The organism is Paracnuella aquatica (assembly GCF_003332885.2).
Lineage (GTDB): Bacteria > Bacteroidota > Bacteroidia > Chitinophagales > Chitinophagaceae > Flavisolibacter > Flavisolibacter aquaticus.
This window is the reverse complement of record NZ_QOWJ01000020.1, coordinates 1-55,239: the sequence shown is the minus strand read 5'-3', so window position 1 is coordinate 55,239 and position 55,239 is coordinate 1. Positions and strand designations below refer to the sequence as shown.

51 protein-coding genes, 1 tRNA gene and 1 riboswitch are annotated in these 55,239 nt (G+C 49.6%); of the genes, 24 read left to right on the top strand and 28 right to left on the bottom strand.

The window, feature by feature from the left end; translation table 11 throughout:
- Positions 1-195: 195 nt before the first annotated feature.
- Positions 196-1,422 (bottom strand): tyrosine-type recombinase/integrase, encoded by a 1,227-nt coding sequence (locus tag DRJ53_RS20065; protein ID WP_114237457.1) that lies wholly within the window; start codon positions 1,420-1,422, stop codon positions 196-198.
- A gap of 308 nt (positions 1,423-1,730) precedes the next feature.
- On the opposite strand from DRJ53_RS20065, the gene DRJ53_RS21175 reads away from it, so the two are divergent.
- Both DRJ53_RS21175 and DRJ53_RS20060 read left to right on the top strand, forming a co-directional pair.
- Positions 1,731-2,006 carry a hypothetical protein gene (locus DRJ53_RS21175; protein WP_123893722.1) on the top strand — a complete coding sequence of 92 codons (276 nt, stop codon included), beginning with the start codon at positions 1,731-1,733 and terminating at the stop codon, positions 2,004-2,006.
- 57 nt (positions 2,007-2,063) lie between these two features.
- Complete coding sequence (locus DRJ53_RS20060) at positions 2,064-2,285, top strand: hypothetical protein (protein WP_114237456.1); 222 nt, start codon at positions 2,064-2,066, stop codon at positions 2,283-2,285.
- Positions 2,286-2,922: 637 nt separating this feature from the next.
- Here DRJ53_RS20060 and DRJ53_RS20055 read toward each other — a convergent pair.
- Together DRJ53_RS20055 and DRJ53_RS20050 are read right to left on the bottom strand one after the other, a co-directional pair.
- A complete protein-coding gene (locus tag DRJ53_RS20055) occupies positions 2,923-3,216 on the bottom strand; it encodes a hypothetical protein (RefSeq protein WP_123893720.1) in 294 nt (97 codons plus the stop codon).
- Between the two features lie 25 nt (positions 3,217-3,241).
- Positions 3,242-3,679, bottom strand: coding sequence for a hypothetical protein (locus DRJ53_RS20050; RefSeq protein ID WP_114237454.1), 438 nt, complete (start codon positions 3,677-3,679; stop codon positions 3,242-3,244).
- 116 nt (positions 3,680-3,795) lie between these two features.
- On the opposite strand from DRJ53_RS20050, the gene DRJ53_RS20045 reads away from it, so the two are divergent.
- Positions 3,796-4,851 (top strand): hypothetical protein, encoded by a 1,056-nt coding sequence (locus DRJ53_RS20045; RefSeq protein WP_123893718.1) that lies wholly within the window; start codon positions 3,796-3,798, stop codon positions 4,849-4,851.
- 334 nt (positions 4,852-5,185) lie between these two features.
- Positions 5,186-6,838 carry a recombinase family protein gene (locus tag DRJ53_RS21920; protein WP_421911921.1) on the top strand — a complete coding sequence of 551 codons (1,653 nt, stop codon included), beginning with the start codon at positions 5,186-5,188 and terminating at the stop codon, positions 6,836-6,838.
- On the opposite strand, the gene DRJ53_RS20030 is transcribed toward DRJ53_RS21920, so the two are convergent.
- The 5 genes from DRJ53_RS20030 to DRJ53_RS20010 form a co-directional block, all read right to left on the bottom strand.
- Positions 6,798-6,871: transfer RNA gene (locus tag DRJ53_RS20030), tRNA-Met, on the bottom strand. The two genes, DRJ53_RS21920 and DRJ53_RS20030, sit on opposite strands and share 41 nt — an antisense overlap.
- Positions 6,872-7,219: 348 nt before the next feature.
- On the bottom strand, positions 7,220-8,245 hold the full coding sequence (locus DRJ53_RS20025) for an SRPBCC family protein (RefSeq protein ID WP_114237452.1): 1,026 nt from the start codon (positions 8,243-8,245) through the stop codon (positions 7,220-7,222).
- A 242-nt stretch (positions 8,246-8,487) separates the two neighbouring features.
- Complete coding sequence (locus DRJ53_RS20020; protein ID WP_114237451.1) at positions 8,488-9,741, bottom strand: pyridoxal phosphate-dependent aminotransferase; 1,254 nt, start codon at positions 9,739-9,741, stop codon at positions 8,488-8,490.
- Between the two features lie 191 nt (positions 9,742-9,932).
- Positions 9,933-10,361 carry a DUF1573 domain-containing protein gene (locus DRJ53_RS20015; protein ID WP_114237450.1) on the bottom strand — a complete coding sequence of 143 codons (429 nt, stop codon included), beginning with the start codon at positions 10,359-10,361 and terminating at the stop codon, positions 9,933-9,935.
- 58 nt (positions 10,362-10,419) lie between these two features.
- A complete protein-coding gene (locus tag DRJ53_RS20010; RefSeq protein WP_162303943.1) occupies positions 10,420-10,881 on the bottom strand; it encodes a DUF1573 domain-containing protein in 462 nt (153 codons plus the stop codon).
- Positions 10,882-10,986: 105 nt separating this feature from the next.
- On the opposite strand from DRJ53_RS20010, the gene DRJ53_RS20005 reads away from it, so the two are divergent.
- The 3 genes from DRJ53_RS20005 (at position 10,987) to DRJ53_RS19995 (ending at position 14,902) form a co-directional block, all read left to right on the top strand.
- Positions 10,987-13,371: an alpha-ketoacid dehydrogenase subunit alpha/beta gene (locus DRJ53_RS20005; protein WP_114237448.1), complete on the top strand. Its 2,385-nt coding sequence runs from the start codon at positions 10,987-10,989 to the stop codon at positions 13,369-13,371.
- Between the two features lie 107 nt (positions 13,372-13,478).
- Positions 13,479-14,102, top strand: a complete 624-nt coding sequence (locus tag DRJ53_RS20000; RefSeq protein ID WP_114237447.1) for a trimeric intracellular cation channel family protein — start codon at positions 13,479-13,481, stop codon at positions 14,100-14,102.
- Complete coding sequence (locus tag DRJ53_RS19995) at positions 14,099-14,902, top strand: PhzF family phenazine biosynthesis protein (protein WP_114237446.1); 804 nt, start codon at positions 14,099-14,101, stop codon at positions 14,900-14,902. The genes DRJ53_RS20000 and DRJ53_RS19995 overlap by 4 nt, the downstream gene beginning before the upstream one ends.
- Before the next feature lie 47 nt (positions 14,903-14,949).
- Here the strand turns inward: DRJ53_RS19995 and DRJ53_RS19990 are convergent, their stop codons facing one another.
- From DRJ53_RS19990 to DRJ53_RS19975, 4 genes are all read right to left on the bottom strand, one after another.
- Positions 14,950-17,157 carry a hypothetical protein gene (locus DRJ53_RS19990; RefSeq protein WP_114237445.1) on the bottom strand — a complete coding sequence of 736 codons (2,208 nt, stop codon included), beginning with the start codon at positions 17,155-17,157 and terminating at the stop codon, positions 14,950-14,952.
- 356 nt (positions 17,158-17,513) lie between these two features.
- A complete protein-coding gene (locus DRJ53_RS19985) occupies positions 17,514-17,921 on the bottom strand; it encodes a thiol-disulfide oxidoreductase DCC family protein (RefSeq protein WP_114237444.1) in 408 nt (135 codons plus the stop codon).
- A 76-nt stretch (positions 17,922-17,997) separates the two neighbouring features.
- Positions 17,998-18,720, bottom strand: coding sequence for a YebC/PmpR family DNA-binding transcriptional regulator (locus tag DRJ53_RS19980; protein WP_114237443.1), 723 nt, complete (start codon positions 18,718-18,720; stop codon positions 17,998-18,000).
- 186 nt (positions 18,721-18,906) lie between these two features.
- On the bottom strand, positions 18,907-20,415 hold the full coding sequence (locus tag DRJ53_RS19975) for an amino acid permease (RefSeq protein WP_241558647.1): 1,509 nt from the start codon (positions 20,413-20,415) through the stop codon (positions 18,907-18,909).
- 185 nt (positions 20,416-20,600) lie between these two features.
- Between DRJ53_RS19975 and DRJ53_RS19970 the strand changes: the two genes are divergently transcribed.
- The 6 genes from DRJ53_RS19970 (at position 20,601) to DRJ53_RS19945 (ending at position 26,895) form a co-directional block, all read left to right on the top strand.
- Positions 20,601-21,836 carry a dicarboxylate/amino acid:cation symporter gene (locus tag DRJ53_RS19970; RefSeq protein ID WP_114237462.1) on the top strand — a complete coding sequence of 412 codons (1,236 nt, stop codon included), beginning with the start codon at positions 20,601-20,603 and terminating at the stop codon, positions 21,834-21,836.
- 130 nt (positions 21,837-21,966) lie between these two features.
- Positions 21,967-22,644: a DedA family protein gene (locus DRJ53_RS19965; RefSeq protein ID WP_114237441.1), complete on the top strand. Its 678-nt coding sequence runs from the start codon at positions 21,967-21,969 to the stop codon at positions 22,642-22,644.
- On the top strand, positions 22,628-23,851 hold the full coding sequence (locus tag DRJ53_RS19960; RefSeq protein WP_114237440.1) for an MFS transporter: 1,224 nt from the start codon (positions 22,628-22,630) through the stop codon (positions 23,849-23,851). The genes DRJ53_RS19965 and DRJ53_RS19960 overlap by 17 nt, the downstream gene beginning before the upstream one ends.
- Before the next feature lie 183 nt (positions 23,852-24,034).
- Positions 24,035-24,649 carry a DUF4254 domain-containing protein gene (locus DRJ53_RS19955; protein ID WP_114237461.1) on the top strand — a complete coding sequence of 205 codons (615 nt, stop codon included), beginning with the start codon at positions 24,035-24,037 and terminating at the stop codon, positions 24,647-24,649.
- Between the two features lie 53 nt (positions 24,650-24,702).
- Positions 24,703-25,680: a glycosyltransferase family 9 protein gene (locus DRJ53_RS19950; protein ID WP_114237439.1), complete on the top strand. Its 978-nt coding sequence runs from the start codon at positions 24,703-24,705 to the stop codon at positions 25,678-25,680.
- Between the two features lie 282 nt (positions 25,681-25,962).
- On the top strand, positions 25,963-26,895 hold the full coding sequence (locus tag DRJ53_RS19945) for a glycosyltransferase family 9 protein (protein WP_114237438.1): 933 nt from the start codon (positions 25,963-25,965) through the stop codon (positions 26,893-26,895).
- A 413-nt stretch (positions 26,896-27,308) separates the two neighbouring features.
- Here the strand turns inward: DRJ53_RS19945 and DRJ53_RS19940 are convergent, their stop codons facing one another.
- The 3 genes from DRJ53_RS19940 to DRJ53_RS19930 form a co-directional block, all read right to left on the bottom strand.
- On the bottom strand, positions 27,309-29,195 hold the full coding sequence (locus tag DRJ53_RS19940; protein ID WP_114237437.1) for an ABC-F family ATP-binding cassette domain-containing protein: 1,887 nt from the start codon (positions 29,193-29,195) through the stop codon (positions 27,309-27,311).
- Between the two features lie 281 nt (positions 29,196-29,476).
- Positions 29,477-29,674, bottom strand: a complete 198-nt coding sequence (locus DRJ53_RS19935) for a CsbD family protein (RefSeq protein ID WP_114237436.1) — start codon at positions 29,672-29,674, stop codon at positions 29,477-29,479.
- A 181-nt stretch (positions 29,675-29,855) separates the two neighbouring features.
- Positions 29,856-30,752: a diacylglycerol/lipid kinase family protein gene (locus DRJ53_RS19930; RefSeq protein WP_114237435.1), complete on the bottom strand. Its 897-nt coding sequence runs from the start codon at positions 30,750-30,752 to the stop codon at positions 29,856-29,858.
- A gap of 60 nt (positions 30,753-30,812) precedes the next feature.
- On the opposite strand from DRJ53_RS19930, the gene DRJ53_RS19925 reads away from it, so the two are divergent.
- The 3 genes from DRJ53_RS19925 to DRJ53_RS19915 all read left to right on the top strand — a co-directional run bounded on the left by DRJ53_RS19925 (position 30,813) and on the right by DRJ53_RS19915 (position 33,184).
- Positions 30,813-31,862 carry an App1 family protein gene (locus DRJ53_RS19925; RefSeq protein WP_241558645.1) on the top strand — a complete coding sequence of 350 codons (1,050 nt, stop codon included), beginning with the start codon at positions 30,813-30,815 and terminating at the stop codon, positions 31,860-31,862.
- Between the two features lie 123 nt (positions 31,863-31,985).
- Positions 31,986-32,492 (top strand): pyridoxamine 5'-phosphate oxidase family protein, encoded by a 507-nt coding sequence (locus tag DRJ53_RS19920; RefSeq protein WP_114237434.1) that lies wholly within the window; start codon positions 31,986-31,988, stop codon positions 32,490-32,492.
- A gap of 98 nt (positions 32,493-32,590) precedes the next feature.
- A complete protein-coding gene (locus DRJ53_RS19915) occupies positions 32,591-33,184 on the top strand; it encodes a hypothetical protein (protein ID WP_114237433.1) in 594 nt (197 codons plus the stop codon).
- Between the two features lie 323 nt (positions 33,185-33,507).
- On the opposite strand, the gene DRJ53_RS19910 is transcribed toward DRJ53_RS19915, so the two are convergent.
- The 7 genes from DRJ53_RS19910 to DRJ53_RS19880 all read right to left on the bottom strand — a co-directional run bounded on the left by DRJ53_RS19910 (position 33,508) and on the right by DRJ53_RS19880 (position 39,490).
- Complete coding sequence (locus DRJ53_RS19910) at positions 33,508-33,879, bottom strand: Dabb family protein (RefSeq protein ID WP_114237432.1); 372 nt, start codon at positions 33,877-33,879, stop codon at positions 33,508-33,510.
- A 102-nt stretch (positions 33,880-33,981) separates the two neighbouring features.
- Complete coding sequence (locus tag DRJ53_RS19905) at positions 33,982-35,052, bottom strand: S41 family peptidase (protein ID WP_162303942.1); 1,071 nt, start codon at positions 35,050-35,052, stop codon at positions 33,982-33,984.
- 83 nt (positions 35,053-35,135) lie between these two features.
- Positions 35,136-35,945: a sterol desaturase family protein gene (locus DRJ53_RS19900; protein ID WP_114237430.1), complete on the bottom strand. Its 810-nt coding sequence runs from the start codon at positions 35,943-35,945 to the stop codon at positions 35,136-35,138.
- A 164-nt stretch (positions 35,946-36,109) separates the two neighbouring features.
- The gene (locus tag DRJ53_RS19895) at positions 36,110-37,027 is read right to left on the bottom strand and encodes a lytic transglycosylase domain-containing protein (RefSeq protein ID WP_114237429.1); all 918 of its coding nucleotides are present in this window, start codon (positions 37,025-37,027) and stop codon (positions 36,110-36,112) included.
- 159 nt (positions 37,028-37,186) lie between these two features.
- A complete protein-coding gene (locus DRJ53_RS19890; RefSeq protein WP_114237459.1) occupies positions 37,187-37,636 on the bottom strand; it encodes an Hsp20/alpha crystallin family protein in 450 nt (149 codons plus the stop codon).
- Between the two features lie 175 nt (positions 37,637-37,811).
- The gene (locus DRJ53_RS19885) at positions 37,812-38,153 is read right to left on the bottom strand and encodes a hypothetical protein (protein ID WP_114237428.1); all 342 of its coding nucleotides are present in this window, start codon (positions 38,151-38,153) and stop codon (positions 37,812-37,814) included.
- 53 nt (positions 38,154-38,206) lie between these two features.
- On the bottom strand, positions 38,207-39,490 hold the full coding sequence (locus DRJ53_RS19880) for a homoserine dehydrogenase (RefSeq protein WP_114237427.1): 1,284 nt from the start codon (positions 39,488-39,490) through the stop codon (positions 38,207-38,209).
- Positions 39,491-39,635: 145 nt separating this feature from the next.
- Positions 39,636-39,756: riboswitch (SAM riboswitch) on the bottom strand.
- A 558-nt stretch (positions 39,757-40,314) separates the two neighbouring features.
- On the opposite strand from DRJ53_RS19880, the gene DRJ53_RS19875 reads away from it, so the two are divergent.
- From DRJ53_RS19875 to DRJ53_RS19855, 5 genes are all read left to right on the top strand, one after another.
- The gene (locus DRJ53_RS19875; protein ID WP_114237426.1) at positions 40,315-41,031 is read left to right on the top strand and encodes an EcsC family protein; all 717 of its coding nucleotides are present in this window, start codon (positions 40,315-40,317) and stop codon (positions 41,029-41,031) included.
- A 129-nt stretch (positions 41,032-41,160) separates the two neighbouring features.
- Complete coding sequence (locus DRJ53_RS19870) at positions 41,161-41,556, top strand: hypothetical protein (RefSeq protein WP_114237425.1); 396 nt, start codon at positions 41,161-41,163, stop codon at positions 41,554-41,556.
- A 6-nt stretch (positions 41,557-41,562) separates the two neighbouring features.
- Positions 41,563-42,207 (top strand): hypothetical protein, encoded by a 645-nt coding sequence (locus DRJ53_RS21435; protein ID WP_162303941.1) that lies wholly within the window; start codon positions 41,563-41,565, stop codon positions 42,205-42,207.
- Between the two features lie 2 nt (positions 42,208-42,209).
- The gene (locus tag DRJ53_RS19860; protein ID WP_162303940.1) at positions 42,210-42,914 is read left to right on the top strand and encodes a sensor histidine kinase; all 705 of its coding nucleotides are present in this window, start codon (positions 42,210-42,212) and stop codon (positions 42,912-42,914) included.
- A 3-nt stretch (positions 42,915-42,917) separates the two neighbouring features.
- Positions 42,918-43,580, top strand: coding sequence for a response regulator transcription factor (locus DRJ53_RS19855; RefSeq protein ID WP_114237422.1), 663 nt, complete (start codon positions 42,918-42,920; stop codon positions 43,578-43,580).
- Between the two features lie 426 nt (positions 43,581-44,006).
- Here DRJ53_RS19855 and DRJ53_RS19850 read toward each other — a convergent pair whose 3' ends face one another.
- The 3 genes from DRJ53_RS19850 to DRJ53_RS19840 all read right to left on the bottom strand — a co-directional run bounded on the left by DRJ53_RS19850 (position 44,007) and on the right by DRJ53_RS19840 (position 50,652).
- The gene (locus DRJ53_RS19850) at positions 44,007-44,345 is read right to left on the bottom strand and encodes a hypothetical protein (RefSeq protein WP_114237421.1); all 339 of its coding nucleotides are present in this window, start codon (positions 44,343-44,345) and stop codon (positions 44,007-44,009) included.
- 266 nt (positions 44,346-44,611) lie between these two features.
- On the bottom strand, positions 44,612-47,503 hold the full coding sequence (gene gcvP, locus DRJ53_RS19845) for an aminomethyl-transferring glycine dehydrogenase (RefSeq protein WP_114237420.1): 2,892 nt from the start codon (positions 47,501-47,503) through the stop codon (positions 44,612-44,614).
- A gap of 398 nt (positions 47,504-47,901) precedes the next feature.
- Positions 47,902-50,652 carry a TolB family protein gene (locus DRJ53_RS19840; protein ID WP_114237419.1) on the bottom strand — a complete coding sequence of 917 codons (2,751 nt, stop codon included), beginning with the start codon at positions 50,650-50,652 and terminating at the stop codon, positions 47,902-47,904.
- A gap of 126 nt (positions 50,653-50,778) precedes the next feature.
- Between DRJ53_RS19840 and DRJ53_RS19835 the strand changes: the two genes are divergently transcribed.
- Positions 50,779-51,990 carry a GNAT family N-acetyltransferase gene (locus DRJ53_RS19835; RefSeq protein ID WP_114237418.1) on the top strand — a complete coding sequence of 404 codons (1,212 nt, stop codon included), beginning with the start codon at positions 50,779-50,781 and terminating at the stop codon, positions 51,988-51,990.
- An 8-nt stretch (positions 51,991-51,998) separates the two neighbouring features.
- On the opposite strand, the gene DRJ53_RS19830 is transcribed toward DRJ53_RS19835, so the two are convergent.
- Both DRJ53_RS19830 and DRJ53_RS21385 read right to left on the bottom strand, forming a co-directional pair.
- A complete protein-coding gene (locus DRJ53_RS19830) occupies positions 51,999-52,523 on the bottom strand; it encodes a GNAT family N-acetyltransferase (RefSeq protein WP_114237458.1) in 525 nt (174 codons plus the stop codon).
- A 99-nt stretch (positions 52,524-52,622) separates the two neighbouring features.
- Complete coding sequence (locus tag DRJ53_RS21385) at positions 52,623-52,772, bottom strand: hypothetical protein (RefSeq protein WP_155523234.1); 150 nt, start codon at positions 52,770-52,772, stop codon at positions 52,623-52,625.
- A 586-nt stretch (positions 52,773-53,358) separates the two neighbouring features.
- Here DRJ53_RS21385 and DRJ53_RS19820 point away from each other — a divergent pair.
- Positions 53,359-53,820 (top strand): DUF4268 domain-containing protein, encoded by a 462-nt coding sequence (locus DRJ53_RS19820; RefSeq protein ID WP_114237416.1) that lies wholly within the window; start codon positions 53,359-53,361, stop codon positions 53,818-53,820.
- A gap of 3 nt (positions 53,821-53,823) precedes the next feature.
- Here DRJ53_RS19820 and DRJ53_RS21380 read toward each other — a convergent pair whose 3' ends face one another.
- On the bottom strand, positions 53,824-54,000 hold the full coding sequence (locus DRJ53_RS21380; RefSeq protein ID WP_155523233.1) for a hypothetical protein: 177 nt from the start codon (positions 53,998-54,000) through the stop codon (positions 53,824-53,826).
- A 208-nt stretch (positions 54,001-54,208) separates the two neighbouring features.
- Between DRJ53_RS21380 and DRJ53_RS19815 the strand changes: the two genes are divergently transcribed.
- Positions 54,209-54,940 (top strand): membrane or secreted protein, encoded by a 732-nt coding sequence (locus tag DRJ53_RS19815; RefSeq protein WP_162303939.1) that lies wholly within the window; start codon positions 54,209-54,211, stop codon positions 54,938-54,940.
- Positions 54,941-55,239 lie beyond the last annotated feature (299 nt).

Genomic DNA, 55,239 nt, shown 5'->3' with positions numbered 1-55,239 from the left:
AAACTCTTCTTCGTCAGTTTGCGTCCATGATTTACGTCTGAACCAGTCTGCCATGAGGTTTGTGTCTATTTACTCTGGATTGGAAACGGTGTCACAAAAATTACTGCTAACAGTAGTATTTACGTATTAGCCGAAACTAAACCATTTTTCTAATTTGCTCTGTTTCATTCCTTCTAGGTTTCGTTTTGTGGATTGTTAGGTTTCGTCAATGAAACCCGAGCAATCCCAGCTTTTGCCGGCAAAAAGCGCATCCAGGGGATTAACAATAGTAATCAATTCCTCTTTTTTTACATGTAAATAGCGTTCTGTGGTTTTGATACTAAAATGCCCCAGCAGGTCCTTAATATAGCGGATGTCAATTCCTTTTTCCAGTAAGTGGGTTGCAAATGAGTGGCGCAAAACATGAAAGCTGACCTTTTTTTGAATGCCGGCACCGTGCCTTGCCTGATGAAAGATAAGCTGAGCACTGCGGCTGGTGTATGGTGCTCCAGGGACCGCTCCCTCAAACAAATAAAACTCGGGTCTTGGGTTGGTCTTCAGCAGGTAGGCTCTCAGCACATCCAAAAGCAGAATGCTCAGGCCCACATACCGGTCCTTTTTGCCTTTAGCGTTCTCGATGCGTAACTGCATCCGACCACTATCCACGTCAGCAAGCCTTAGGTGGACTACCTCACTTACCCGAAGCCCTGCACTGTAGGCAGTAAAAAGAAGGGCTTTGTGTTTTAAATTACGAATGGCTGCAAACAAACGCTCCAGTTCCCGTTCACTTAACACCTTTGGAAGTTGCTGTGGTTTGCGGGGCCTGGGAATCTGCCAAAAGAACTTTTCCTGTCCCAGCACCTGCTCGAAATAAAACTTAAGGGCATTGAGCCGGCTATGGGCGGTATTTTCACTAATTCCTTGCTTTTCCATAGCATACACCATATACCTGCGTAAATCGTCAGGTGTGAGTTCGTTCACCGGTTTTTGCTTCAGCAGCTGCAAAAGTTGCAGCAACTCCCCCCGGTAGGTGCGGATGGTGCTTGAGCTGTATCCCTTCAGTTTCAACTCTTCAACAAAACGGTTCAGGGCCTGAAGATTTTGGGTTGAAAGTGGTGCGGCGGCAAGGCGGCTTGCTTGAGTATTGGTAGTAAACTTTTGAGTGGTTTTATCGGAAGGAGGGGAGGGCAACCGCACTTTCCTTTGTTCCAAGTATTGCCGAAGGGCATTTGTGTCAATTTTTGCAAGATGTGCAGTGTTTCTGACTAGTTCCTGGTAGTGTGACTTCGTTAAGGGTAGATACCAGCAGACGTTTGTTCGGCTCCATTTTGCTCCTTTGATGATTTTTATTTGATGGGTGATTGCACTGTTGTGGGAAAAGTAGATGCCGATACTTTCCTGACCCCGGTGGTAAAGGGCCTTTAGGGTTAGCAGTGGTTGCATGAGGTGTAGGTTTTGGAAAGAAAATTTACTAAAATATTTAGTCTATTAGAAGAATGTAGCCACAATATCCCATTAAGAGTAGCGTAAATTGTGGGAAAATGTCTCCGTGGCTGGCGCTTAATTTTCTTTACCGAACTTTTTGCAGGGATTGCATGCTAATCAGGAACCATTTTCCTACAGTGGGTTTTAGTGAGTGATCAGTTGACCATCTTGATTAAGCATGGGAGTATAGGACAACGGGCATGCAAGACGGTTGTTTGGACTTGAGAGCTATTATTAGTTGGAACGCAAAACACACAACCTGGACATTGGCACCAAATAATTTCCGGCTTGAAGTCCCGCTTATTGCTTCTGAATTAAGCCTGTTCAATCTGGCACTCTCACACAAAAAATGCTGCCGCAGTAATATTACTGCGGCAGCATTTTTTGTGTTTATTGAGGTCGAACCAAGTTTTCCTTTTTTTGAAAGTATTAAAGGTATCATTGATCGCATAAGGCATCACCCAGGCCAAAACATTAAGCTCATCCGGGAACTACGCGGCATTAGGCAAGACCGCCAGGCAAAAGCATTTGTCATATCGTAGCAGGCCGTCTCCCACAAGGAAAGCGGCGAAGCTGTAGATGAAGATCGTCTCCTAAAGATGGCCGAGGTGTTAGGTATTGCTCCAGGTGCGATCGAGACCTTAAACGAAGATGCAGCGGTGAACCTACTCAATACCGTTCAGCACAATACTTTCGACAATCACTCCAATGCAATGGTATACCAGCAGGTTTTTAATGCCGTGGAAAAGATCGTCGAGCTTTATGAGCAACTGCTGCAAACCGAGCAGGAAAAAGTTGAGCTGCTCAAAACACTATTATAAAAGAAATAATTCCCTTTTTGTACCATTATTTAGAACCGTGATTTTCTGCCAGATGCAACGGTTTTTAATTGCATTATTTGCTCTGAAGTTATTTTTTGTAAACGTGGTTACGCTATAGGGCACATTTTCGATGTTTTCTTCGATAATTGACTTTCCGCTCACGGTTTTTCAATTCCTGGGCAATAGGGTTGGAATCGTGTTTTCCTGCGCTTTTTGGTAACCTTATAGCGTTGATTTTTATGATTCAAATTCCCAAAAGCCGAATCGTGGAAAACAACGATTCGGCTTACTACACAAAGCGCCAGGTTTTTCATTTCCTCGAGTGTTCAAAAAATGGCTCAATTCGACCCTTGTTTTTTCCGTGTAAAGCGTGTACACACGGTGTACACGCTTTACACGGGTTTACACGCTTGTACACGCCAGCAACTCAGGCGATCTTTTCGGGCCCGTTCTTGCCGCTGATTTTATCTTTTTCCTGACGCTAGCCTATGATTTTTACTGTGATGGGCGCCTCTATAGGGGCAAAAAATTATGGGTGTATAATAAAGCGGATCTGCTTTATCATACACCCATAATATAAATGCGGGCTGATATTGTCCGAAGAAAAGGCCCTCGTGCTTAAGTACTTATGGCGGCCTTACAGCCTATTGTTGCGCTGCTTTTTTCTATTTGCTGCATGCAGCTCCAGCAGGTAGACACCCGTTGCACCCAGAGCAAAAACGATAATTACAATAATAATAAACTCGCCATAACTTCCTTTTCTAACGATCGTTTGCCTTGCAGGTACACCTGTAGCAGCGGATTGGCAGTTAGGCACAGCAGGCTGCGGTGTTTCGCTAGCAAAAAAAGATTCTTGGCTATGGCTCGAGGCAGCGGCCGGCGGGGCAAGGTTGAATCCCTTGATCTGGGCAATTGCTTTAGTCTTTTCCATGATCAGTACGGCCCTGGTAGGTGGATTATACATAATTACCTCCTCCAAGTTTAAAGTTTGGCACTTTGGATTCGTCCCTTTGGTGGAGCATATAGTTGCCACCCACTTTTGTAGGCAGTTCCACCCCATAGCACCCATACCAATAGATCACCCCACCGGTTTTCAGGTGCACTTCCTCGTTTACACAAACACTTAGGTTCACACCCTGGCCGAGGAGTGGACCTTCTGAGATTCCATTCTGCTGGTAGTAAGCATTGGCGGATAGGACCTTTAGGTGCTTTTCATTTTGGCGCATCACCGTTTCATACGAGTAAGTGTTCGAGTTTTTTCTTGCTTTCTCTGCATTGTGGAAGCTGTCCTTGCAACCAGTGTTGCAAAACTTCTTGGTGCTTTTGCCCGTAATTGGCTTTCCACAGAATTGGCAGCGCCGCTCGGGCGGCCATGGCTTAAATAACTGAGACATAGGGTGTCGTTTTTTATTAAATAATGGACCAAAAATATTACCGGAAGTAGCTGGATACGTAAAGTGGCAAATAAAAGTTGGAAGTGTTACTACTCGTTGGTACCTTCACTTCCGTTATGGCTAAAAAGACAAAAGCTCCGGAAAACACACCTGGTAAACCCTTGAGGCAGGGGCAGACACCACTAGTGGAAGGGGAGGTAAAGAAGCTTTCTTCAGATAATAATATGTCTGTTGGTAGCTCAGGCGCCACACAAAGTAAGGAGGCCGGTGATGATGGTGGGCTTGCCACGAGCTATGAGTTCCGCACATGGATGCACCAAAAGCTGGTGCCGCTGGAGGATTTTGATAAGGAGGAAAAGGACCTGCTGAAGTTCTGGCGTAAGCAGGGGTTGCTGCCTTTTTTTCAGCGGGGCACCTGGGCCAGGTTTTCCTTTGCCCAGATGATCTGGATTCGCATGCTGCAGGACCTCCGGGGCTTCGACTATGCTATTTCCAAGATGCTGAGGCTTGCAGATTACCTATTTAAAAGAGCTTACCTGGATAACCTACCCGAGCAGAACCTGAAAGCACAAGTAGCAGCACTGGAAAAAAAAGGGCTGGCAGGGGTGCTGGGTGAAAAAGAGGCACAAAATCTTCAGTACATCAAAGATGTGCTCCAGGATAAAGCGTTGCTGGATGCCTTTAAGTATGACGTAAACTACTTAACCCAGCTTATCGAATATTGTCTTGTGAGTGGGGAAGAAGGGGGCTTGCTGCTTTTTGTTGATGGCAGCATTTCTGAATATAAAGGGGGTGGGTACCACTTTGGCGAAAATCCTGATGGGGAAGTAGACCCTTCCCGGCCCCATATATACCTTTCCATCAGGCACTACCTCAAGGAGTACCTAAAAAGTAGCGAGCTAGGCCAAGTGGTCTCCTCCCTGCAACTGTTTTCGGAAGGAGAAAGTAAAGTACTGCGTGCCATTAAGGATCCAAGGAATAAGGAAGTACGGGTAGAACTGAAAAAGGGCAAGGTGCATAGGGTAGAAGTTGTGGCTGAGGATGTGATCATCACAGGGGGTGAAGCAGAAGTGCTCAGAAAAGCATTGGGGCTCAAAAACTATGAGCGCATGGTGGTGGATACGGTGGATGAGAAAACCCTGGTGGTCAGGAAAACAATAAAGAAGCTGTAGCAGTTTGCAATAGCGTCAGATAATTGAGTAAAAGGTGAAATGAAATCGATGTAAATGGTTCCGGCATACATCCGGGCCGATGGTGAAATCCCGACAAGTGGAAAAAGGTGCTTATTCTGATTACCTCAGGTAAGCACCCATGCAAAGTACACGGGAGCACAAATGAACACTAATAATGTACCCTATGTAGAGACACATACAAAGTATAACTTAAGGCTCACAAGAGAAGAGATTGGGTTGGTCCCCGAATTTCTAAGCCTGTCAGAGTTTGACATTGAAAATTTAAGCGACTTTATTTACCATATTTCTATTACCCTTTATAACGCTGCCACAAATGAGCAAGCTTGATTACTTCCAAAAATTCGTACCCAAAGAAGACCAGAAAGCTACAATCAGCTTTTCTGTTTGGTCTTATTCCCGTGTAAGCTCCAAGGAGCAATTTGAAAATAACTCTTCTGTTCACCGTCAGATTGACGCTAACAGGGCCTATGCTTCAAAAAGCGGATACACTATTGTGGAGGAGTTTGGCGGCACTTACGAAAGTGCCAAATCAGACTTTACCCGCAAAGAGTTTAGCCGCCTCATTGACCGGGTGCAAACCAGCCGAAAGAAGCCGTATGCTATTTTGGTTTATAAAATGAGCCGCTTTTCCAGAAGTGGTGGTAATGCAATTGGACTCGTTAACTATTTGGTAGAAGAACTTGGCGTTAACCTTATAGAGGTAAGTACGGGCATCAACACTACTACTGAAAGAGGAAAGGCTGCAGTGTATGAAAGCCTTTTTCACGCATATAAAGAAAACCTAGAACGCAAGGAAATCATTATCCCCAATATGAAGGCTTTTGTAAAAAGCGGTAATCGCTTTGGGCAGGCTCCGGTTGGGTATGATCATTACGGCCCCAGGGTGCGGGATGGCAGATTCTTGAGCCAAAAGCAACGCATTGAAATCAATGAGGATGGAAAACTGCTTCGGGAAGCATGGGAGTGGAAACTGTCGGGATTGTATAGCGATTCGCAGATTCTATCCAAACTACAAAGCCGGGGACTTATTTTATCAAAACAAAAGATCAGCAAGATTTGGCGCAATCCATTTTATTGTGGCATTTTAATTAACCGATTAGCTGAAGAGCCAGTGAAGGGAAATTGGAAACCAATTGTTACGATTGAAGAATTCGTGAAGGTCCAAAAACTATTGGAAAACAATCCTTCTGGGTACCAGCAAAATAAAGCCGAAGAAATGCGGCCGCTCACCCGCCTGCTTAAGTGCGATCAGTGTGGCAGCCATATGGTAGGTTATGAAAACAAACAAAAAGGGCTCCATTACTATCGTTGCCTAAAGTGCAATGGTGTTAGCATCAATGCTCATGCTACACCAAAGGCAAGAAGAAAAAGTGCTGAAGAATTATTTATTCAGCTGCTGGAGCAGTTTAGCATACCTGAAAAATTAAGACCGCTCGTGGAACTCCAGCTTAAGAAGATATTTAACCACTACAATGAGGCCGGTGGAGACGATGAGGAGCAAAAGCTCCAAACCCAGTTGGCAGTATTGCAAAAGCAAGTAAAGCAGCTAAAGATCCGCTACGGATTGGGCCAAATTGACCAGGAGACCTATGCCTTGACCCTGGAACATCTAGGCAGCCAGGAGCAGCAAATCAGCCGGGAACTGGAATTAGTCGTTCCGAAAATATCTAACTTGGAAAAATTGCTTGAAGCCTCACTCGATAAGCTTGCGAAAGTCAGTACCATATGGAGTTCTGCAGATTTGGAGGGAAAAAGGAGGGTACAAAAAGTACTGTTTCCGGAAGGAGTATTGTACAATGTGAAAAATCATACTTATCTAACTTCGAAAGTCAACCCATTTGTTGAGCTAACAGTTTCATTTACAAGGGAGGATACATCTAAAAAAGAAGCGACTTCTCCTGATTTTGAGGAGAAGTCGCTTTCTGTACCGAGGAGCAGACTTGAACTGCCGACCTTCGGGTTATGAATCCGATGCTCTAACCAGCTGAGCTACCTCGGCAACCGTTTAACGGGCTGCAAATATATGTGAATCATGCACAACAAAACAAATTTCTCTACCAATCTAACTCCAAAAAAAAGCCCACTGTAGAAACAGCGGGCGACTAACGATTGCTTGCCATATGAAAAAGTTCAGTCCGGAGCGGAGTTCAGCGTCGGACCATAATCTTTTGATTCATTTTATGTGCGATACGCTATAAGTGTATCTAATACACTTGCAAATATAGAACAGCTTCGCCATTTCTATATTACCACATTGTTAATTCCAGCTTCTCATTTGCGCCAATGGGCAAAAAAATGCAGGACCTGGTTAAGTCGTGCATTTTTTCAAAATATACTTCTGTGCTAATTATGGCGTGATGCTTCCATCCGATGAAGGACCACCACTGCCGGGACGTGTATTTCCGGCGTTGCCCGGATTCTGGCCTTGGTTGCCGGGTTTATTAGCGCCGGTTGCCGACTGGTTTTCCGAAATGCGGCTGCTGTGCTGCGTACCGGTTCCGGTGGCGCCTGTGGCAGGGTTGCCGCCCGGCGTGTGTGCCATCGAGCTGCTGCCGGCTGTGCTTGTGGCACCGGTAGCCATGCCGCCGCTATTGCCGCTGCTCATCGTGCTGTTCATGGCATTGCTGGCGGTGTTCGAAGTGCCGGTTTTAGCGTTGTGTTTTGTTTCGATGTATTCTTTAAAGTTCAGCACATCCTGGCGGATGATTTTTTCAAACATCGGGTTGAGCATTTTGGCAACGCCCGAACCAATTTCGCCGGCAGGCGGCGTGTACGAAATCACCACTTCCAGCTCGGTGCCTTGTCCACCTAAAGCGTCTTTAAATACTACTTTGCCGGCATTATGGATCGTGGCGTTTGGAATGCTTTGCCAGCCAATCATTGAGCCTTCCTCTTCTTTCACAATCTCGGCGTTCCATTTGATCTTGCCAATATTGCCCGGCAGCGTCGCTTCCCAATGAGAATGCTTTTGGTCAATCTCGGTAACCGAAGTCAGGTGTTTCATAAACAGAGGTAAGTTTTCCAGCTTGCGCCAGAAAGCGTATACTTCGTCTTTGGGTTTGTTTACAATAAGGCTGGTGCGGATGTTTACCGCTTCGGTATGTGCTACGCCTTTTGTTTTGCCCATAGCGCTGTACATGGGGCAGTTGCCCGATGCGCCACGGTACACCAAAAAGCCGCCCAGCACGGTTTTTACGAGGCCGCTTACCGGGTTGCGGGTCAGGTTGCCCAACCCCGACGAAAGCAGGTAGCCACCAAGGGCTGCGCTTAAAATGCGTTCGTTGTATCCAACATTTATCTGGTTGCTGTTCCCTTCGGCAGGGTTAAAATCGTTCTCATCCTGCCAGCTTCCAAATTGTTCATTTGTGGCCATATTACAATGTTTTTGCTGCACTGCTGCTAAAATGGTGCTTACCCCTGCCGGGTACTTAACTACATCTTTGTTCTATTGCATAAGTAGTTGGTTTTTAGGTAAATAAAAAAGTCCTGCATGCATGCAGGACTTTTTTATTCTTCTATGACTTCAAACTTTGAGGAAAAGCTTTCCCAAAAAAGGAAGCTCAATTATTTCCTAGCATAGCTTTGCAAAATGGCGCTCATCGTGATCGTAAATATTTATAAACCACCTGCATGATTTTTTAAGTCAATGGTCAGTTCCGAAGCAGTCGAAGTCAGCTCAATTCGTCCCGGGTACTGCGCCAGCGCTGCTTCCAGGCAATCCATTGCCGCACCAATATCCTGCAGGTTGAGCACATATGCCAGCCGCACTTCCTGTTTGCCCAGGCCCGGCGTGCTGTAAAAACCGGTTGCCGGCGCCAGCATCACCGTTTGCCCGTTGTGTGCAAACGACTCCAGCAGCCATTGGCAAAAAAGATCCGCATCATCAATAGGCAGGCGGGCAATGGCATAAAAAGCGCCACCCGGCTGCGGGCAGTATACACCCGGAATGGCATTGAGCCGCTGCACCAGTAGGTCGCGGCGGGCCTGGTATTCGGCGCGAGTTCCGTCAAAATAAGAATGGGGCAGGTCCACAGCCGCTTCGCCCATGATCTGGGCCAGCCCGGGCGGGCTCAGCCTTGCCTGTGCAAATTTCATTGCCGCATCATAAATGCCTTTGTTTTTGGTAACCAGCGCACCAATACGGGCACCACAGGCACTGTACCTTTTCGATATGGTATCAATCAGCACTACCTGTTCGTCCATACCCGTCAGGTGCATGGCACTCACGTAAGCACCATCATAGCAAAACTCACGGTAAGCCTCATCCGAAAACAGGTAGAGGTTGTATTTCAGGCAAAGCGTTTTCAGCGCTTCCATTTCCTCGCGGCTATAGAGGTAACCGGTGGGGTTATTGGGGCTGCACACCATAATGGCGCGGGTTCGCGGCGTAACCAGCGGCTCAAATTGTTCAATAGGAGGCAGGGCAAACCCGGTTTCAATGTTGGCGGTAACCGGCACCACTTTTACACCCGCAGCTACCGCAAATGAGTTGTAGTTGGCATAAAAAGGCTCCGGGATGATCACTTCATCGCCGGGATTGAGGCAAACAAAAAATGCAAATAAAATCGCTTCAGAACCGCCGGTGGTCACCATGATCTGGTCGTGCGACACATTAATGCCCACGCCTTTGTAGTACTGCACCAGCTTGCGGCGGTAGCTTTCGTTGCCGGCACTGTGGCTGTATTCCAGCACCCGGATGTCGGTAGCCTTTACCGCGTCGATAATGGCAGGCGGGGTTTCAATATCGGGCTGGCCAATATTGAGGTGGTATACTTTAGTGCCCCGTTTCTTTGCTGCTTCGGCAAAGGGCACCAGTTTTCGGATGGGCGATGCGGGCAAATCCTGCCCACGCTGGGAAATCGATAACATGCGCCAAAACTAAGGGAAATCAATGCGCAGCTAAAAAACTAGCTGCTCCCAAAAACATAAAATTTTTGCGAAATGGCCCAACTGAACGGCGCTGTGCTGCTGGCTTTGCCCCAAAAAACAAGGTCCCCGCTTTTGGCAGGGACCTGTTTCTAAATTCTATTCAAATGCCATGTAACTGGCCAGCTATATTCTTAGCTTTTTTTAGCCGACGTAGGCTTTTGCTTTGCAGCAGCTTCGTAAGCGCCTGGCTCCAATACTTCGCCGGTAATTTTGATCAGCTTAGGCTCTTCGATGCCTGCAAATTTGATGAACACATCTTTGGTAAACTGGCCCAGTGCTGCAGCATTGTATTGCACTTTTACCTTGGTAGTGGTGTTGGGCATGATGGGCTCTTTAGGCACTTCGGGAGTGGTGCAACCACATGAACCCCAGGCATTTTCAATAACCAATGGCTTATCGCTGGTGTTCTTTACTTCCAGGTATGTAGTAACCGGCACACCTTGTTTGATCTTGCCGAAATCGTGCTTTTCGGTATTTACCTTCATCACGTCGTCGGCTTTTTGCGCCATAACTGTGGTGGTAACAATAAAGGCAGTAAGCAGCATCAGAAGCTTTTTCATGTAGTGTTTTTTTTGAGGGGATGAAAGGATTGCTATATTATAAAATGTTTGGGGAAAATTACTGACCCAGCTGTTTTTTCAAAAACAGCACTGATGCATTGGGCGGCGCCGAGGTTACCGGGGTGCGCCACACTTCGCCTTTAATATGGAGTACCTGTGTGTCGTTGCCTGTTACTACGGTGATGGTTTTGTCAAATGGCCCTTCTGCCGCTGCATTGTAGCCCACTTTAATTTGGGCGGTGGCACCGGGCGCTATAGCCTCTCGGCTCCACTCGGGTGTGGTGCATCCGCAGGCTGCCTGTACGTTGTCAATCTTCATCGGCTGGCCGGTGGTGTTTACTACGGAAAAATTGTAGTACACCGGTTTGCCTTGTGGTATTTTGCCAAAATTAAATTCGGTTGCTGCAAAACGAAGCGCTGGCGTTGTTACCGCGGCGGTTTGCGCCTGCGCCCCAAAGCCGCACAGCAGCAAGGTTACAAGCCCCAACAGACCAAGTTTTTGAAGCAGGCGTTTGCTCATGGAACCAAAATTAAGGCAAACTTCCATCAATTGCCAGCGCCAGCGATGATTTAGCTTTTTTTAACGACGAAAGCACCAAGCCGCCATTCCACCTATTTTTGCCGCATGGAACATTCGATTGAGGCCACAGCGATTTCGTTGGAGCAGCTGTCATATGAAAATTTTCGCCAGGAAGTGCTGCACGATTACCGCTGGGTATGTATCAGCCGCGAAACCAGCCTGATCAGCCGCAAAGAGGTGCTTACGGGTAAAGCCAAATTTGGCATTTTTGGCGACGGCAAAGAAGTGGCCCAGGTGGCCATGGCTAAATTTTTCCAGCCCGGCGATTTCCGCTCGGGGTACTATCGCGACCAGACCTTTATGTTTGCAGCAGGCCTGGCTACGGTGGAGCAGTTTTTTGCGCAGCTCTACGCCGACCCCAACGATCCGTTCAGCGCCGGCCGGCAAATGAATGCGCATTTTGCCACGCCGTTTGTGGCGCCTACCGGCGAATGGCTGGGCCTGGCCAACCGCAAAAACGTTTCTGCAGATATATCGACCACTGCCGGCCAGATGGCCCGCGGGCTTGGGCTGGCGCTGGCCTCGAAATGTTTCCGGCAGGTGCCCGAGCTTAAGCAGTTCGAAGAGCTGTCGCACAATGGCAACGAAGTGTGCTTTTGCACCATCGGCGATGCCTCCACCTCGGAAGGCCAGTTTTGGGAAACCGTAAACGCCGCCGGCGTGATGCAGGTGCCGCTGGCCATATTTGTATGGGACGATGGTTACGGTATTTCCGTTCCTAAAAAATACCAAACCACCAAAGGCTCCATTTCCGAAGCACTGGCTGGTTTTCAAAAGGAAGACGGCACCAATGGCTTTCATATTTACCGCGTAAAGGGTTGGGATTATGCCGCCCTGTGCGAAACGTTTGAAGAAGGCATCAGCCTGGCCCGCGAAACACACACACCGGTGCTGTTTCATGTGGAAGAGATCACGCAGCCGCAAGGCCATTCCACTTCGGGTAGCCATGAGCGTTATAAAGACAAAGACCGCCTTGTCTGGGAACGGGAATGGGACGGCTTGGTTAAAATGCGGGAATGGATCTTGGCCAATAACCTGGCCGAGGAAGCCGAACTGCTGGAGCTGGAAAATGAAGTGAAAGAAGCCGTGCGGGACAGCAAGAACAAGGCATGGGAAGGCTTTTTACTGCCGGTAAAAAAACAAATGCGCCAGGCTATTGACCTGATGGAGCAAACCGCGGCCGCGGTGCCCGAAGTAGCGGCCCTGTTCAGCGGCCTGGTAAAAAAGCTGCTGCAGGTAAAAGACCCGATGCGCCGCGATATCATGGTAACGCTGCATGCAGCCGTTTCGGCCACCGAAGGCAAACCGGCCGCAGCAGAACTGGCTACGCTTTATAAAGAATTGAAACAATCGAACGGCCGGTTGTACCACACGCATCTGTACCACGAAGGGCCCAAAAGCCCGCTGCTGGAAAAGGGCAACAGCCTGCGTTTTGATGCCGATGCACCCATCCTGAACGGCTACGAAATTTTGAACCGTTATTTTGACCAACTGTTTGCCAACAATCCCAAAATTGTGGCCTTTGGCGAAGACGTTGGACATATTGGCGACGTGAACCAGGGCTTTGCCGGTTTGCAGGCCAAATACGGCACCGGCCGCATTTTCGATACTGGCATCCGCGAACTCACCATTATGGGACAGGGCGCCGGTTTGGCCATGCGTGGCCTGCGGCCCATTGCCGAAATACAATACCTCGATTACCTGCTGTACGGACTGCAGGAGCTGAGCGATGATGTGGCTACGCTGCATTACCGGTGCAACGGCCAGCAAAGCGTACCCATGATTGTGCGTACCCGTGGCCACCGCCTCGAAGGCATCTGGCACAGCGGATCGCCGATGGCTATGTTGCTGGGTTCGCTGCGGGGCATGCACCTGTGTGTGCCGCGCAATATGGTGCAGGCCGCGGGCATGTACAACACGCTGCTGCGTGGCAACGACCCCGCCGTGGTTGTGGAATGCCTCAACGGTTACCGCCTGAAAGAACGGCTGCCGGCCAACCTGGCCGATTACACCGTGCCGCTGGGCGTGCCTGAAATTGTGCACGAAGGCACCGACGTTACCATCGTATCTTACGGTTCTACACTGCGGGTGGTACAGGAAGCGCTGCCACGGCTGGAGCAAAGGGGCATCAGCTGCGAAGTAGTGGATGTGCAAACGCTGTTACCGTTTGATGTCAATCATTTGATCCTGCAATCGCTGAAAAAAACCAACCGCATTCTTTTTGTAGATGAAGATGTGCCGGGCGGCGCCACTGCTTATATGTTCCAAAAAGTAATGGAAGAACAGGGCGGTTATCGCTGGCTGGATGTGGCACCCAGAACGCTTTCGGCGAAAGCCCACCGGCCTGCCTATGGCTCTGATGGTGATTATTTCAGCAAACCCAACGCAGAAGAAATTGAAACTGTAATACGCCAAATGATGGCGGAGTAGGAGTGATGATGGATGGTGGATGATAGATGATGGTGAAATCAAGAATCTACTATTTACTGTCAACTATCAACTACCAACTATCAACTTTCATCCACCATCCACTCACCATGTATCCCAGCCTACTCCACGTCATCGATATTCTGGGCACATTTGCTTTTGCGGTGTCGGGGGCATTTTCGGCTATGGAACGCCGTTTCGATCCGTTTGGCGTGGTCATCATTGCATTTGTAACCGCCATTGGCGGCGGCACCATGCGAGATCTGCTGGTGGGCAACACACCCGTTTCCTGGCTCACCAATGGCGGCACCATCATCGTTATTTTTACCGCGGCTGTTGCTACCATGTTGCTGGGGCCGCAGTTGCGCCGGCTCGATCCGGCCCTTTTCCTGTTTGATGCGCTGGGCATTGGCCTCTTTACCATTGTAGGCGTGGAAGTGGGCCTGCGGCGCGGCTTTGGACCAACGGTGTGCCTGGCACTGGGCACCATGACAGCTTGTTTTGGTGGCGTGCTGCGCGATGTGATGCTGAATAAATTACCACTCATTTTCCACCGCGAAATTTATGCGCTGGCCTGCATCACTGGCGGCGCTCTATACCTGCTGTTGCAGCGTACACTCATTCCCACTGATGTAGCCAAAATCATCTGCATTGCACTGGTTATTGCCATCCGCATAATTGCCGTTCGTTTTGATATTGCATTGCCGAAATTTTATTTAAAAAAACAACCATGACCCTGCCCATTTACCAGGTCGATGCATTTGCCAGCAAAATATTCAAGGGCAATCCTGCCGCTGTGGTACCACTAAACGAGTGGCTACCCGACAGCCTGATGCAGCAGATTGCCATGGAAAATAATTTAAGCGAAACGGTATTTTTTGTAAAAGATGCCGCAGCAAAAGATCAGTATTATATCCGCTGGTTTACCCCCGATTATGAAATTGATTTGTGCGGGCATGCAACGCTGGCCGCAGCATACATCATTAAAAAATTCCTGGAGCCGCAGGTTGCCGAATTAAATTTTACCACGCAAAAAGCTGGTCCGCTGCAAACCCTAATTAGCGGCGATGTATTTACGCTCAACTTCCCGGTGCGCATGCCGCAACCCACCGAAGTTCCGGATGGTTTGCTCGAAAGCATTGGCGTAGCCAAACCAGTACAGGTGCTGCGTTCCCGCGATTATTTTGTGGTGTTGGAAAACGAAGCAGCCGTGTTGGGGGTAACGCCTGATTTTAATAAAATGAAAACACTTGATTCGGCGGGAGTGATCGTTACGGCAAAAGGAAATGGCGCCGATGCAGTGAGCCGCTGTTTTTATCCCGGTGCCGGTGTGCCCGAAGACCCGGTTACCGGTTCGGCGCATTGCAATATTGTGCCATACTGGGCAGCGCAACTGGGTAAGACGGATTTGGTTTGTCACCAATTATCGCAACGGGGAGGCGAGCTGCAATGCTCATTGAAAGATGACCGGGTGTATATGAGCGGCGAATGCGTCTTGTTTTTAAAAGGGGAGATTTACCTTGATGATATTTAACCTGGATGCTTCAAATAAAATGGCCGGCAAGTAATTGCCGGCCATTTTTATAATTGCTTGGAATATACCAATTGCCCGTCTTGGAAAAGCGCCACAATAACCGGTTGAAAATAATACGCCGCAGGCAGTTGCATAGCGGTTGTAGCACCGGCGGCCACCATTGTTTTTTGCAACAGCCTGCCCGATAAATCAAATACCCGCACCTCGGTTGGTGTGCCGTTTGCTGCAGTTTGCACCATCAGTGTGTTGCGGCTTTCGGTGCGCCATACCTTAAGTGCATGCAGGCTTCCATGCAGCTTTACTACCGAACTCAATAGCGGTGCAGAGCCGGGTGCATGGGCCACCACGCGGTAAAATCCCGGCGTTTGCCCGGCATCTTCTTTAAACGTAAGCCTTGCCATGCCCGTAGCAGCAATATTTTTAATCGTGGTAAAATGCACGCCGTTCGTGCTTTTCTGCACTTCGTAGCTCCAGTTGCCGGCAGCGTCGGGCCGGTTCCACCAAAGGTTAGTAGTGCCCGCAATCAATCGTCCTTCAAGCTGCATTGCCGCATTAAATAAAATGGCGAGGTCGAAGATGGCCGTATCCTTGCAGCCATTCCGTTTTTCGGTTACCACCAATTCATAAGTTTTGCCAAACAACGTATCCACTTTCGGGTTTTGTATGGTGGAGGTAAATCCATTCGGCCCGCTCCAGTTCCAAAGCAAACCTTGCGACGATCCAAACGGCGTTGGATAGTTGGATGCAGCAACGTTGCCGCCCATCAACTGGTGATAGGGGTTGGGTGGAAATGCATCTATGTGTGCCACGGGTTTGTAATAGTCGCCACTCACCACAATGGTATCGCGCTTCATCGGCGCACATGCCTGGAAGTTGGTGGCTTCTACAATGTAGGTGCCGGCTTTGTTTACTGAAAATGTGGGCACATCACTATCGCGTTGCAATGTGTCGCCGGCCAGGTTAAACCAGCGGTAATAATTTCGTGCATCGGATTGCAGTTGAATGGTTCCCGATGTTTTGGCGCAGCTAAGTGTATCGGTCGTTGCGGCAAAAGGCGACAGGTTTTTTACGGTAAAACTTTGCGGCCCCACAAAGTCGGAAAGGCTGGAGTTGAACTCCGCCGAGTTGCGCGACTTGATCAGGATGGTAGCATACGGCGATTTACAAAATGATGTAACATATGCAAACGGGTTCATCCCAAACCGCGAAAAGTTGAGCGCTACTTCCACAAACTGCAACTTGTCGTAGTGCTGGCCCCATGCTTTGGTGGTAGCGTTGATGGTGCCCCACGGCGTTGAATAGGTACTGTCCGAAGTCGAGTTGTTGGAGATATAATTGGATACACCGCTGCCCCAGTTGGAGCTACCTGAGTTGGAAAGTATTTGGGCATAACCTGCAGTGCCTATGCTGTTGAACTTGCTGCCAAATTTAAACGCACTGGGTTTGCTGGTGCTGTAAGTATTATTGCTCACCCAAATGCGAAAATCGATTTCCGGTGCTTTGCCGGCCGAATAAGTAACGGAGATAATGATGTCGCCGGTTTGAATTACGTTGCCGCTGTTGTCGAACCGCCATTCCGAATGACCTTCTGATGTGCCCGCCGATGTAAACCGTTTAGTTACCGGGCTGTAGGAAATGTTTTCGCGGTACACTTCTATATCAAAATACCGCGAACCGTTGGTGCCCACTGTTGCCACGCCTGCAAAAAACCAGGCCGAATCGGCCTGTGGCCGGGTGCCCGATGTACGCACATGCGTGTATACATCAATAATGTCGGTTTTGTCGCTCACCGGCGAAATGGTACCGATCCAGTTGTTAGGATTATCGCCGTTTTTACTGCCGGTAAAAGAAGTGGAATCATCGCCAATGGCGTTGTCCCTGAAGTACACGCCATCCACCCAAAACCGGTGACCAATAGGCGCTCCATTGGCATATGTTACGGGTAAAATAGAGTAAGGAGGCAGCGACATACGCTTGACAAACGAAGTATTGGGTTTGGCTTTTAGTTGCGCAGTCAGGGCGGCAGCACCGGTGGTGTCAATGACGCCGCGGCCACGGCCATTATAGCCCGGTAGTTTAAACCAGTCGTCGTGATGAAAAGTAGAATCGGGATGCAGTGCGCTGATCTTTTGAAAACCGGTACGCGTATCCGCATCCACGCTGAAGTCAACGTAAGATGCACCGGCCGAATCGAGTTGGGCACCAACCGACCACGACAGGCAGCAGAGAAATATAAGCGTAAACAGCCTTTTCATTTCATAGGAACATTGAGTGTATGCCAACGCAATTTTGTAGGATATGGACTGGCGTTGCTATACAGAAAATGCAGATCAAAATAAAAAAATAATGCGCAGGTTTTGTGGCTGTAACCGGTAAATGCTGCCTGCATGCAACAGCCGAAATGTGGAAAGTTTGAAAATGTTATGCGCTGAAACTTGCGTCCCGCATGCATTTCACGTGTTGGGTGTTAGTAGTGACTGGCAACAATCAATTTTGCTGCAGTAAGATTTTCCCCGAACCGGCTGGTGGTAAAAACACTTATTGTAAAAAAGTAGAATTACGAGGGGCAGCACCGTTTTGATAAAAACAGGAGTGCTTGGGCGATTATTTGTCAGGATAAAAAACGTGCCCTTACTTCCTTTGTTGGTACCATGCACACCGTTTGTTTTCCAAACCACCGATACCGGTTGCGTGCAATAAAATGATACAGGCCATCGCGCCAGCGAACGGGCAGCAGCGCACCCAACTTTGCCCACTGCCAGTACCAGGGCAAGTGGGGCACCAATTGCAACGCCGCACTTGATTTTTGATACACCTTTCCTGATTTGATCAATACAAAAGAGCCAAATTGCTCGGTGGGTAAACCATGTTGTTGCAGCAGCGCCTGGCCGGTGCTGCTTTGCAGTGGTGCAAAAAGCAGTTGCCCTGTTCTATCCTGCCGGATCAGGAAGTTGATGGCGCCGTTGCAGAAATTGCAAACGCCGTCGAACAATATAATGGGCCGTGCTGCGGAGTTCATAAAAAGATTGGTTGATGCCGGTAAACAAAATGCCGAACCAAAGGTCCGGCATTTTGAAAAGAATGTATGGAAACGATCAGGCAAGGTTGTGAAAAACCTTTTGCACGTCTTCGTCCTGCTCCAGTTTGTCAATCAACTTCAGCACATCCTGCGCCTGTTCTTCGTTCAGTTCTACTGTGGTTGATGGAATCCATTCCAATTCGGCGCTGAGCGGCGTGAGGCCTTTTTCTTCCAATGCTTTTTGCATGTTGCCAAATTCGGTAAACGAGCAACGCACCACCAGCACTTCTTCGCCGTTTTCGCCGGTGCCTTCGCCCAGTTCTTCCAGGCCAAAATCAATCAGCTCCAGCTCCAGGTCTTCGGCGTTCAGGTCGGTGGGGTTGAGTTTAAACACACCCATTTTGGTAAACTGAAATGCCACAGAGCCGCTGTTGCCCAGCGTGCCGCCGCCTTTGTTGAAGATCGATTTCACGTTGGCAACGGTGCGTACATGGTTGTCGGTAGCGGTTTCTACCAGCACGGCCACGCCATGGGGCGCATATCCTTCGTACAGGATCTCGTCGTAGTTGGCCATGTCTTTGCCCTGTGCCCTTTTGATCGCGGCTTCCACGCGGTCTTTCGGCATGTTAACGGCCTTGCCGTTTTGCATGGCGCGGCGCAGGGCCGGGTTGGTGGCAGGGTCGGGGCCGCCGGCTTTTACGGCAATCACAATTTCTTTTCCTACACGGGTAAATTGTTTGGCCATCCGGTCCCACCGGGCAAACATGGTGCTTTTTCTTACTTCAAATATGCGACCCATAGAATGAGTTTGTAGTTTTTAGTTTGGTAGTTTATAGTTCACCTGTTCCAAAGTTCACGGGTTCACGAGTTCGCTTCAGCACAACTTGTGAACCCGTGAACTTGTGAACTTTGTCAACCCCCACCGGGCCTGCAAAATTAGGCAGAACAGGGCAAGAAAAAACCGCCCGAAGGCGGTTTGGTTTTTTTATAATGAACGTTTTTCAAAATCGTCGGCTGTAGGCAGCACATCCGCAAAGTTGCGGAGCTTGGAACGTTTGCGGCTGTAAGCAAAGTAAATGATCAGACCAATGATCATCCACACAAACGCCACGGTCAGCGTTTGGCGGTCCAGCGCAATGATCATACCGGTGCACACCAGCACACCCATGGTCGATACAAAGCCAACGGCCGGTGTACGGAACGGGCGTTTGATCTCGGGTTCTTTTTTGCGCAGCAGCCATACGCCGGCACTAACTAGCACAAAGGCAAACAGGGTTCCAAACGAGGTAAGATCGCCGGCTACGTGGCCCGGTACAAAGGCTGCAAATGCACCTACAAAAACAAACAAGATCCAGTTGGCCTTGTAGGGTGTTTTGTATTTAGGGTGCAGGTCGCCGAATGCTTTGGGGATCAGGCCGTCGTTACTCATGGTGTAGAAAATGCGGCTCTGGCCCATCAGCATCACCAGGATCACCGAAGAGAAGCCAGCAAGGATGGCAATAGTTACCGCAGTAGCCAGCCAGCCATAGCCTGGCATGTACGTGGAAATAGCATACGCCACCGAAGCTTCACGGCCTTTAACGGGATCTACGAAGTCCTGCCACGGTGAAACACCTGTAAGTACGTGGCCAAACAGAATGTACAAAATGGTACAAACCGCCAGCGAGCCAAGGATACCAATAGGCATGTCGCGGGCCGGGTTTTTGGCTTCCTGTGCCGCAGTGCTCACCGCATCAAAGCCAATAAAGGCAAAGAACACGATGGCCGCGCCACCGAGCACACCGCCCCAGCCGTGTTTAAACACACCGCTGTAGTCGGCAATCACTTTGCCGGCGCTGTCGGTAAATGGTGCAGTGCCTTCCGGAATCATGTAAGGCGTGTGGTTGGCGGGGTTGATGAACTGCCAACCCACTGCAATAAACACCAGTACAATAGCCACTTTAATAAATACGATCACGGCATTTACCATGGCCGATTCCTGTGTGCCTTTGATGAGCAGCAGCGTAAGCAACAATAAGATGATGAGGGCAGGAGCATTGAGGATACCCTGGTGCAGCACACCGGCAGAGTCGGTGAAGCTTTCAAAAGGCGAGTGGCTCCATTCGTATGGTATCGCCCCTCCCAATAGCGTATTTAAATATTCACTCCAGGCAATGGATACCGTAGCGGCACCCAGTGCATATTCCATAATAAGTGCCCAGCCAATGATCCAGGCAATAAGTTCGCCCATGGTAACATACGAATAGGCATATGCGCTGCCCGCAATCGGGATCATGGCAGCAAACTCGGCATAGCAAAGTCCGGCAAATGCGCACCCAATAGCAGCGATCACAAACGACAAAGTTACCGCCGGACCGGCTGCCTGCCCGGCAGCAGCAGCGGTGCGCACAAACAAACCGGCGCCAATGATGGCGCCAATTCCCAGTGCAACCAGGTTGCCTGCACCGAGGGTACGTTTTAAGCCTTTTTCGTTGTCGGCGGCTTGCGCCAACATAGCCGGCAAAGACTTTTTAGCAAATAAACTCATATAAGCGTGTAAAATTTTAGGTGCGTAAAGTAATGATTAATTCTATTTCAGGTCCTAATCATTTATGGTGCGATGTGGGTATGGTGCGGACAAAAAAATTTCGACCCACCCTTTTTTTTACCGATTTTCGGCCCTTTATCATTATCCACCACATGGGAAAAGGAAACAGGCTGACGATTTATATTTTGCTTTCAATGGTCCTTGGTTTTTTATTGGGGCTGATGATTTTCAATACAACAACGCCTGAGTTCCGGGCCCAGTTTTCCAAAAACATCAAACTGCTCAGCACCATTTTTATCCGTTTGGTGCAAATGATCATTGCGCCGCTGGTATTCTCCACCCTTGTGGTAGGCATCGCCAAACTGGGCGACCTGAAAGCCGTGGGAAGGGTAGGTGGCAAAGCCATTTTGTGGTTTGTTACGGCATCGCTGGCATCGCTGCTGTTGGGCATGCTGCTGGTCAATTATTTCAAACCAGGTCAGTACATCGACCTGTCGCAATCCGACACCGCAGGCCTTTCCGACCTGATGTCGAAGCAACAGGGTTTTTCGCTGCAAAATTTCATTGAGCATGTTATACCTCGGTCCCTGTTCGAGGCCATGGCAAACAACGAGATACTGCAGTTGGTAGTGTTTTCTATTTTCTTCGGTGTAGCTGCTGCCTCCATGGGCGATTTTGCAAAGCCGGTTATCAAAGCATTGGATGTTGCATCCCACATCATATTAAAAGTGGTGGGCTATGTAATGAATTTTGCACCCATTGGTGTGTTTGGTGCGCTGGCCGCGGTGGTGGCGGTAAACGGCACCCGCATTTTTAGTTTTTACATTATCTACTTTTTATATTTCCTGCTGGGCATTGCGCTGCTCTGGATACTGCTGCTGGGTGTAGGTTACCTTATTTTAGGCAGCAGAATGAAAACCCTGCTGCAACGCATCAGCGGGCCGCTGCTCATTGCATTCAGCACCACATCGTCGGAAGCCGTGTTTCCAAAACTGACCGAAGAACTTGAGCGCTTTGGCTGCCGCGACCGCATAGTGGCGTTTATTCTTCCGCTGGGTTATTCATTCAATCTTGACGGCAGTATGATGTATATGACCTTTGCATCGCTGGCGATTGCACAGGCTTACGGCATTGATCTGCCGCTGGCTACACAGCTAACCATGCTGCTGGTGCTGATGCTTACAAGTAAAGGCATTGCCGGTGTGCCCCGTGCATCGCTGGTGGTGGTGCTGGCTACCTGCGCCATGTTTAACATTCCGCCGGAAGGCGTTGCGCTAATTTTGCCCATCGATCATTTTTGCGACATGTTTCGCACCGCTACCAATGTAGTGGGCAACGCCCTGGCCACCTCCGTGGTGAGCAAGTGGGAAGGCGAACTGGAAAGCTAGAACGATTGACGAATTAAGATTTACGATTGTAGATTGTTGTTGCGTTTGAATGTGTCGGTGAAGCGATCAGGTTTTAAATAATCGTAAATCCAAAATCGTCAATCGTAAATTTCATCACTATCCCTAAACCATGGACAAAGGATTTATACAGCAGTTTATTGATTGGATTTTACAAAATGGCGGTTTGTATTTCCTGCTGTTGGTAGTATTTGCCGAAACCGGGCTTTTTGTTGGATTTTTTCTCCCGGGCGATGCGCTGCTTTTTGCCGCCGGCCTGGTGCTTGATAAGCTGGCCGAAGAATTTTTCGGCGCCCATTTTTCCTTTGTGCTCATTTTAGTGATCCTTGCTTCGGTGCTGGGCAACATTGTGGGTTACTGGTTTGGCTTTAAAACAGGCCCGCTCCTGTTTGAACGTAAAGACTCGTTTTTCTTTAAGCAAAAACACCTTAAAAAAGCCCGCGAGTTTTATGAGCGTTATGGAAAAGGCACCATTTTCCTCGCCAAGTTCCTGCCCATCATCCGCACATTTGCGCCCATCGTTGCCGGCGTGGTGCGCATGGAAAAAGCAACCTTTATGTTTTACAACGTGGCCGGTTCGCTGGCATGGGTGTGCAGCATGATGTTGTCGGGCTATTACCTGAATACTTTTTTCAAACAGCAATATGGTATCGAACTGATCGACTATATTGAGCCCATTGTATTTGTGATGATTGGGGTAACTACGTTGCCGGTGTTGTATAAATTATTTTTTGCCAAAAAGAAAATAGTACCCACTCCGCCAACTAACGATTATGACGCAAAACCGTAGCTACGGCATTCTTTCCATCCCGGTTATTGTAGGTGCGCTTGGTTATTTTGTAGATATATACGACCTGTTGCTGTTTGGCATTGTGCGCCGCCAAAGCCTGATGGACCTGGGCCTCAGGGGCGATGAACTGGTTACGGTTGGTGAAAATATTATTTCGTGGCAAATGGCCGGCCTGCTCATCGGCGGCATTATTTGGGGCATTATGGGCGACCGCAAAGGCCGCCGCTCCGTGCTGTTTGGTTCCATTCTTATGTATTCGCTGGCGAACATTGCCAATGGTATGATCACTACCACCGGCCAGTATGCGGCGGTGCGTTTTATTGCAGGCATTGGCCTGGCAGGCGAGTTGGGCGCCGGCATTACGCTGGTAGCCGAATTATTACCTAAAGAAAAACGCGGCATCGCTACCTCCCTGGTGGCGGGGCTGGGCCTTACCGGTGCGGTGGTGGCTTATTTTGTTTCGCAATCCTTCGACTGGCGCTTGTGCTACTACATTGGTGGCGCATTGGGTTTGCTGTTGCTGTTTTTGCGTGTGTCGGTATTTGAGTCGGGCATGTTTGAAGCGGCTAAGGAAGCCCGGGTGCAAAAGGGCAACCTGCTCATGTTCTTCAACAAAGGCGAACGTTTTAAAAAATACCTGCTCAGTATTTTAATTGGCCTGCCCACCTGGTATGTGATCGGGGTGTTGGTTACATTTTCCGACCAGTTTGCGCAGTACTTCGGCATTACAGAACCGGTGTCGCCGGGCAAGGCCATCATGTACGCATATGCCGGTATTTCCTTGGGCGATATTGCCATTGGCTTTGTAAGCCAGGGTTTGCGCAGCCGCAAAAAAGCGCTGTATATTTTTTACGCATTGACCGCCATTTCAGTGTTGCTGTTCTTTAACCAGGACGGGGGCTCGGCCGCCAACATGTATTGGATATGCGCAGCTATGGGTTTTGCCACGGGCTTTTGGGCCATTTTTGTAACCATGGCTGCGGAGCAGTTTGGCACCAACCTGCGGGCCACTGCGGCCACCACTGTTCCCAACGTGGTGCGGGGTTCGTTGCCGCTAATCATCGTATTATTTAAAAGCCTGCGCGGATCGATGGATTACGCCAGCGCCGCACTGGTAACGGGTTCCATCGTGATGGCCATTGCTGTGGTAGCCGCCATTTTATCAAAAGAAACATTTGGCAAGGACCTGAACTTTTTGGAGCACTGAACTGCGCCGTGAAAGGTGAAACGTCAAACGTGAAATGTTGAATAATGGCTCATGGTTTAAAGTAAGTTGCTGGTTCGGTTTTTATTGATCAGTCGCTCCGTTTTTGCCTTTTTACTTTTGCCTTTTGCCTTCCCTTCCGCCTGCCTTATCTTTGCGCCGTCGCTGCAACAGGCGATTTTTTTTATGATCAACAGTGCGGTTTGTATTCCTGTTTTTCAGCAGGCCATTGCCGATTATCATCTGCATGATGATGTAGATGCGGCATCTAATAATCCTTTTACTCCCGGCAGCATCGAGTTTTTGTTGTATGCAAAAGCCTGGATCGATACGGTGCAGTGGCACCTCGAAGACATCATTCGCGATCCGCAGATCGACCCGGTTGGCGCACTGGCCATCAAACGCCGTATTGATGCATCAAACCAGCAGCGTACCGATATGGTTGAATTTATTGATTCGTACCTGTTGCAGCAATTCAATAACGTGCAGCCTGCAGCCGATGCAACCATCAACACCGAAAGTCCGGCATGGGCCATTGACCGGCTTTCCATTCTGGAGTTGAAAATTTACCACATGCAGCTGGAGGCCAACCGCGAAAACGCCACCGATGCGCACCGCGCTGCCTGTGCAAAAAAGCTGGCCGTGTTACTGGAACAGCGCACCGATCTTTCTTCAGCCATCGATCAACTGTCGCAGGATATTGCTGCCGGCCGTAAATACATGAAAGTGTACAAGCAAATGAAAATGTATAACGACGAAGCGCTGAACCCGATTTTGTACGCACAAAAAAGCACTTCCTGAAGTCCGCACAGCACATACTTGTTTTTCGTTTTTCTTCATTGGGCGATGTGGCGATGACAGTGCCGGTGATCAAAAACCTGCTGCACCAATATCCGCATCTGGAGGTCACTGTTGTTTCCACTGCGTTTCATGCGCCACTGTTTGCCGGCATTGACCGGCTCCATTTTTTCGCCGCCGATTTAAAAAGAAAGCACAAGGGTTTTGCCGGTTTGTTCCGTTTATTCAAAGAACTAACCAACACCCGAAAAATCGATGCGGTGTCCGATCTGCACCATGTGTTGCGTACCTGCATTTTACGGTTATTCTTTACCGTGGCTGGCTTTAAGTGGGCCAGCGTAGATAAAGGCCGTGCAGAAAAAAAAGCATTGACCCGCCCCGAAAATAAAATACTGCAGCCGTTGAAGTCGACCTTTCAGCGTTATGCCGATGTGTTTGCTGCATTGGGTTTGCCGGTGCAGTTAAATGTAAATACAGGCATTAAGGAAAAGGGCCCAATGCCAGCCGCTATTTCCGGCGCTAAAAAAGACGGCACTAAATTGATCGGGATTGCGCCATTTGCCCAGTACAGTCGCAAAACTTATCCTGCCGAAAAAATGAAAGAAGTGTTGCGACTGCTGGCCCAACACCCGCAACTAAATATTTACCTGTTGGGTGGCAAGGCCGATGTACCCATTCTGCAAGAATGGGCTGCTGAAAATAAACGCCTTCAGGTTATCGCAGGCACGCTTTCCTTTGCTGAAGAATTACAGTTTATTGCGCACCTCGATGCGGTGGTCAGCATGGATTCGGCCAATATGCACCTGGCATCCATGTACGGTGTGCCGGTGGTTTCTATTTGGGGCGCCACACATCCTTTTGCCGGTTTTTACGGCTGGGGCCAGGCCCCGAAAAATGCGGTGCAAATTGACCTTGATTGCCGACCTTGTTCTGTGTTTGGCAACAAGCCCGGCCCACGGCCCGACCTTGCCTGCATGCACGGCATCGCACCTCTTTCGGTGTACAATAGGGTGATGGGTGTGCTCGGTTTGTAGGCGCAGCAATCTTCCTTTGCATTTTTTTTAATTGCTTTTTCCTGCATTCATTGCTTTAAGCTGAATCGATAAGAAGTAGCGTTTTTGAACCTTCGGGTTGTCATGCCGAACTTGTTTCGGCATCCCCTTATGCTTTGGTAAGCGTTGCCAGATGTAGGAACTGCCGAATGGATTTCGGCATGACAGACATTGTGTAGTATAAACCTACTTCAATAGCAGTCTGATCTTAAGTTTTCGAACCGGCACTCTTTGTGGTATTGAAACTGTACCTACCTTTTAACCATGAATATCCTGGTCATTTTGCCGCCGGCATTATACGATGTTGTGAGCAGCACGGCACTGTTGCGTTGTGTGCACCGACAAGTAGCCGATGCGCAGCTGCACGTGGTTGTTCCGGAGGAACTGGAGTTTGGGCTGGAGGCCAATCCTGCCGTCAATCGGCTGGTGCCGGTGAAAGAACTGCACGCAAACCTGTCGCCGCAGAAATACGACCTGGTGATGGATGTGGCGCACCTGGAAGAAAACGAGCATTGGGCCGCCGCAGCGGGTATCTCATACCTTTCTTTTAAAAAGCCGTCGCTTTGGAGCGGCGTGTTTGAATGGTTTCGAAAAAAGCGGAAACAATACACGGCCTTGGATATGGTGCGCCTGGCCCAACCAATTGGTGTGCAATACGATGGCGGTGGACTGGACTATTTTATTGCACCAGCGCACCAGGTGCCACAGCAGGACGTGCCGGCGGCCCACAGTGCAGGATTTGTGGCGCTGGCACTTGGGCAAGCGCTAACTATTCAACCCGATGTGCTTCGTCATTTTTGTAGCCAATTACAATTTCCCATCATCATCACCGGTGGCAAAGCACTGCATGATGCAGCACAGCGTTTAGCCGAAGAGGATAACATAAAAGTGTACAATGCTTGCGGCAAATTTACCGATGCCGAATCGGCCGACCTGTTGCGGCGTGCACGGGTAGTTGTAGCTGGGGATGCAGGTTGGATACAGGTAGCAGCGGCTTTTGCTAAACCTGTAGTTGCTTGGTATGAAGGCAAAGAGGCCGGGGTCGAGCTCACGCCTTTTTATGCCGCAGCTCCCAATGGGGGGAAAACGCCTGGTTTTGAACTGCTACAGATAAACAACAATGCCGGGGCAAAGGAACATGCAGCAACCGGCGCCCGGTTGGTGCAATCGGCCAATAGCTTGTTGGCTCAAAAATGAATGCCTGTTTAAAACACATTTACGACAAAGAAAAAGGCCTGATGTGCACATGCGCATCAGGCCTTCAGTAGCTTCAAACGAAGGCCGCGCAACCTGGGGTTGGCGCCTTCGCCGAATCTTGGTTTCTATTATTTTTTTGGAAAAACTAAGCAAGTACGCAAGGCATGTTAGCTGCCCGGCAATTGCATCATCAGATAACGAACAGAGAAACTGCAGCAATGGCGGCTAAAATCAGCGCTACCAAAACACTATCCTTTACAGTTTCATCGTGAAAAAAAGCGTTGAACTTTTTCATACGCAAAGATTTAATAGTTAAAAAATCCCGCTTTCACAGTTTACTGGATTGATAACAATCTTTGGTTACGTTTCGAAAGATGCTCCTTGTAAATATACAAATCAATCTAATTCGTTGCTCAACTTCCCGAAGAAATTTCTGACAGTTCCAGCCACCGCAACTCCTTATTGTCAATATCTTGTGCAATGGTGCCAATACGTTCCGTCAGCCGTTGCAACTCATCGAATGGCAAGCCCGGCTGGTTCAGCTTTTCCATGATTTCCGCCCGTTCCGCTTCAAGCGATGCAATGTCTTTTTCCAAACCGTCAAACTCACGCTGCTCGTTATACGAAAGGCGGCGGCCTACCTTTGCCGGTGCTGCTTTTGGGGCTGCCGCAACGGGTTCTTTTTTCTCTTCTTTTTCCTCCGCTTCCTGCGTCTTCAGCCACTCGCGGTACTGGCTGTAGTTGCCAGGGAAATCGCGGATGGCGCCTTCGCCTTCAAACACGAGCAGGTGATCCACCAGCCGGTCCATAAAATAGCGGTCGTGGCTAACAATGATGAGGCAGCCGCCAAACTCCGACAGAAAGTTTTCCAACACCGCCAGCGTGGGCAGGTCCAAGTCGTTGGTCGGTTCGTCGAGAATCAAAAAGTTGGGGTTGCGAAATAGAATGGAAAGCAGGTGCAGGCGCCGCTTTTCGCCACCGCTCAATTTAGAGATATATGTGTATTGCTGCTCGGGCGGAAACAGGAACAGGTTGAGGAACTGCGCCGCACTGAGCGATCCGCCACCCGCCAGCGGAAAGCTTTCTGCCAGGTTTTTTACAAACTCAATTACCCGCATGTCGTCTTTGATCTCCAAGCCTTCCTGCGAGTAGTTGCCAAACACCACCGTATCGCCAATATTGATTTTGCCGCTGTCGGGTTCTTCCTGGTGCTGCAGCATTTTGATAAAGGTGGATTTGCCCGCACCGTTTTTGCCCACAATGCCCACCCGTTCGCCTTTTTTAAAGGTGTAGTCAAAGCCTTTCAGGATGGTTTTTTCACCGTAGCTTTTGTACACTTTTTTCAGTTCGGCAATTTTACCGCCCAGGCGGTTCATTTTTGCCTGCAGCTCCATTTGCGCTGTTTCCAGTTGCTGCTTTGCTTTTTTCTCTACTTCGTAAAAAGCGTCCTGACGGCTTTTGCTTTTGGTGGTGCGGGCCTTGGGTTGTTTACGCATCCATTCCAACTCTTTGCGGTAGAGGTTGCGGGCTTTATCGATGGATGCGGCCTCGCTTTCTTCACGGGCTGCTTTTTTCTCCAGGTAATTGGCGTAGTCGCCTTTGTAGGTGTACAGCATGCCGCGGTCGAGCTCCCATATTTCATTACAAACCGCATCCAGGAAATATCGGTCGTGGGTAACCAGCAGCAGCGTTACGTTTTCTTTGTTGAGGTAATGCTCCAACCATTCCACCATTTGCACATCCAGGTGGTTGGTGGGTTCGTCCATAATGAGCAGCACATGGCGATGCTCAAAACCAATATCAATGAGGGTGCGGGCCAGGGCTACGCGTTTGCGCTGGCCGCCGCTCAGCGTAGATACATTTTGCTGCAACTGGTGGATGTTGAGCTTGCCCAGTATCTGCTTTACTTTCGATTCAAAATCCCAGGCACCCAGTTCGTCCATTTGTGCCAGGCAAGCGCCCAACTCGGTATCGTTCTGCGCTTCCACAGCCGCTTCGTACCGCTTGATGGCGTTGAGCACGGGGTGTGCGTGGTGAAAAATATTGTCGAGCACCGTGCGGCCCTCCAGCATATTGGGGTTTTGCTCAAAGTAGGCCACCTCGGCGTCTTTGTGCACCCACACTTTGCCGCCATCGGCCACGTCTTTACCGGCAATGATCTTGAGCAGGGTGCTTTTGCCGGCGCCGTTGCGGGCCACCAGCGCTATTTTATCGCCTTCGGAAATATGAAATGAAATATCCTCAAAAAGGGGCTTAACGCCATACGATTTGGTTAAGCCTTCGGCCGACACATAATGCATGGCGCAAAAATAACCCGTGCCGGGCAGGAATGGCGAAGAATATCGAACAGATGAACAAGGGGAGGAATGTCGAACAGATGAGCAAGGAATATCGAACAGAAGAAGTGAGGGAAGAATATCGAATGTGGAACAAAGTCTGATGGGTGGAAAATGAAACAGCCAATAATCAGTAATTAAAAAATGAATAATTACTGATTACTGGCTGTTGACCAAATGGAGCAGCTTTAAGCAGCTCCAACTTCGTCGTTCATCTGTTCCGTGGTCGTCTGTTCGACACTTCGCTAGCGATCGCTGCCGAGATTGCGGAGCCAATGAACAACGTCGTCGCGGGTTTTACCCAGTTTGTTCTGGATGCGGCCGTATAATTCTTCCTGCTTGCCTTCTTCGTAGCGCAGGTCGTCATCGGTGAGGTCGCCATGAGCTTGTTTGGCTTTGCCTTTCAGCTCATGCCATTTTCCTTCAAATTCCCATCTGTCCATAGTTGTAGGTTTTTGGGGTAGGGTTAAAATATTCGTGCCAAAAGGAACCAATGATGAACCAGTGATTTGTATGATTTGGAAGGATTTTTAAGATGGGTTCAAAATATTTGCAAGCTGATGCTGTTGTTAAAGAAGTGATTTTTGCATCCGTATACGCCAATCATACCCATCCTTTCCAATCTCACAAATCACTGGTTTTAGGGAGCATCAGGTACAAGCAATGCGGTAATATGCGGGCACGCACCTCGCGGAGCCGGCCGCGGTACTCGCCGTCTACCTGGAAATAGCCACGGTGTTTGGCCTTCAGGTGCAGTCGTTTTGCCGACACAATTTCCACATGCTCTTCCGGAAAATTCCGGTGGTTCATCAGCACTTTCAGCACCGCCCAAAAATTGAGGCGCCGCACAATCACAATTTCAAATTGCCCGTCGTCGATTGCGCCTTTCGGGTTGATGGTCACTCCGGTGCCATACATGCGGGCATTGGCCAGCACAATCATATAGGCATTTCGGCGCAGCACGCCTTCGTCGGTTTGTATGGTGGCTTTGATGATCCGTTTGTTCCACAGCATTTTGAAAATGGATCGCCCATAGCCCCACATACCGCGGCCCGGCGAATCGTCGAAATATTTTACCAGCATGGCATTCAGCCCCATATCGGCCAGGTGAATGCATATTTCCTCGCCATTTACTTCAATGGCATCAATGGGCCGTCGTTCTCCGTTGAGGATCACGTTCAGCGCTTCTTCTTTATCAATGGGCAGGCCCAGTTCGCGGGCCATGCCGTTGGCCGATCCGGCAGGCAAAATGCCCATCGTCATTTCGGTGCCTTTGATGATTTCGGCTACCAGCTTCACGGTGCCATCGCCGCCCACCGCCACAATTTTATCGGGTTGAATGGTTTGTATATAATGCGCTACAGAAGCGGAGTCGTTGTTGCCGGTGAGTAAAAAAAACTCCATGCTGTGCGGCTGATCCCTGAAATAGTTGCGGATAAACTCCTCCCAATCCTGTTTGGCCTTACCGCCCGAAACAGGATTGATGACGAACAGGAGTTTTTGCGCAGGTTCTTTTTGCATGTTTATTGCGTTTACCCCATTATGCAAAATAATGACCACATTAGGCCAAAGGGGATGCGGATGCGTGCCCGGTTGCTGCATTGGCTGGGGCTGCATTTTGGTTTGCAGGTAAAGGTGTACCACGGTTACGGACACACGGAGCAGATGGTGATCTATGGGCATGTGCTGAAACTGGGCCCCAAACCGCCACGCCGCTACCGCAAAAGTGTGGTACACAATGCCATTGCGTTGTTGCGCCTGTTTATTGTAAAACCCGTGGCCGGCGCTTTGGTGGAAATGGAGTGGGAAGGAAAAAAATACAGCGGCCACACCGATACGGATGGTTTTTTTGCATTTAAGTGGACCGACGATCCGCCGCTGCGTACCGGCTGGCACGATGTGCAGGTAACGGTGCACAGCGCCGAGGGTGTGGCCAAAAACAAAGCGGTGGGGGCGGTGTATGTGCCGCACCAAACGCAGTACGGTTTTATCTCCGATATCGACGATACGTTTCTCGTGTCGCATTCGGCGCATATGGGCCGCCGCTTAAAAGTATTGTTTACCCAAAATGCCCGCAGCCGCAAACCATTTGAAGGCGTGGTGCGGCATTACCAGATGCTGGCACTTGGCAACACCACACCCGATGCGCCCAACCCGTTTTTTTATGTAAGCAGTTCGGAGTGGAACCTGTACGATTATATACTGGAATTTACCGGCGTTAATGGCTTACCCCGTGGTGTGTTCCTGCTTAATGTGCTCAAGGAGTTTGGACAAATTTTTAAAACCGGCCAAAACAACCACCACACTAAGTTTACCCGTATTGTGCGCATTTTGGAGGCCTATCCTTCGCAGCGCTTTGTGCTCTTGGGCGATTCATCGCAGCAGGATCCCTATATCTACGAGTCGCTGGTGCGCCACTTCCCGGGCCGCATACAGGCGGTGTACATCCGCGATGTGTTTGAGCAAAGCCGCGCAAAAGTTCAGGAAGTGCTGATCAAGATCGAGCAGGCAGGCGTACCATATTGCTTTTTCAAACACAGTGAAGAAGCCATTTTGCACTCCCGTAAAATTGGCCTCATCAGCGATAAAGAAATGGCGGTGGGTACCGGCAGTCCTGTTTTGCAACAATAGAATATGGCAGACAGACACTGCTGTATTTTGTTACAATATCATTGGTAAATAAAAGCTGCAACGCAGCACCTGCACCAAAGTGGCATAAGTTTTATACCAACAGGAGCAGCAAAAACAATCAATATGGAGAAGAACCTACAAAACGAAGAAGCCCTGAAGAAATTCAAGAAGATAGTGGAGGATGTGCGGATCTGTATGTTTATTACCAACACCCGCGATGACGATCAGGAGCATACCCGCCCCATGGCCAACGTGGCTGTGGACGATGACGGCAGTCTTTGGTTTTATACCGATATCCGGTCGATAAAAGTAGAAGAGGTAGCAGCCGACCGCGATGTGCACCTCACGTTTGCACACCCCGGCAAAACCAATTATATGGATGTGTGGGGCAAAGGCACCGTTACTACCGACCGCGGGCTGATCAAGGAAAAATGGAGCCCTGTGGTAAAAGCATATTTCCCCGGCGGCGTGGATGACCCCAACCTTGCGCTGCTGAAAGTAACACCAACTGATGTATACTATTGGGAATCGGAAACCGGCAAAATGATGCAGTTTCTGAAAATGGCTACGGCTGCCGTTACCGGCAAAACAGAAGTGGCCAAAGGAGCCGAAGGCAAACTGGATATATAAAAAAAGGGCGGGGGTGAACGGTAGTTTTGCCGCAACGTGATGGTTGCGGGTAGGGCACGGTTCACACCCGTTTTTGTTGTTTACCAAAACTTTGTCCCATGGCGTTTCCCGATGATCGTATCCCGGAACACCATTCCGGCGTACAAACCGACACCGTTTCATCACAGGAGTTTGATACCGAGGCCGCAGCGCAGCAGTTTTATACACAGGTGCAGGAGCGCCTGTTGCAGGTGTGGCGGTGGCAGGAGTGGGCAGGCGCCGGCAGCGCATCGTTTGCCCTTACCGATAGCGCTGGCGCCGTAGTGGAACGCGAACCACAGCCTGGCGACTATTTTAAAATAGACATTCCCGGCCCCGGCCCGCAAACTGGCGACGGCTATGACTGGGTGCGGGTGGAGGCGGTGGAAAAAGAAGACGATTGCACCATTATCAGGGTGCGGCCGGCCAGCAGCCCGCTCAATGAGCATGCAGATGTGGCGCACTTTTTTTCCGATGAAGCTACTTCCAATTTTATAGTGCGGCGGGTTGGCAACACCGTAAGCGCCGAAGTGCATGGCCGCAATGAAAAGCCCAATTTTAGCGCAGAAAAAATAGTGGACAAAGCCCGCAACACCGCCGTGGCTACCGGTGCCGTGACAGCTTTTTCAAAGCTGCAATGGAAGTCGTTGGTTAATGGGTTGGTGGAGCGGTAGGGGTGATGCTTTCTTTATTCCGCTATCAATTTGTATTTCTGAAATTTAGGGTTGTCATGCCGAACTTGTTTCGGCATCCCCTACACCTCGCGGAGTTTACCAAAGCATAAGGAGATGCCGAAACAAGTTCGGCATGACAGATACTGCGTAGCAGAGCTTACTTTTAAAGCAATGCGATTTAATCAATATTGAAATACCACCATTTCATTCTGCACTAGGCTCATCACGAACCGTTTTTTCGTGAACCCCAGCTACGGCTGCACATCAATGTGCAGAAAAATCATCCATTGAAAACGGCAGCGTAACGAAATAAAAAAGGCAGGTTATTTACCTGCCCAATAATCGATTACCAAAACTTTATCGAGGTGCGGCTTGAGCACTTCCACAAAGGCGGCATGCGCCGGATGCGGCAGGTACACTTCGCGGTCTTTTTCCGAAGCAAAACTTACAAAAAAGCAATGCGTAAAACCTTGGGCTAATCCCTCGGGGCTGTTGTTGGTGCCCCACTCAAAACCTCTTACTTCTTTGATCTTGGAAGGCAGTGCACGAAAAGCATCTTCCACTTTTTTTACATCGGCTGCGCTGCTCGTTTCTTTAAACTTAAACAGCACTACATGGCGCAGTAATTTGTCGTTTTGCTGTGCGTTGGTCTGGGTCATAAATAATGCAAACAGTAAGGTGAATATTATTTTCATATGGAAGTTGTTGGAGGGCCAAGATAAGCAAACATGTTTTTGCGCAACGCCCTTGTTTTTAAATTAAGTATGCACGGCTGCGATATTTTATTGCCGCATGTTTTATAATGCCAGTGCTTTTTGCAAAACCGGATCGGTGCCGTTTTCAACATCCGCTGCAGTGTTGGCCACCTGTACCTGCACCGGCACGCCTTTGTCTTCCAGCGGCTGCCCGTTTGTATCAAGGTATAGCTGGTGGGAAAACGTAACTTCCAGCCCGCTGGGCAGCGTCAGGTTGTACATGTCGGAAAACATGCCGGCAGTGGGCATGCCCACCCGCTGTACATGTGGCTGCTGCACCAGCGACAGCGCAAAATCTTCAGCCGAACTGGCGGTGCGGTCGCTGGTTATTAAAACCACATTTTTTAAAAAACGCACACCGCTGTGTGGTGCTAAAAGTTGTGGCGCCGCGGGCCCAAAGCCGCCCGCCGAATCGCGGAGTGCAATGCTGTGTGTAACCGTTGGTGCAGCCAGCAAGCGGCTGGCCATTTCGCGGCCGCCATGCCCGCCGCCGTTGCCCCGCAGGTCGATGATCAATTTTTGTTTGGGCCCATAGGCCACCAATAGGCTATCCCAAAGCCGCAACATTTCAGCCAGGTCTTTTGCTTCTGCTTCATCGCTGTACAAACTTGCTACGGCGCCGAAGCAACGTGTAATGCGGATATACGCCGCATCTGGCGCAGCACCAGTATAAAAAAGCGCCTCTTCTTTGTATTTAGGCCCAACGCCATTGATGGCGCCAAAGCCGGACCGATTAAGGTTTTGATCCACCATGTTCCAAAACTGCGCTTCTCTTCCGCGCATCAGTTCGCGAAAGGCGGAATTGCGGCTGCCGCGGTACAGCACTTCATCCCCTTTTGAAATGGTGATGTGTCTATCGCGGAGTGGCGCCACCATTTTACCCAGTATCTCCACCAGTTCGCTTACGTTTGTTTGTGCCGTTACCGCCGGCCGGAACTGTTTGTAAGCACTGTCCCATTGCACGCCTTTTATATCAAACAGCGCATAGCGTTGCTGAAAGCTTTGCCAAAAGGCTTCGAAATCTTTGGTTGCATCAAACCGGCGGGATGCATGGCGGGCGGTGGAACAGGAAAAAAATAAAAGGAACAGAAAAGGAGCAAATGTGAACTTCATATGGTTGCAATAAAATGCCCGCATTATTGTGCGGGCATCAAATGTAACGGTGCACCTGCAGCAAACGTTACAGGGCGCACCACTTATTTTGCGGCCGGTGCTTTGGGAGCCGCCGGGCCGGTTTTTTCTTCAAACAGTTTCGCGTACAGCGGGCTCTCGGTGTTTTTCCATTTGTCCCAAAAAGTAAAGTATAAGCCGTAATTGTACTTAAACTGCTTGTGGTGCAGCGAGTGATGCGTGGCACCAATCAACCAGCGGCCAAGGAAATGGCGGTGAAAATTTTTCGGGTACACTTCAATGTCCAAATGATTGACCACGGAGCTAAACGTCATCAACGTAAGCTGGATGATGAGCACATACAAATGCATGGGCAAAACCAACAACAATGCGGGCAGGAACAGGGCCTGCAGCAAGCCTTCCAGCGGGTGAAATGAAAATGCGGTCCATGGCGAAGTAATATTGCTATCGTGGTGCACCTTGTGCACGATGCGGAAAATTTTTGGGTGGTGCATCCAGCGGTGCAGCCAATAGTAATACGTTTCGTGGAGCAGCATAGCAATGATCAAACTAACGGGCAGCCACCACAGCGGGTAAGCATGCACGTCATCATACAACTGCGTATAGCCTTTTTGCCACAATACTGCGGTACCCGCACCAGCCACGGCAAACAATGCGGCCGTGATCATGCTCCACTGCACTTCTTTGCGAAACTGGCCTTTTTTATAATCGCGGTGGTTGATCTTTCGGTGCTGCCAGCGGCCCGGTTTGTAGCGGTAAAAAACAACGTGAAACAATCCGGCAATTAAAAAATATCGGCCCACCACCACGGCAAACACCACCACGGTAGCCACTATAAACCAAAGAGGCTGTGAAAAATCGGGAAGTTGCTCCATGAAAATAAAATAAGGTTGATGGTTAATGGCGGCCCGAAATAATAACTCCGATAGGGGTAAAAAGTTCGAAGGAAGTGGAAAGTAAAAAAGGCAAAAGTCGAAAAAGCTGTTGCATGTAACAATCAACTTTTCACGTTTGCCGTTTCACGTTTCACGCCCCGCCATCATTCCGCCGGCAGCCGCAGCACATAAGTTTTGCCGCCACTAACCGTTAACGAACGGCTTTTCAGCCAAGGGTTCATGCTACGCAAAATTTTAAACGTGGTGCCGTTGTCGATGGCAAACTGCGCCAGGTTGGCAATCGAAGCGTTTACCGTTACCTCGCGGTACGGAATTTCTTTGTACAAGTCTTCTTCTGCTACATTAAAGCCCAGTGTTTCGGCGTTTTCCAACAAGTGCTTAAACGTGAGGATGCGGAAAATATACCGGTTGGTTTCCTCCGGCAGCAGCAGGTCGTAATAGTTCATTGTTTGCTGGAATGTAGCCTGCCCGTTGTAGCCGCCCATACCGCAGTTGTACGATGCCGCAGCGGCCGTCCAGTTGCCAAATTTGGCATATGCATTTTTCAAATACTTGCTGGCCGCATCGGTCGATTTGATGATATCCGAACGTTCATCCACCTGCGTGTTGCTGGTGAGGCCATAACCCGGTGCCGTCGCATCCATAAACTGCCAAAACCCTTTGGCTCCGGCCCTCGAAGTGGCACCGCTCAGCAGGTTGCTTTCTGCCACGCACAGGTATTTAAAATCGTCGGGGATGCCATTGGCTTTCAGCCGTTCGGAAATAATGGGGAAATACCGGTTGGACAGTTTTTTTAAATACAACACATTGGCCGGGCTGTAAAAATTAAATAGCAATTCGCGGTCGAACCGCTCCTGCACATCCCACCGCTCCATGGGCACGGCCTCGCCGGCAAAACTCATTTGCTTCGGCAGGGCAGGAGGCGCCCATTTCGCTTCGTTTTGCGCTTTGGTCTTTTCGTCGGTGCGGCGGTCTTCCCTAAAGCCAAACTGCACCACCAGGAACAAGGTAAGCAGGGCGCCAGCGCCAAAATTAAGTATGTGGGCAAGGGTGGGTTTCATACGCGGTAAAGTTGAACGGTTAAGGTCGCAAAAAAGGTGCCTGTGCTGGCGGTGCCGTTTTTACGAACCGTCAAGCTACTAAAAATAAAAAACACCCGCGGCTGCGGGCCCGTTTAATTGGGTGCAGCAGCGGGTGCATTGCGCTTTTTTAAATAAGTGTTAAGCAATCTGGATGGTCCGCGGCGGGCGCTGCTTTGCCTCGTCCTTTTTCGGGATCACCAGCTGCAGCAGGCCATTTTCGTAGCGGGCCGCTATCCGGTCCACGTCCACCACATCTTTCGGCAGCGTAAACATGCGCTGGAACGACTGGTAACTAAACTCGCGGCGGTTGTATCGTTCGCCTTCTTTTTGTTCCCGTTCTTCCTGCCGTTCGCTGCGGATGGTGAGGGTGTTTCCATCCAACTCAACCGAAAAGTCTTCTTTTTTCATGCCCGGCGCCGCCACTTCCACTTCAAAATGTTCGGCAGTTTCCCTGATGTTTACCGCCGGAATAGTGGTGTTGGTGTTCGAGTTGTTGCTCAATCCCCAGTTCCAAAGGTCTTTGGTAAACAGGTCGTTGAAGAGGAGCGGCATATCCATCAGCCGGTCGTTTCTTTTTACGAGTGACATAATTTCCTCCTTTTTTAAATGTTTTAAAAATCTTGTTTCCATAACATTCTAAAAAGAACCGAAACCAGTTCACTTGTTCAAGCAGTGTGCCGGTGGCTTTTTGCTGAAAAATTTGCAGCATCGGGCTGCAAATTTTTCAGCAAGCCTGACCTTTTTGAACCTTTGTGCCATTACATTAAGGCGTTCCTTTAACGGCTTCGTCGCCCTGATCTTCATCCTGCCCCATTGAGGTATGCGCCGTGCGGTCGTCGTCCGCGCCAAAAACCGATTCGCCTTCTTCGTCGGCTGATGAAGCCGTTACATCTGCAAACGATTCCATGCGGGGCACGGTCACGTTTTCCTGGCCCGGAATGTCCGACACATCGGGCAGGTTGATCACCGTTTCTTCCGGTTGCAGGTGCCTGCGGTCGTCGTCGCTTTCCGGCAGGTCGTTGGGTATGGACGAATGCTGCTCGCCGCGGCCCGAGGCCGTATTGCGGTCTTCGTTAGGGCCGCGGTTGTTGTCTGCTGTTGCCATAAGTTTTGCTTTGGCGCAACAACATAAATTTCCATACCGCAATAACGGTATGACTAGTTCAGCAAATACGCACCGGCAAGGCTATTTACTCCGGCCAGTTCGAGGCTGCGTTTTTTCAGCTGGCGCAATTCAATGCTTTCAATAATGCCGTTGGGGCACACCAGCAGCGACACCTGCGGTTTGCGCAGCCATTGGGCTTCTTTAAGCTTACTGAAACGAATTACCCCGATAAAAAACTGGCGCTTGTCGTTGAGGTAAGCTTCTTCAATAAACTCAAAATCATTGCGCTCCACATCGCCGTCGGCGGCATAGCTTACAAACACCCGCAGGTAAAAATCATCGGTGAGGTTGGGGCGCTGCTCCGATTTTAATTTGCGGTATTCGTAGCGGTATTGGTAGCGCAGCGCCGAAATGTCGCTCAGCACGGCCGATGCCGTTGGAAACCGGCCTGCGCCTTTACCGTATAAAAATTGCTTGTCCGAAAAAGAGCTTTCAATCACCACGCCATTGTATTCGTTGCGCACTGCAAACAGCTGGCTTTCGTCGGTAACCAGTTGGGGCAGCACAAAAGCAGCCACATCGCCATTGCTTAACTTTTTGGCTTGCGCTGTGAGTTTAATTTGAAACCCTTTTTCCGCGGCATAACCGGCATCAAAAGCATGGATCTGCGTGATGCCGCGGGTCAGCAGTTCGTCGGGGTTGGCCACAATGCCGTAGCCATGCGCCAGCAAAATGGTGAGTTTGTTTACTGCGTCAAAGCCTTCTACGTCCAGTGTGGGGTCGCTTTCGGCAAAACCCTGGTCCTGCGCCTGTTGCAGCGCTTTGGAATAGGGCAGGCCTTCGGCCAAAATTTTGGTGAGGATATAATTAGTGGAGCCGTTTACAATGCCGCAAATGCCGCGCAGCAGGTCGTTGTCGTAATATTCTTCCAGGTTGCGGATCACCGGGATGGAGCCGCAAACCGATGCTTCGTATAAAAACGGCACATTGTGTTGCTCCTGTAGTTGCAACAGTTCGGGCAGGTGGTGGGCAATCAGTTTTTTGTTGGCGCTTACCACGGCTTTGCCGCTTTTCAGCGCAGTGGTAACAATGCTGTACGCATCATCGGCATTGTCGATCAGTTCCACAATCACGTTGATCTCGGGGTCGTTCAGCAGCAGGGCCGCATCGGTGGTAAACAGGCTGGCCGGTGCATTACGCGGCTTTTCGGGGTGTTTTACACAAATTTTACGGATGCTTGCCTGCAGCGACGGTGTTTGCTGCAATATCTGGTAAATGCCTTCGCCTACTACGCCAAAGCCAAAAAGTCCGATCGTAAGATTGTTTGCACTGCTCATGAAAAAGGGGTGTTTTATTGCCAAAAAAATGGGCGGTTATCAGGTAAAATGCAGGCTTGTCCGGCGGCGCTGTGGGGCATAAAAAAAGCCCTTCCGATAAATCAGAAGGGCGCAATATCATGGGAAAAATAAAGGCTTGGGTTCTGACTTATCTGCCCACGTATGGTACGTGGTTGGAATTGGCACCTTATCCTTTTACACAGTGGTAAAAAAACAGGTTGCCAAGGCTTCAAAGGGCCATTTCCCTCAGCCTTTCTGGATAAGCGATGCAGTTAAAGAACTGGCGCAAAGATAAGGTGGCACTATTTATTTAGTAGAAAAAATCTGGTGTTAAAATTTTTTGTGGCATTTGTGTTCCAGTGAAACAGTACCAAAAATGAGGATGCTTACCGGCTAAATCAATTGACTAGAAAAGGAACTTTTGCTCTGGTCATCCTGACGAAGGAAGGATCTGAGCTGACCACAATTGTGCGCTTTGCGCAGCTCAGATGCTTCGCTGTGCTCAGCATGACAGGCAAGCTGCTGCACCGAAAGCATCAACCCAGATTGTTTGGGCAAACGAAGTATTTAAATGATGAACCTCATTGCTGAATAATGATCCAAAGCCGTTCACCACAGTAGCACCAAAGCTCAATCAAGGCGCAATCCCGAGATCAGGTTGTCATTTGATCTCGGGCCTGCTTTTTTATTACTTTTTTGCAGGAGCAAAAAAGTAAAAACATCCAAATCAAACGCAGCTTTTTGAACAATGCGCCATTCAATTAAATCAAAACCACATTAGCGATCCACCAACCCTTTCTTACCTTCAACCCAACACCCCGCCCATGAGCTACAACCAGCAGGCCTACGCCGAACTACAGGAATGGAAACACCGGATGAGCCGCAAGCCCAACCTGGCCGGGTACCTGAGCAAGGCCGCCCAAAACCGCATCAACCGCATCATCCCCGAAAAGGTGCACGTAGCCATTACGGCCACCATCAAAAAAATGGTGCAAGGGGTGCTGTACGGCGCCAAATATATTTCCAAGCCCCACCCGCCGGTTACCGACCTGATGGCCCGCGAAACCGAGATCATGCAGCGCATAAAAACCTACCAGCACACCGCAGCGGCAGAAGGCGGCATTACCGGCGCCGGCGGCTTTTTAATGGCTATGGCTGACTTTCCCATTTTGCTGGGCATCAAGCTCAAAATGCTGTTCGATGTGGGCAGCATGTATGGCTTTGACCTCACCGATTACAAGGAGCGGGTTTTTTTGCTGCACATCTTTGAGCTGGCCTTCAGCAGCCGCCAGCACCGGCGGCAGGTTTTTGAAAAAATGCAACACTGGGAAGCCAAAAAAGCGGCGCTGCCCGACGACAGCAGCCAGTTCGACTGGCGGGCTTTTCAGCAGGAGTACCGCGACTATATTGACCTGGCCAAACTGGCGCAACTGATTCCCGGTATTGGCGCCGCGGTGGGGCTGGTGGTCAATTACCGCCTCATCAAACAACTGGGCGAAACCGCCATGAATGCTTACCGGATGCGCATCATGGAGCCGTGATTGGGTGGATAACAACGGGTAAGACAGGGGCATGGTAAAACTGCGATGTAGGCCAGCGGTGTGCTTGGGTAGAAATACCCTATGCCATAACTAAAAAAATCTCCATCTTGCCAGACCAAAACCACCACCATGGAAATTGTAAAAAAAGACCACCGCATCACCAAAAAAGCGGCCATAGCCATGACCAAACGCTACCGCCAGGAAAAGAAAAAAATCATTGCACCAAGCTTTAAACATGAAAGCATCCTGCCCATTTGCGAAACATTTGACCGGGCGGGCTTTGATGAATTGCTGGCGCAAAAAAGCTGCGTTGGCGTTCGTGCTTATTATGCCATGAACGAACAGGACCAGGTACACCTGGTTTTTGTAGGTGTGGACGCCCAGGGACGGGATATCTTACCTGCATCGGAAGACACCATTGCCCGTTTGGCTACCCAGGAATCGGCAGAAGATGACGGCGTTTTGCTGGACAACGGTGCCCGTTGCCCGGAAAATTGTCCTGAACCTTCCCCGCTTAACTCTTAGGGTGATATGTACTCTGTAAACGAGATTATTTTACTATCGTCAGTACTCTTGCCTGCAATAACAGGGTTGGTCTGCTACAAGCGGATCAACCCTGTTTATTTTCCTTTCCTATTGCTAATGTGGCTGGGGCTGCTCAACGAAGTAGTTAGCCTCACCATCATTTCATTAGGATTCTATAATTATTACAATTTCAACCTGTTTCATTTGGTTGAGACGTTGTTGATTATCTGGCAATTCAAAAATCTACGGCTCTTTGAGCATAGAACTTTCTTTATACTGTTCTTATCAACCATCGGTTGGTTTATTACCGAAGCCGCTATAAGCGGACTAAATGCTTTTTATTCGTATTTCTACATTTACTGTGCTGTGTTGATTGTGTTTTTGTCTATGCATATGATCAACAAACTACTGGTAACCGAACGGAGTAATTTGTTTAAAAACGCAGTGTTTCTATTTTGCTGTGCTTTTATTATTTTTTTTACAGCTTCTATTGTTACTGAAGTTTTTTGGTTGTACGGCACACAACTCAGCAAGGAATTTCGTTCCGGTATGCAAGCTATCTTTGGTTGGTCTAACTGCATTTGTAACATCATTTACGCTTTTGCAATCCTATGGATGCCGCGCAAACTGGCCTTTACACTTACATATTGATCGTGAGCCTCATTTTAGGGGCCATCATCTTATTTTTCATCATCTCTTTAGTGCGGCAGCAGCGCCGCAACCTGCGCCTGTACCGCCAAAGCCTGATGGCCGAAATTACGGCCATGGAGCAAGAGCGGGCCCGCATAGCCGCCGATCTGCACGACGAGCTTGGCCCCAATCTTTCCAGCGTAAAGCTGCGCATCTCATCGTTTGAGCTGCCCGACGAAACCGACCGGGTACAACTGGAAAAAACCTGCCTGCATATCGACGGCCTTATTCAGCGCATCCGCGAAATCTCTTACGACCTGCTGCCCAGCTCGCTTACCCGCAAAGGATTGTCGGCTGCACTGCAGGGCTATATCGAGCAGGTTTCAGCAGGCGCCGCCATGCAGGTGCAGTTTCATGCCACCGATGGGGTAGTGGTGGCCGAGGAAAAAGCCATCCACCTGTACCGCATTGTTCAGGAAGTAGTGCACAATGCGCTGCGCCACTCGGGCGGCACCCAAATCAACATCAGCCTGTATCAAAAAGACGGCATGGTGGTGCTCGAGACCGCCGATGATGGCGTTGGCTTTGATCATTATGAAAAAACAAAAAGCAGTTCGGGCCTGGGCCTGCGCAACCTGCTGAACCGCGCCGAGATGATCGGCGGAAAAATGTTTGTAGAATCAGGGAAAAATAAGGGCACACGCTATACTTTTGAGGTTCCCGTTTAAACAATGAACAAAACCACCCCACTGCGCCTAGTACTTGCCGACGACCACGAACTGTTTCGCGACGGTTTGCAGGTGATGCTCAAAAAACAACCCACCATTGAAACCATTGGCGAAGCATCGAACGGCGTGGAGCTCCTTTACCTGGTACGCACCTTGCACCCCGATGTGGTGATCACCGATATTAAAATGCCGCAGATGGACGGCATTGAAGCCACCCGCCAACTGGTAAAAGAATTTCCAAAACTGCCGGTCATTGCCCTTTCCATGTTTGACGAGGAAAACCTGATTGTAGACATGCTGGAAGCCGGGGCCCGTGGCTACCTGCTCAAAAATGCATCGAAGCAGGAAATTGTGGCCGCCATTGAAACGGTGGTGGACGGCGAAGTGTATTACTGCGGCAACACATCGCGCAAACTGGCTAAACTGATTGCCACCAGCAAGTTCGACCCGCGTAACCATGCAAAGGAACCCGAGTTTTCGGCCCGTGAAGTGGAGATCATCCAGATGATTTGCGAGGAATTGTCCAATAAAGAAATTGCTGCCCGGCTCGGCCTTAGCGTTCGCACCGTGGAAGGGCACAGGGAGCGCATCCAGGAAAAAATGAATGTGCGCAATATGGCAGGCATCGTGGTCTATGCCATCAAGCACCACCTGTACAAAGTATAGGCACCGCGGGGCATCGACAGCAATATTCATGTTGAATACCCAATTACACCAGCAAAAGAAGTAGCCCCGCAAACCTTCCCGCACTGTCATGCCGAACTCGTTTCGGCATCTCCAGCCCCAAAAACAGCCATTGCCAAAAAAAGAGCACTGACCATTTCCTGTTGAAACGCGTTTATTTAAATAAGTAAACACTCATGCGCATCCGAAAATCATTTTACTAAAATGTGCAGCCCGTTGTAATCGTTACTATTAAATGATAATAATACGCAGCAAGAAAACCAAACTGGCTTGAATCTAAAAAGAAAGGTTCTTCATTACTGAAGAACCTTTTGCAGTTGGTTTTGGTGCATTTAGATAACATCCTGGCCGGATGCCTGCTCGTTCAGGGAATTGGTTGGTTCCCGTTAATTATATCGAAGGGCCGGGTTAATAAATAATGTCGAGGTCGTTCATCTCCACAATTACTTCACCGCCTACCATGATCATCACACCAGCGTACTGGTTAACGTTGGTAAGTTTTTCGGCATAAACAATTTCCATTTCGGTGCCTTCCTCACACAGCACATTCGGCACAATTTCCAGCAGCAGCCAGTCGGGCCGCTCGGGCAGGGATAGCCGCTTTTCAAACCGCGGTTCCAGGATTAAATTGTTTACTACTACATCGCCTATTACAAAGAGTGTTGCGGTGGGTTGTTCGTCGGCATATTGTACATCGACCCAGGCTTCCCAGAGATCAATGTTCTGGGCTGTGATGGTAGTGGTCATAAACGGGTTTGTGGCTCTAAGTTATGATTCCCTTTTCATCATCTGTACACGGTTAATACGGGTAGAGGTACCGTATTTTTACGTAATTATATGTGATAAATGCGTCATTAGTTTAATATCATGGCTGATTCTGTCTAAAATCCGGAAAAACGCAGCCTTGGCTTGGCAGTTTTCTTTTATCTGCTGCGGCAAAACGCATAAAAAAAGTCCCGGTGATCCGGGACTTTTTTTATTAGCAAAGCATTTCGCTTGCAGTAAAACTGATTTTACGATTCCTCGGCATATGCACTTACGGGCTCGCAGGTGCATTGCAGATTGCGGTCGCCGTAGGTGTTGTTTACCCGCGCCACCGAAGGCCAAAATTTATTGCCTTTTAAATAAGCCAGCGGAAATGCTGCCATTTCGCGGCTGTATGATTTTTTCCAGTCGTCGCTGCAAACCATAGCCTGCGTATGCGGTGCCGCTTTCAGCGGGTTGTCTTTTTTGTCCAATGCGCCTTCTTCAACCAGTGCAATTTCGCGGCGGATGGACAACAGCGCATCGCAAAAACGATCCAGTTCCTCTTTGTCTTCGCTTTCCGTTGGCTCGATCATGATGGTGCCCGGCACCGGGAAACTCATGGTAGGCGCGTGGAAACCGTAGTCCATCAGGCGTTTGGCCACGTCTTCGGCTTCAATTTCAGCAGTACGTTTAAATGGCCGCAGGTCCACAATAAACTCGTGTGCACATTCGCCGTTGCTGTTGGTGTACAAAATATCGAATTGCTCCTTCAGCCGTGCCCGCATATAATTGGCATTCAAAATGGCAAACTCAGTTGCCTTCCGAACACCATCGGCACCCAGCATGCGGATGTACGCATAAGAAATGAGCAGGATGGATGCAGAACCATAAGGCGCTGCGCTAACGGCACCGGCTGCGCCGTCTTGTGCGCCTTCGGTTTTCTGGCCAATTTCTACGTGACCGGGCAGGAACGGCGCCAGGTGTGCCTTTACGCAAATAGGTCCCATGCCGGGGCCACCGCCACCGTGTGGAATCGCAAAGGTTTTGTGCAGGTTCAGGTGGCACACATCGGCACCAATAAGGCCGGGAGCTGTAAGGCCCACCTGCGCATTCATGTTGGCGCCATCCATATATACCTGTCCGCCGTGCTGGTGAATAATGGCTGTAATCTCTTTTACCGTTTCCTCGTACACGCCGTAGGTGCTTGGGTAAGTGATCATCACACCCGACAGGTTTTGGGCATGTTGTTCGGCTTTTGCCTTAAGGTCGGCCACGTCGATATAGCCGTTTTCCAAAGCTTTTACCACCACCACTTTCATCCCGGCCATTACCGCCGAAGCAGGGTTGGTGCCGTGTGCCGAAATCGGGATCAGCATCACGTTGCGGTGATGATCGCCGCGGCTTTCGTGGTAGGCTTTAATGGTAAGCAGGCCGGCATATTCGCCCTGTGCACCGCTGTTGGGTTGCAGGCTGCAGGCATCAAATGCGGTAATCTCTGAAAGATAGCGGCTCAATTCTTTTACCATAAACTGGTAACCGCCGGCTTGCGCCATTGGTGCAAACGGGTGGATCTTGCTCCAGTGTGTCCAGCTTAGCGGGATCATTTCCGATGCGGCATTCAGCTTCATAGTGCAGCTGCCCAGTGCAATCATGCTGTGGTTCAGCGACAGGTCTTTGCCTTCCAGCATCCGCATGTAGCGCATCATTTTGGTTTCGCTGTGGTGCGAGTTGAATACCGGATGCGTTAGGAACTCGGATGTGCGGGTAAGTGCCGATGGAATATGCGCAAGCGTTGCATTATGATCGATCTGGTAAGTAACCGGGTCCACATCATTTACAAACGAGTTGATCACATCAAACAGGTCGGAAGGCGATGTGGTTTCATCCAGTGAAATGCCAATATGCTGCCCGTCGTAATAACGGAAGTTCAGTTGCTGGCGTTCGGCTTTTTGGCGGTACGGCGTTACATCATCCACTTTTACCACAACGGTATCAAAGAAATGGTTGTGCACCACGGTGAAGCCCAGGTGCTGTACGGCTTCGGCCAGGGTTTGTGCAAGCAGCGCAATGCGTTTGGCAATATTGATCAGGCCATCAGGACCATGATACACAGCGTACATAGCGGCCATGTTGGCCAGCAGTGCCTGCGCCGTGCAGATATTGGAAGTGGCTTTTTCGCGTTTGATGTGTTGCTCACGGGTTTGCAGCGCCATGCGCAGCGAACGGTTGCCCTGTGCATCGATGCTTACGCCAATGATGCGGCCGGGCATGTTGCGCTTGAACTCGTCTTTTGCTGCAAAAAAAGCAGCATGCGGACCGCCATACCCAAGTGGCACGCCAAAGCGCTGTGCCGAGCCAAAGGCTACATCAGCACCCAGTTCGCCCGGAGAAGTGAGTAGGGTTAAAGCAAGCAGGTCGGTGGCCATGGCTACAAAGGCACCGGCGCCATGCATTTGCTGGATAAAATTGCGGTAGTCTTCAATGGAGCCTTTGTCGTTGGGGTATTGCACCAGTGCACCAAGATAAGTGGCGTCGGGTTGCGCCTCGCGGTAGTCGCCAAATACCAGCTCAATGCCGAGCGGTGTGCCGCGGGTAATCAATACATCCTTCGTTTGTGGAAACACTTCGGTGTCTACAAAAAACTTTGGACGGGTAATATTTTCCGACTTGTTCAGGAAAGAAAAAAACAGCGCCATGGCTTCGGCGGCAGCGGTGCCCTCATCAAGCAAGGATGCGTTGGCAATGGGCAGGCCGGTAAGGTCGCTCACCATGGTTTGGTAGTTGAGCAAGCTTTCGAGGCGGCCCTGCGAAATTTCGGCTTGGTATGGCGTGTACTGCGTGTACCAGCCTGGGTTTTCGAACAGGTTGCGCAGGATCACGCTGGGCGTGATGGTGTCGTAATAACCCTGGCCAATGTAGTTTTTGAACACCTTGTTCTGCATCGAGATTTCCTTGATGTGTTGCAGGTATTCGTTTTCGCTCATAGCGGCCGGCAGGTCCAGGTCCTTCTTCATCCGGATGTCGGCGGGCACAGTGCTGTCAATCAGTTCGTCGAGGCTGGAAACGCCGATCACGCGGAGCATTTCCTGCATCTGGGCTTCATCGGGACCGATATGGCGGCGCTGGAATTCCGTTGCTTGTCTTTCCAAAAAGCTCATATAATATGGGGTGCTTTGAAATTTGGGGGCAAAGTTAACCCCCTTTGGCTACAAATATGGGTTTGCGCAAATGTTGCACTGTTAAACGTTTTCGATTAAATGAATCGCTAAAGGAGTGCAGTTTTACTATATAATTCGTCAGGTTTTTTAGCTAAAAAAAGATGCAGCTACAGCTCGGTTTATATGGCAGCTTGCTGCATTAAATTGCACACGACATTTTGAAGCTCCAACCATTTTTATTTTTCATTTGGTTTCAGCAAACACTAACATCATTCATGCATTTTTATATGAACAAACGGCAAAGGCTTTTGGCTTACGCGTTGCCGTTTATTTACCGTTAAAAGGAATACCAAAAAGTTCGGCTTTTTGTTTTGAGTAAAGATTAAAACAGACTTTACCTACTGCCGCAACAGATCCACCGGCAACACCACTGAGAAATTATGCCGGCTGCCATTCCCGCCAAAACCTTCATCCAGCAAATAGCTGTAGCGCAAGCCGATGGTAGCATCCAACTGGTTCATCCATTTGGTATCAAAAAACAACTCGGTGCCGGTGCTGCGCAGTGCCCGCTGGCTAATGCGGCCCGGCCACCAGGCTCGCTGGTAGTCGTAAAAAACGTTGGCGCGGATGCGCATAAAATAAAGCAATCCACCAAAGCCCCAGTCGGGGTAAAAGAGCGGGAGGTGGTAGTTGGCCGAAACGCGCCACATCCGTGGCAGGTAATAATCGGCATAGCCTCGGGCATTGGCAAAACGGTTGCTGAACAGCACCAATCCAGTATCAGCCAGCTGCACCGAACCCGCCAGCACCAAGCTGTGGTTGCGTATCGATGGCAGCGACATTTGTCCGTTCACCAGCCACTGCCGGCCGGCGCCATCCAATTGGTGCCGCAGCGAAGGCGCAATGGCCAAGCTCCATCGCGGGAAAATATGCTGCCGGGCCCGGGGTAACTGGTGGCTGAACGATACCGAATGTTGCAGGTAAGTGCGGGTACTGGCCTGGTAGGGATTTTCCTTTCCACTGGGCATCAGCCGGTTTACCACCACGCTGGAACCAAAGCGCAGGAACTTGTACGTTTTGCCGCCCGAAAAATTTAGTGGGATGTAAAACCCGGCATTGGCTTCGGCCTGGTCAAAAAGTTGTGTTTGGCGCGGCGTACGCAGCCGCCGGTTAAATGTGTATTCGGCGCCGCCGGTAATCACCGGGTACAGGCCGCCATAGGCTATGTTGGCACCCACACCGTGCGATCGCTCATTTTGGTTGTACCGGTAATAGGCGGTTGCATCCAGCGTATTTAAAATGTTCTGGCTGTACGCCGAAAAAAGGAACTCGGGGTCTTCGTAATTGGGGCGCCAGCTGTGCAGGTTCACGAGGCCCGTGCTTTTGCGGTATCGCTTGGTAGCAAAGCGTTGCGTTGGTGTTTGTAAAATATTAAAGCTGTCGCTGGATGGAGCAAAGCGTTCCCGTTCATTGGCCAGGTATTCCTTTGCCAGCGGCTGGCCCTGGGCCGTGCCGGTTTGCAGTTCCAGCCCGTTGGCAGTGAATTGCGCAAAATAAATGTTGCCCCCTTTTGCCGAAACAAAATAATTGCCCGTTTCCGTCTCGGTTAGGCGCTGCAATTTGCCACTTGCAGCATCAAACGAATACAAATCATCGGTGCCGGAGGCACTGGAAGTAAAGTATATTTTTCCCTCCGACACAAATGGATAGCCGAGTGTATTGTAACCAGCATAAAGCAACATTTCCTGCGCACCGGTAGCCAGGTTCCAGCGGTGCAGCGCCATCGACCCGTTGCGGCGGCGGTGTACCATTACCAGCGTTTCTTCATCAATAAACCGGGGGTGCAGCAACATGGTGCCTTCGCCAATGGTCATCTCCTGCAGCAGGTCGCCGTTTTCGGCATCCAGCAGGTGCAGCCTGCTGCGGGTGCTGGGGTCAATTTCTATAGCTGCCAGCTTTTTACCCGACGGCGAAATATCCGGGGTAAAATAGCGGCGCTTTTTGGTGAGGGTTCGTTCCCGGCCCGTGGCCATATCCAGCACCACGATGTTGCTGTAATTGGTAAGGCTCCAGCGTGCATCGGTATTGTAGGCGGTGTACACAATTTTGCCGTTGCGATAAGCAAACCAGTCTTCCGATGAAATATGCCGCAGCTTCAGTACTTTTTGTTTGCTGTTGTGTTGTAAAACAAACCGCGGCAGGTGGCGATAGGAGCTTTCAAGAAAAAGCAGTGAATCCTGCCCGATCATTTGCGGGAAAAACTGCTGCCGGACCAGGCCCATTGGCTGTGCTTCTTTCGGGCGGGGCAGCTCCTCACGGTAATCCCTAAACGCTTCCTGCACAAAATTGCGGAACCGCATGCCGCTGTGTTTTTTTATTGCCGACCGCATGGGTGTAGGCAGGCCCCTGTATGCACTGGCATCGTGCACTACCTTGCCCCAAAATGCATCGCCAAACTGGGTGTAGCCATAGTTGGTAAGCAGGTAGCCAAACTGGTAATGGTTGGGCACAAAATCTTTTAGCGACCCGTTCATCCATTTCATCAGGCTGTAGTTGCGCCCCGCCAGCCAAATGGATGCAGGCCCGCTCATGAACTGGGGCAGGCGGCCGCGGCCTTGCGGCGTCAGCACCGTTTCGGAATGAACGGCATCGCCTTCAAAAAACCAGTTGGGCACCGCCAGCGAGTTGGCAAATGCCTGGCCTTCCTCACCCAGGAGCACCCGGAAAGCTTTGGACAGGCCGCGGTTCATGTTGCTGTATTGCTGCACATGCCGGTATTCGTGGATGGCCAGGTGTTCGTACCAGGGCACATTGCCCTGCGCAAAAATATCGGAGCCGGGTATCAGGTAAAATTCGCTGCGCCACGGCCCGAGGCCCACATAACCATTTGCCAGCGTGGTGTTGGGATGCAGCACTACATTTATTTTGTCGATGCGGTTGCCCAACGGCTGCGGTCTCGTTGCTGCCATGCGGTGCACCAGGGCTGCTATGCGCTGCGCCTGTGTTTCGGATTGGGACTGAAAAATAATCCGCGCCGTATCGGTGTCGATCTGCTGCCAGCGGGTACGGGGTGCAAAACCACCAAACTGCTGTGCCTGGGTACCATTCTGCAAGAAAAAAAGAAAGGCCAAAACAAAAATGCGGTGCATAGGGCACAAGTTAGGATAAGTAAGTTGCGTTATAGCGTAGTGTAAAGGGGTAAAAAATGCGCGGATGGTCTGCCACATTCAACGCATTTTGGTGGATGGTTGTTATCTTAACTCAAACAAAAAAGCATGTTGCTCACGGCTCTTGCAGTTGCCCCGGGATTGGCCATTTGCTTTTTCTTTTTTTACAAAGATGCGCATAACCCCGAGCCGGCCCGTTACCTGCTCGTCTCTTTTTTGCTGGGCATGCTGGCCGTGTTGCCGGCGGGAGTCATCGAGCTGCGCTTATTTCGCTCCACACCGCATTCCATTCCCGAAACCTTATTCACTGCTTATTTCGTGGTGGGACTGGTAGAGGAGGGCGCCAAATATTTAATGCTGCGCAGTTATGGTTTTACCCGTTCCAGCTTCGATGAGCCTTTGGATGGTATTGTGTACGCGGTGATGGTGAGCATGGGTTTTGCCACGCTTGAAAATGCCGGCTACATCTGGCGCCACGGCTACGAGGTGGCAATTTTGCGCATGTTTACCTCGGTGCCGGCCCATGCATCGTTTGCAGTAGTGATGGGATATTTTGCCGGCAAAGCCAAATTCGATCCTGCCCGGCGGCCGCTTTTATTGCTGTGCGGGCTGTTGGGTGCCGCCTTTTTGCACGGCACCTACGATGCGTTTTTGCTCCTCAGCGAAAACCACTGGCTTACCCAGTATGTTTCGGAATTGCTGCTGGTGTGTGGTGCTCTTTTTTCCCTGTTCCTGGCGGTGCACCTGAGCCGGCAGTTGCTGCGCCTGCATTACCGAACCTCCGAACGGCTGTTTCGGCTGGCGCCGGTGTGGGATGTGCAGGAGGTTGCCCCAAGCCAGTTGCCGCAAGTACACTTGTTGGTAACGCATGCCCTTGCTGAAGCAGAAGAAACTGTGGGAGGTGCAGAACAGGCCCAGTTGCGGCAATGGCAATCGCTTGAGGCGTTGCGCCAGGCTTGGTTACGCGGCCACCGTTTTATGCTGGTGTTTAATGCCGGCCTGCCGGTTGGGTTTATTGCTTTTGCAGCTGGCGCATCGGGGCGTTTTCACTTGCTGCACCTGTATGTGCTGGTGCACCACCGGGCCAGGGGCACCGGCCGGTTTTTGCTGCAGCGAGCCGAAACCAAAATGATGGACCATGGCGCCGTTGCCATTATGTTATCCGTGCCGGAAACCGACCCGGTACGGCCATTTTTTGAAAAATCCGGTTTCACCGAAAGCAATGATGATTTAGTGAAACAGTCGGACAGTGGCACACTTTGGCTGCACAAAAATGTGGTTCCTATAATCGTTGAGGAAGCGGCAGCATTGCCCTCTTAATTTGAATTTTAGGCGAGTGGTTTCTCCATCACAATAAATTCAAGCGGCTGTTTGGGGATGCCAAATCTTGGATCGGTGGGAAAAGGCTTGCGATCGCCGGTGATGGTGTAGCCCTTCGATTGATACCATTGAATCAATTCCTGCCGGACTGAAATAACGGTCATCACCATTTTGGCGCAGCCTTTTTCTTTAGCCAAGTTTTCGCCGGCCACCATCAATTGTTTGCCGATGCCCCCGTTTTGCAGTGTGGGTTTTACGGTAAGCATGCCCAAGTACATGGAAGTGCCCTGCTGCTCCAATTGTACCACGCCAACCAGTTCATCGGCTTCAGTCGTTGCTTTTAAAAGCGTGGTGTTTGCATCAGCCAATAATTGCTTGATGCCCGCTTCATCCACCCGGATGCCTTCGAGTAGTTCGGCTTCGGTGGTCCATCCCTTGCGGGATGTGTCGCCGCGGTAGGCGCTGTTTACCAGGTGCACAATAGATGGAACATCTTCTTGCTTGGCGGGTACAATCGATAATGAAAGGCTCATGCCGCGAAGATAAATGGCGGGCATAAAAAAAGGGCCGCTTCAGGCCCCCTTAGTTTTCAATGGTACAGTTCTCGATGCTTCAATGGGTACAGTGTTTTATCATACAGCCATATAGCTACTTACCAATACATAAAAAGATGCGCCTACAAATGCCAGCAACAGCAGCAACACGGTGATGGTGGCGCCCCAGTTGAAGTCTTCTCTAACAGGTGCCGTTACCATTTTTTCATGCTCACGATTCAGGTTCATAAAAATTCAATTTTATCTACTTACCCTTTATAAGTGCAAAAGCGTGCCATTTCGTTTTAAAGCGGAAAGCGCTTGTTTTAAGGCCTTTTGCTAAATTTTGGTGTGGACGGTTTACCCCAACGACTGATTGCTGCGTGCAATTATTTGAAATAATAAACTGCATTTTGCTAAATGAACAAAGCCACCCAAGGGGTGGCTTTGTTGCAAAGTTTTTTGCGGTAAGATCGGTTATGGGTGCAATGAGCACATTGCTGTCATGGGTACCGAACCGGAAGCTTTTTCAAAACCTATGGAGTTGAAATAAAATTTATTTAGGCAGGGCTGTTGAGCAACATATACAAGCTGGCTGCGCCAAAAATGACAAAGAATAAGATCAGGAATACGGCGATTTTCGACTGGACCTGCTTCAAACTCACTTGGTTCATCTGTACGGGTTTACTATTCGCTTTCATAACATTGGTTTTCTTTGCTATTAGGAAATAACATGCCATTTTTTCGAACGGCACTCTATTTTCTTTGGCTGGCTGCAAGTCTTTATTAATGGTTGCGTTGCATTTTCTTTGGCGTCCATCCCTAATTTTAGCCTATGTTTTCCCGTCAGGAAGCCTCACGTATTCGCCAGGAATTTTGGACTGCCTTTGGGTTGTATATGGCCCCCGTACATTCCGCGGATGGCGAAAAAATCAATTGGATCAATTACAAAACCGGCGAAAAGCATGTGCAGTTTCGCATGGATGCCGGCAGCAATGCAGCAACCATCGGCATTGAAATGCGCCACCCCGATGCGGGTGTGCGCCATTTGTTTATGGAGCAACTGCAGCAGGTAAAAAAAATATTAGAAGCGCACCTGGGTGAAAGCTGGACCTGGCAGCACGAAGCCGAGGATGAAAACGGAAAAGCGTTCAGCCGGGTGTATCAGCAATTGCCTAATGTTTCTGTATTTAGAAAGGATGACTGGCCGGCGCTTGTTTCTTTTTTCAAACCCCGCATCAGGGCGCTGGATGCATTTTGGAGCGAGGCCCGTTATAGCTTCGAAGCGCTTCGGTAAGGCTTAGCTGTTTTCCTTGGCGCGGTGACAGATCAATTCTACCGAAAAACTGAACGCCAAAGCAAAAGCAACCGATTGCCACAGGGACTGGTCTTTTACAAAGGATACGATCATCATTACAAAGCAGAAGAGGCTTACCATCACAGTGAGGGCGTTCTTTTCAGTCAAGTATTTTTTCATCGGATATTTTAAATTTCGAAAGGTTTAGGTCGCCAAAAATAGGTTTCAATTTTAAATATTGGAACCCGTTTATCGGTAAATAGGCGTTTATTATCGGCAAAGGTTTGTTAAACAAGGTTTTTGATCAATGCGGCACTAATGAATCGTACCTTTTCCACCGGACAGATACAATTTGTTTTTACATTCATTCACCCAAAATATACTTGCCATGCGAACAAGAACAATAACCAGGTTTTTAATGTTGTCTGCATCTTTAGTTGTGCTGGCAGCTTTTCTAAGAAAACCGCAACCGCCACAGCAAACGCTGCAAGGTGCCTGGCAAATGAAAACCGGCGATACTGCACATCTTTTAATAGCAACTGACGGATACCTTTCACATACCGCTTATGCAGGTAAAACCTTCCTCTTTACCAAAGGCGGCCCATTTGAACGAAAAGCTGATGGCTTGCATATTAAATGGGAATACGACACGCAAACGCCGGACAATGTGGGCACCCAATCGGTTGTTGCAACTTCGGGCACTGGCAATAATTTGGTGACCACTGCAAAAGATGGCGTTGCAAAAAGATGGACGCAACTCGATGCAGGCCAAAGCCCATTGGCCGGTGCCTGGCAAATAACCCAACGCATGCAAGACGGCAGCATGCAAACCATTCACCAAACAGGCACCCGTAAAACCGTGAAGCTGTTAACTGGTTCGATGTTTCAGTGGGTTGCCATTGATCCGGGCGCTAAAGGCTTTTACGGAACCGGCGGCGGCCGCTACACTTTTACTGATGGCAAGTACACGGAGCACATCGACTTTTTCTCCCGGGATAGTAGCAGGGTAGGAACTTCATTATCTTTTTCCGGCAAAGTGGAAGGAGGCAACTGGCACCACAGTGGCAAAAGTTCTCGTGGCGATGATATACATGAAGTATGGAGCCGGGGTAGAAAGTAATCGTGAATTATTTACGATGAAGGAAACACCGTAAGTATATAAGGGAATATAACCACCAATCGTTAACCCTTCGTCAAAGCGCAATAAAAGTTCCTTTTATTGCGCTTTTTATTTGCATTGAATTACCTAACCCTCTTATCTTTGCAGGCCGCGGTTGTTCATACCATTACAGCGGGCAGTTTTCTTCATTTAGTTCTTTGTTGTTTCGCTTAAAGTTTTTTTGGTTTTTGGTTGTTTTTGGAAAGGTTCTCAAAAAACTTTTGGTTGATTGGTGTAATTATCTTTATCTTTGCACTCCC

Bases quoted from the DNA above. Each gene is read 5' to 3' on its own strand.
- DRJ53_RS20065 (WP_114237457.1), bottom strand. From the start codon at position 1,422: ATGCAACCACTGCTAACCCTAAAGGCCCTTTACCACCGGGGTCAGGAA.
- DRJ53_RS19820 (WP_114237416.1), top strand. From the start codon at position 53,359: ATGTTTTCCCGTCAGGAAGCCTCACGTATTCGCCAGGAATTTTGGACT.
- DRJ53_RS19890 (WP_114237459.1), bottom strand. From the start codon at position 37,636: ATGTCACTCGTAAAAAGAAACGACCGGCTGATGGATATGCCGCTCCTC.
- DRJ53_RS21380 (WP_155523233.1), bottom strand. From the start codon at position 54,000: ATGAAAAAATACTTGACTGAAAAGAACGCCCTCACTGTGATGGTAAGC.
- DRJ53_RS21920 (WP_421911921.1), top strand. From the start codon at position 5,186: ATGAGCAAGCTTGATTACTTCCAAAAATTCGTACCCAAAGAAGACCAG.
- DRJ53_RS19915 (WP_114237433.1), top strand. From the start codon at position 32,591: ATGGCGTTTCCCGATGATCGTATCCCGGAACACCATTCCGGCGTACAA.
- DRJ53_RS19905 (WP_162303942.1), bottom strand. From the start codon at position 35,052: ATGAAGTTCACATTTGCTCCTTTTCTGTTCCTTTTATTTTTTTCCTGT.
- DRJ53_RS20060 (WP_114237456.1), top strand. From the start codon at position 2,064: ATGGCCGAGGTGTTAGGTATTGCTCCAGGTGCGATCGAGACCTTAAAC.
- DRJ53_RS19900 (WP_114237430.1), bottom strand. From the start codon at position 35,945: ATGGAGCAACTTCCCGATTTTTCACAGCCTCTTTGGTTTATAGTGGCT.
- DRJ53_RS20010 (WP_162303943.1), bottom strand. From the start codon at position 10,881: ATGAGCAAACGCCTGCTTCAAAAACTTGGTCTGTTGGGGCTTGTAACC.
- DRJ53_RS21385 (WP_155523234.1), bottom strand. From the start codon at position 52,772: ATGAACCTGAATCGTGAGCATGAAAAAATGGTAACGGCACCTGTTAGA.
- DRJ53_RS19990 (WP_114237445.1), bottom strand. From the start codon at position 17,157: ATGAAAAGGCTGTTTACGCTTATATTTCTCTGCTGCCTGTCGTGGTCG.
- DRJ53_RS19815 (WP_162303939.1), top strand. From the start codon at position 54,209: ATGCGAACAAGAACAATAACCAGGTTTTTAATGTTGTCTGCATCTTTA.
- DRJ53_RS19980 (WP_114237443.1), bottom strand. From the start codon at position 18,720: ATGGGTCGCATATTTGAAGTAAGAAAAAGCACCATGTTTGCCCGGTGG.
- DRJ53_RS19850 (WP_114237421.1), bottom strand. From the start codon at position 44,345: ATGACCACTACCATCACAGCCCAGAACATTGATCTCTGGGAAGCCTGG.
- DRJ53_RS20020 (WP_114237451.1), bottom strand. From the start codon at position 9,741: ATGTTATCGATTTCCCAGCGTGGGCAGGATTTGCCCGCATCGCCCATC.
- DRJ53_RS19855 (WP_114237422.1), top strand. From the start codon at position 42,918: ATGAACAAAACCACCCCACTGCGCCTAGTACTTGCCGACGACCACGAA.
- DRJ53_RS20025 (WP_114237452.1), bottom strand. From the start codon at position 8,245: ATGGCCACAAATGAACAATTTGGAAGCTGGCAGGATGAGAACGATTTT.
- DRJ53_RS19870 (WP_114237425.1), top strand. From the start codon at position 41,161: ATGGAAATTGTAAAAAAAGACCACCGCATCACCAAAAAAGCGGCCATA.
- DRJ53_RS19835 (WP_114237418.1), top strand. From the start codon at position 50,779: ATGTTGCTCACGGCTCTTGCAGTTGCCCCGGGATTGGCCATTTGCTTT.
- DRJ53_RS19830 (WP_114237458.1), bottom strand. From the start codon at position 52,523: ATGAGCCTTTCATTATCGATTGTACCCGCCAAGCAAGAAGATGTTCCA.
- DRJ53_RS19930 (WP_114237435.1), bottom strand. From the start codon at position 30,752: ATGCAAAAAGAACCTGCGCAAAAACTCCTGTTCGTCATCAATCCTGTT.
- DRJ53_RS20000 (WP_114237447.1), top strand. From the start codon at position 13,479: ATGTATCCCAGCCTACTCCACGTCATCGATATTCTGGGCACATTTGCT.
- DRJ53_RS19945 (WP_114237438.1), top strand. From the start codon at position 25,963: ATGAATATCCTGGTCATTTTGCCGCCGGCATTATACGATGTTGTGAGC.
- DRJ53_RS19955 (WP_114237461.1), top strand. From the start codon at position 24,035: ATGATCAACAGTGCGGTTTGTATTCCTGTTTTTCAGCAGGCCATTGCC.
- DRJ53_RS19895 (WP_114237429.1), bottom strand. From the start codon at position 37,027: ATGAAACCCACCCTTGCCCACATACTTAATTTTGGCGCTGGCGCCCTG.
- DRJ53_RS19940 (WP_114237437.1), bottom strand. From the start codon at position 29,195: ATGCATTATGTGTCGGCCGAAGGCTTAACCAAATCGTATGGCGTTAAG.
- DRJ53_RS19910 (WP_114237432.1), bottom strand. From the start codon at position 33,879: ATGAAAATAATATTCACCTTACTGTTTGCATTATTTATGACCCAGACC.
- DRJ53_RS19965 (WP_114237441.1), top strand. From the start codon at position 21,967: ATGGACAAAGGATTTATACAGCAGTTTATTGATTGGATTTTACAAAAT.
- DRJ53_RS20050 (WP_114237454.1), bottom strand. From the start codon at position 3,679: ATGTCTCAGTTATTTAAGCCATGGCCGCCCGAGCGGCGCTGCCAATTC.
- DRJ53_RS21435 (WP_162303941.1), top strand. From the start codon at position 41,563: ATGTACTCTGTAAACGAGATTATTTTACTATCGTCAGTACTCTTGCCT.
- DRJ53_RS20045 (WP_123893718.1), top strand. From the start codon at position 3,796: ATGGCTAAAAAGACAAAAGCTCCGGAAAACACACCTGGTAAACCCTTG.
- DRJ53_RS19935 (WP_114237436.1), bottom strand. From the start codon at position 29,674: ATGGACAGATGGGAATTTGAAGGAAAATGGCATGAGCTGAAAGGCAAA.
- DRJ53_RS20005 (WP_114237448.1), top strand. From the start codon at position 10,987: ATGGAACATTCGATTGAGGCCACAGCGATTTCGTTGGAGCAGCTGTCA.
- DRJ53_RS19875 (WP_114237426.1), top strand. From the start codon at position 40,315: ATGAGCTACAACCAGCAGGCCTACGCCGAACTACAGGAATGGAAACAC.
- DRJ53_RS19995 (WP_114237446.1), top strand. From the start codon at position 14,099: ATGACCCTGCCCATTTACCAGGTCGATGCATTTGCCAGCAAAATATTC.
- DRJ53_RS20015 (WP_114237450.1), bottom strand. From the start codon at position 10,361: ATGAAAAAGCTTCTGATGCTGCTTACTGCCTTTATTGTTACCACCACA.
- DRJ53_RS19975 (WP_241558647.1), bottom strand. From the start codon at position 20,415: ATGTTGGCGCAAGCCGCCGACAACGAAAAAGGCTTAAAACGTACCCTC.
- DRJ53_RS19920 (WP_114237434.1), top strand. From the start codon at position 31,986: ATGGAGAAGAACCTACAAAACGAAGAAGCCCTGAAGAAATTCAAGAAG.
- DRJ53_RS19840 (WP_114237419.1), bottom strand. From the start codon at position 50,652: ATGCACCGCATTTTTGTTTTGGCCTTTCTTTTTTTCTTGCAGAATGGT.
- DRJ53_RS20055 (WP_123893720.1), bottom strand. From the start codon at position 3,216: ATGGAAAAGACTAAAGCAATTGCCCAGATCAAGGGATTCAACCTTGCC.
- DRJ53_RS19960 (WP_114237440.1), top strand. From the start codon at position 22,628: ATGACGCAAAACCGTAGCTACGGCATTCTTTCCATCCCGGTTATTGTA.
- DRJ53_RS19885 (WP_114237428.1), bottom strand. From the start codon at position 38,153: ATGGCAACAGCAGACAACAACCGCGGCCCTAACGAAGACCGCAATACG.
- DRJ53_RS19880 (WP_114237427.1), bottom strand. From the start codon at position 39,490: ATGAGCAGTGCAAACAATCTTACGATCGGACTTTTTGGCTTTGGCGTA.
- DRJ53_RS19950 (WP_114237439.1), top strand. From the start codon at position 24,703: ATGACAGTGCCGGTGATCAAAAACCTGCTGCACCAATATCCGCATCTG.
- DRJ53_RS19970 (WP_114237462.1), top strand. From the start codon at position 20,601: ATGGGAAAAGGAAACAGGCTGACGATTTATATTTTGCTTTCAATGGTC.
- DRJ53_RS19985 (WP_114237444.1), bottom strand. From the start codon at position 17,921: ATGAACTCCGCAGCACGGCCCATTATATTGTTCGACGGCGTTTGCAAT.
- DRJ53_RS19925 (WP_241558645.1), top strand. From the start codon at position 30,813: ATGCGTGCCCGGTTGCTGCATTGGCTGGGGCTGCATTTTGGTTTGCAG.
- gcvP (WP_114237420.1), bottom strand. From the start codon at position 47,503: ATGAGCTTTTTGGAAAGACAAGCAACGGAATTCCAGCGCCGCCATATC.